Source organism: Variovorax sp. GW821-FHT09D05 (genome assembly GCF_059416325.1).
The window spans coordinates 167,929-225,599 of the sequence record NZ_JBWKOZ010000007.1 but is presented as its reverse complement, the minus strand read 5'-3'; the positions used below and the strand labels follow the sequence as shown (position 1 = coordinate 225,599).

Sequence of the window (57,671 nt, the reverse complement as noted above, 5' to 3'; positions counted from 1 at the left end):
CTACTACCTTTCGTATGCGCTGCGCCGCGGCCAGTCCGCGCGCGGCGTGGTGGCCGTGAAGATCAACCTCGAAGAGACCGAGCGCGCCTGGCGCAAGCTGCCCGGCGACGTGGCGCTGATCGACCAGCGCGGCGTGGTCATTCTTTCCACGCGCGACAACCTGAAGTTCCGCCCGCTTCTGCCGCTCGATGCGCTGCAGCGCGCCGAGGTGCTGCGCTCGCGCCCCTACGGCGAGGCCACCCTGCAGCCGCTGCAGTGGACGCAGAAAGAAGCGCTCGATCGCGATGTGCAGGTGATCTCGCTCGACGGCGTGGACCAGCTCGCTTCGGCCCGCACCCTGCGCGGCGCGCCCTGGCAGCTGGTGGTGCTCGACGACCTGGCGCCGCTGCGCGTGGCGGCGCGCAATGCAGCCATTACCGCCAGCCTCGCGATGGCGGTGCTGCTGCTGGTGGCCGTCGCGCTGTGGCAGCGCCGCCGCGCGGTGCGCCAGAAGCTGGCCAACCAGGCCGCGCTGCAGGCGGCGCACGACACGCTCGAATCGACCGTGGTGGCGCGCACTGCGCAGCTGCGCGCCGCACAGGGCGAGTTGGTGCACGCGGGCAAGATGGCCGCGCTGGGCCAGATGTCTGCCGGCGTGGTGCACGAACTCAACCAGCCGCTCACGGCCATGCGCACGCTGTCGGAGAGCGCCACCATCCTGCTCGACAAGAGCCGCCTGGACGACGTGCGCGGCAACCTCGAGCGCATCCGCGGCATGGTCGACCGGCTCGCGCGGCTGACCTCGCAGCTGCGAACCTTTGCCTACAAGGGCGAGCTGCCGCTGGCGCCGGTGCAGCTGTCGCATGCCATCGCCGACGCGCAGGTGATCGTCGCCGAGGCCTCGAAGAAGCAGCGCGTGACCATCGAGGTCGACGTGCAACCCCCGGCGCTGAGCGTCATGGCCGAAGACGCCGCGCTGGGCAGCGTGCTCGCCAACCTGATGCGCAACGCCATCGACGCCATGCAGGACGCGCCGGTCCGCACGCTGCGCCTGGAGGCGCGGCCGAAGGAGGGGCGCGTGCTCCTGTCGGTGACAGACACCGGCCCGGGCATTCGCCCCGACATCCTGCCGCGCCTGTTCGAACCCTTCGTCACCGGCAAGGCCGCGGGCTCGGGGCTGGGCCTGGGGCTTGTGATCTCGGCACAATTGGTGCGGTCCATGGACGGCTCGCTGCGCGCGGCCAACCTGGACGGCGGCGGGGCATGCTTCGTCATCGACCTGCCCGCTGCCATTGCCGTGATCCACAACCCGCCTGTTCCCTCCCATTCCCCCCTTTCCATTGCACAACAGGAGTGACCCCCAAGTGAGCGAAGCCCCTGCCATCCGGGTGCTGCTGGTCGAGGACGACGAAGACGTCCGCATCAGCACCACCCAGGTGCTGACCCTGGCCGGTTTCGAGGTCGAATCTTTCGCCAGCGCCGAGCGCGCGCGGCCGCACATCGGCTTCGGCGTGCCGGCCGTTGTCATCAGCGACGTGCGCCTGCCGGGCCTGAGCGGCACCGAGTGGCTGCCCGAGCTGCGCAACGTCGATGCCGAACTGCCCGTGATCCTGGTCACCGGCCACGGCCACATCGCGATGGCCGTGCAGGCCATGCGCGAGGGCGCCTACGACTTCATCGAAAAGCCTTTCAGCTCCGAGCGGCTGGTGGCCATCGTGCGCCACGCCATCGAGCGCCGCCAGCTCAGCCTGCAGGTGCGCGCGCTGCGCGACGCGCTGGAGAACTGGCAGGGCATCCAGTCGGTGCTGATCGGCCGTTCGGCGCAGATGCAGCAGGTGCGCCAGACCGTGAAGACGCTGGCCGAGACATCGGCCGACGTGCTGGTCTACGGCGAGACCGGCACCGGCAAGGAGCTTGTCGCGCGCTGCCTGCACGACCACAGCGCGCGCCGCCGGCAGCATTTCGTGCCGCTCAACTGCGGCGGCCTGCCCGAGTCGTTGGCCGAGAGCGAGCTGTTCGGCCACGAGGCCGGCGCATTCACCGGCGCCAGCCGCATGCGCGTGGGCAAGTTCGAATACGCCAGCGGCGGCACGCTGTTCCTCGACGAGATCGAGAGCATGCCGATGGCGGTGCAGATCAAGCTGCTGCGCGCGCTGCAGGAGCGCAGCATCGAGCGCATCGGCTCCAACAAGACCATTCCATTCGACTGCCGCGTGGTGGCCGCGAGCAAGGACGACCTGAAGGCCATGAGCGACCAGCAGAAGTTCAGGGCCGACCTGTACTACCGCCTGGGCGTGGCCTTCATCGAGCTGCCGCCGCTGCGCGAGCGGCGCGAAGATATTCCGCTGCTGTTCGAGCACTTCACCCTGCAGGCCGCAAGCCGCTACGAGCGTCCCGCGCCGCTCTTGAGCAACGCGCAGCTGGCCGACCTGATGGCCTACGCCTGGCCCGGCAACGTGCGCGAACTGCGCAACGTGGCCGACCGCTTTGTGCTGGGCCTGCTCGGCGAGCGCCTCACGCAGACGCGCGGCGGCAACAGCGCCGAAGGCGTGCCCGCCCTGCCGCGCGGGTTGCCCCAGCAGGTGGAATCGTTCGAACGCGCGGTGATCGTCGAGGAGCTGCGCCGCCAGCACGGCGACCAGCCGGCCACGGCTGCCGCACTGGGCATTGCGCGCCAGACGCTGCACGACAAGGTGCGCAAGCTGGGCGTGACGGTGGACGAGTTCAAGTAGCAGCTCGCACCCGGCCCGCGCCTCAGGCCTGGAACTGGTAGCCGGTGCCCCTGACCGCGTGCAGCGGCAGCGACATGCCCGCCGCAAGCGCCTTGCGCCGCAGGCGGCTGACCACGGCATCCACGCGCTGAAGATCGAAATTCTCGAGATCACCGCCAAGCGCGGTCGCGAGCTGCGAGCGGTCGACGGGCTTGTTGCGCTGCTTGAAGAGGCAGGCCACGATGGCCCGCTCCGACATGGTGAGGCGAAGCCCTCGCCCGTCGGGGTCGCAGAGGATCCAGTCGCCTTCCTTGAGCGTCCAGCGTCCCGTGCCGCGCGGGGCAGCCGGTGGTTGCGCCCGTTCGGCGCTGCTCTTCGATGCCTTGATGCGCCGGTAGACGCCTTCGAGCGTGGCCGCAAGCTCCTCGGCATGCACCGGTTTCACGAAATAGGCGTCGGCGCCGCCGCGCAAGCCGCGAACGCGGTCGTTGAGCTCGCCGCGCGCGGTAGCGAACACGATGCCGACGTTGCTGGCGGAACGCAGGTGCTGGGCAATCGAAAATCCGTTCTCGTCCGGCAGTTCGATGTCGATGACGACGATGTCGCAGCGGCTGACGGCATAGGCCCGGTAGAACTCGGAGGCCGTCGAGAATCCGGAGGCTGCGAAGCCCAGCTGGTTGAGGCTGTAGACAAGCGCTTCCTGAAGGTCTTCTTCGTCTTCGATCAGATAGACGACTATTTTTTTATCGGTGTCGGGTCTTGTAGTCATGGTGCGCCTCTCTTCGGTTTTTCAGAATCGAGAGTGCTGGGCGTCGAAGGTAAGCCGGATATATCAATAGCATGAAAGCAAAACCCTGCCTTGTTCTTTTTCTCGCGGTATTGCTTTGGCTGTTTGCTCAGGGCGCGGAAGCTCTTGTTCTGCAGGAAAGCAAAGGCAAGGAAGGGCCGATTTCATTGGCTGGCGAGGTGGAAATATTCCGGGATGCACCCGGAAATATCACCATCGAAGACATCTTATCGGCAGGTAGTGGCATAAAGTTTATACCCAGGGATGTCCGCTATCTCCAGAAGCACTCGGACGACGTTTTCTGGATCCGCTTCTCGTTGCAGCAAGAGCCTGGTGCAGCGTCCGACTGGGTCGTGCAGATATTTCCGACCTGGGTCGACGATGTGAGGGTGTACAGCCAGGACCCTGCTGGAAAAATATCCCTCCATCAATTGGGAGACAGGCATCCATTTGCCAGTCGGGCCATACAGACCAGCGTGCTGGCTTTTCCGGTGGCCCTGGATTCTTCGCCCAGAACCTATTACCTGCGAATAAAAACGCATGGGCCGACCGTTTTCGATCTGAATGCCTGGCAGAAATCGACCCTCGAAAGATCGGAAATCAACCGGACGATATTCTTTTCCGCGTTCGCGGGAGCGATCTGCGTCATGGTGCTCATGAACCTGATTTTCTGGGTGTGGCTGCGAAGCAGCATCTATCCGATCTATGCGCTGTTCCTGGTGGCCATGCTGGTCGCAATTGTTGCCATGCAGGGGTATTCGAGCTCGTTGTTCTTCCCAGATGACCCGCTGCGCGCCGACCGCTTTGTCGATGTGACGTCGTGCGCACTGATGTCGATTGCGGCCGTGTTCGCATGCCGGTTCTTCAACTATGGCCAGTACTCGGTCTGGGCGGCGCGGTTCATGTACCTGGCAGCGGCCGCCTTCGCCGCGATGATTCCATTTTCCCTCTGGTGGGGCATCGGCAACATCATCCAGCCGGCGGTGTATCTCGAGATAGTCGTCGCGCTTTTCAACCTTGCATTCGTCGTGTGGATCGTTGTCGGCCGAGGCGCCCGCCAGTACCTCCTTGCGGCGGTGGTCTTCGGCGTGGTGGATCTGTCGTGGATTTTCTTCTCGCTGGTGCTCCTGGGCTATGTGCAGGTGGACCAATCGTTCATTCTCGAAACCCTGATCCCGTTCTCGCAGCTGGCGAACCTGGCGTTGCTCAACTTCGCGGTGGCCAGCCGTTCCAGGCAGGCGGAACTGAAGCTGAGAGCCCAGCGCAAGCGCGCCTTCGACTCGATGAAGGTCGCCAAGCAGGCGCTTGAGGAGAGAGTCCGGCAGCGCGAGTTCGTGGCCATCGTCTCGCACGAGTTCCGCACGCCGCTGGCCATTGTCGACGCGGTGGCGCACGCGCTGGAGCTGTCTCCGTCCGGGCAGGACGACCGGGTGAAGCGCAGCGTCGGGAAGATCCGCAAGGCGATCCGCCGGCTCGCCGCGCTGATCGAGAACATCCTGCTGGACGACGCGCTGGAAGTCGGCTCGAGGCCCGTCGCCCGGAGCTTCGATCTTTGGGACGTGATCGGGAACATCCGCAGCATCGGGCTGCCTGAGGACAACGCCCGATTGACTATCAGCGTGGCGCGGGGCCAGGCGATGTGTCGGGGCGATCAGACAAGAATCGAAATGGCAATTCGGAATCTGGTCCAGAACGCCCTGAAATATTCGCCGGCGGATTCGGCAGTCGATGTTCGATGCGACACCAGCGCGGACTCTTTCAGCGTGACCGTTTCGAACAAGGGAGCGCCGATTCCGGAGTTCGAGAGAAGCGGCCTGTTCGAACGCTACTTCAGGGGCGCCACGTCTGCCAACGTGCCCGGCTCGGGGCTCGGCCTCCACATTTCACGCACCATCGCCCAGCAGCACGGCGGCGACGTCACGCTGGTTGCCAGCGACGGCGAAGGCACGGTGTTCTGCCTGACATTGCCGCTGGACCTCGGGCATCAAGACCAGGAAGCGCCCCATGCGGCAAGTTTCGAGGCGCCGGCACTGAAAGTGTGAAGTTTTCGACGCGAAAAGAAAACGGTTTCATTGTCTCGGATGGGGCATTTATTGCCAATCTCCGTCATTAACAAGTGGCAAATGAGGCCGCGTATGTGCATCTTTTCTGGGTGCCGAGCTGAAAGCGCGATTTCCTGCATGGTATGAGTCGAAAGTTCGCATTTCTTAAGCTTCCGAGCTTGCTAACGACGGTCATTAACTGTCTTTAATTGTCATTGTCTAATGTGATTGTGAGCCGATACATTCCGCTGCCCAAAAGGGCATAGCGGAGTGCGGCGAGACGCCTCTCCGCGACATCCATTGATTGTTGTAACGGAGAGGTCGGAATGATTTCGTCAGAGTCCCGCGCCCACGGCTTGCGTCTGCAAGCATCTGAATGGAGCGCGGTCGGTGCCATCACCATAGCGCCGGTTTTCTTGTTCGTGGGAGCGCTCGATGGCGCAAACCGCGGTTGATTTGCTCGCGCAGCAGCGTCAATCGACCGGGCTTCCCCCCGTCGCATTCGATTTGCTGAGCGACTTCGCGAATGCGCTGCACGCGGGCCGGCGCTTTGGCGTGCTGCTCCTGACCCTGCCTTCAGGTGCCGACGTCCATTGGCTGCAGGCGATCCGTGGGCTGACCGACGCGCCTGTGCTGTTTGCGGCCAATGCCGACGGCATGGATACATTGCGGCGCATCGGCAACGAATTTCCCGGTGAAAAGAATTTCGATTTTGTTCTTCCCCCATTCAATCTGGAGGAAATCAAATCGAAGGCGCAGCGTTTGCTGAGCCAGGCGAGCCTTGCCGCGCCGAGCTCGGTGAGTAATGAATTGCTGGTTTATAGAGGCTATCGCTTTCAGATCGGCGAGCGCAGGGTTTTCCATGAAGGACGGGAGATGCGCCTGCAGCCTCGCGAATACGACCTTGCCCTCGAGTTGTTTCGCAACAGGGATCGCCTGTTGAACAGAGACGAGCTGTACAGCCTCTTGTGGCGGGACATGGTCAATTTACGTTCTCGCGCACTGGATGTGTGCATTTTCAAGATCCGCAGGAAATTGAAAATAGAGCCGGTAAATGGACTGATGCTCAGATCCGTATTCGGGCACGGATACAAATTGCACACGGTGACATCGACGATGGAATGAATGTCGAATTACCTGGAAGCTCAGATTGTTGTTGATTAAAAGGTCAGGGATTAAAAAATGATTTCGTTGAAAGTAATAAGCAAGAGCGGCGGCGGAGCCAATCAGGTCTCGATGAACGAGATTCTTCTGAAAGAGGCATCGGTTGTCCGCATCGGCCTGTCCAAAGAACAGATCAAGGGAATGCGCCGTGTCGGCAACGATCTGGTCATTACCGCCGTTTCCGGCGAGGTCATCACCATTCGCGAGTTCTTCGCGTCGTTCGACGGCAACAAGAACGACCTAGTGCTGAGCGACGACAAGGATGGCCTGTGGCTGGCCGGATTCGGTGAAGGGCAGGGTGACCTGGTGGTCGGCTACACGGGCATCGATTCCATCGAACCCTTGCTGCTGCACCAGGACTTCAACTTCGGCGTGCTGCCCTGGCTGGTCGGAGGCGGGCTGGCCGTCGCGGGCGCTGCCGGTGGTGGCGGCGGAGGCGGTGGTCAGCAACTGCCGGTTCTCCCACTCGCGGCATCGGGCGACACCACGCCCCCGGCCAGGCCCACCGTCAACCCGGCCAATGCCAGTTCGATCACCGGCACCGCAGAGCCGGGTGTGATCGTCAAGGTCACCGACAGTGCGGGCAAGGAGATCGGCAGCGCGACCGTCGCGCCCGACGGCAGCTATGTCGTCCACCCCACCACGCCGCCGCCGCACGGCATGGAGCTTCGTGTCGTCGCCGTGGATCGGGCCGGCAATGCCAGCCCCGACGCCCGGACGACCGTCGACAGCACGCCGCCCCAGATGCCCACAGTCGACCCTACCGACGGCAGTCCGATCACCGGCGCTGCGGAGCCCGGCTCGGTGGTCACGGTCATCGACGCAAACGGCACCGTCATCGGCCAGGCGACCGCGGCACAGAACGGCGCCTACAGCATCACGCCGGCCACGCCGCCGATCCACGGCACGGTGATCAACGTCGTGGCCGCGGACGCGGTCGGCAATGTCAGCCAGCCGGCCACGACCACCGTCGACAGCGCGGCTCCGGCAAGGCCCACTGTCAACCCGACCGACGGCAGCCCGGTCACGGGCATGGCCGAAGCCGGCTCCATGGTCACGATCAAGGACAGCGCGGGCAAGGTCATCGGCAGTGCAACCGCTGCGCCCAACGGCACGTATGCCGTCACCCCCACCACGCCGCCGCCCCACGGTACGGTGATCAGCGTCGTCGCAACAGACCCGGCCGGAAACGCGAGCCTGCCCGCCACGGCCACGGTCGACAGCAAGGCGCCCGATGCGCCGACCGTCAACCCGACCGCCGGCAGCCCGATCACCGGCACGGCCGAAGCCGGCTCCCTGGTCACGATCAGGGATGACTCGGGCAAGCTCGTTGGTAGCGCCACCGTCACTGCCAACGGCACGTACAGCGTCACGCCCGCAACGCCTCCGGCAAACGGCACGCAACTGCATGTTGTCGCCACCGATGCCGCCGGCAACGTCAGTACGGAAGCCAGGACCACGGTCGACAGCGCGCGACCCGCCGCGCCGACCGTCGACCCGACCGATGGCAGCCCCATCACAGGTACGGCCGAGGCCGGCTCGGTCGTCACGATCAAGGACGGCCTGGGCAACCTCATCGGCAGCACGACCGCCGCAGTCAATGGCGCCTACAGTTTCACCCCGGCGAAGCCTCCGGCCGATGGCACGGTGATCAACGTCGTGGCGACGGACGCGGCCGGCAATGCCAGCCTGCCCGCCACGACCAAGGTCGACAGCATGCCGCCCGCTGCGCCGACCGTCAGCCCGACGAACGGCAACCCGATCACGGGCACGGCCGAAGCTGGCTCAGTCGTCACGATCAAGGACGGCCTGGGCAACGTCATCGGCAGCACGACTGCCGGGCCCAGCGGCACCTACACCATCATCCCGGCGAAGCCTCCGGTCGACGGCACGGCGATCAACGTCGTGGCAACGGACGCAGCGGGCAACGCCAGCCAGCCCGCCACGGCCACGGTCGACAGCGCGCCGCCCGCTGCACCGAAGGTCGACCCGACGAACGGGAGCCGGATCGCGGGCACTGCCGAAGCCGGCGCTGTCGTCACGATCAAGGACGACTCGGGCAAGGTCATCGGCAGCGCCACCGTCGCTGCCAACGGCACGTACGGCATCACGCCCGCGACCCCCCCGGTGGATGGCGCGGTGCTCCACGTTGCCGCCACCGATGCGGCTGGCAACACCAGTCCCGAAACCAGGGCAACAGTAGACAGAACGCCCCCGAGTGCGCCCAAGGTCAACCCGACCGACGGCGACCCGATCACGGGCACGGCCGAAGCCGGCTCGGTCGTCACGATCAAGGACGGCCTGGGCAACATCGTCGGCAGCGCCACCGCCGCGGCCAACGGCACGTACCGCGTCACGCCGGCAACCGTCCCGGCGGACGGCACGGTGCTTCACGTTGTCGCTACCGATGCGGCGGGCAACACCAGCCCCGAAGCCACGACCAAGGTCGACAGCGCGGCGGTCGATATGCCGACGATCAACCCGACCAGTGGCCGCCTGATCACTGGCGCGGCTGAAGCCGGCTCCCTGGTCACGATCAAGGACGGCGCAGGCAACCTCATCGGCAGCGCCACCGCCGGGCCCAACGGCACGTACAGCGTCACGCCGGCGACCACTCTGCCGGACGGCACCGTGCTGCACGTCGTTGCCACCGACGCGGCTGGCAACCCCAGCCCCGAGGCCACGGCGACGGTGGACAGCAAGCCTCCGGCCGCGCCCACCATCAACCCGACCAACGGGAGTGCGATCACGGGCACCGCCGAGGCCAACTCCGTGGTCACGATCAAGGACGGCGCAGGCAACGTCATCGGCACGACTGTTGCGCTCAACGGCAAGTACAGCATCGCGCCGGCGGCCACCTTGCCGGAGGGCACCGTGCTGCGCGCTGCCGCCGCCGACGCGGCTGGCAACACCGGCCCCGAAGCCACGGCCACGGTCGACAGGACTGCGCCGGTCATCAGCGTCGCGATCGTCAACGACGCCAACAACGACGGCTTCATCAACGCCAGCGAGAAGGGCGCCGACGTGACCGCGAAGGTCACGCTCGTGTCCGGCGCCGCCGTGGGCGACGTCATCAGCCTCACCGACGGCACGGCCACGCCCGGCGTCACGCTGACCGCGGCGGATGTCGCCAACGGTTTCGTCAATGTCTCGTTCGCCAACCCGGCCGAAGGCAGGGCGATCCGCGTCAGCGCGACCAGCCGTGACCTTGCCGGCAATGTATCCACGTCGGCGGTGGCCGACAGTGCTGTGCTCGACACGACCCCTCCGGCCGCGGTCATCGCTGCGGTCACGGACAACGCCGGCCCGGTGCGGGGGCCGCTCGCCAACGGCAGCACCACCGACGACACCATGCCCGCGTTTGACGGGAGCGGCGCAACGCCGGGCGACGTCATCAAGGTCTTCGACAACGGCAGCGTCATCGGCAGCACGACGGTCGATGCCGGCGGCAGCTGGAGCGTCAAGCCCGGCACGCCGCTGGGCGAGGGCGCGCACCGCATCACGCAGACGGCCACCGATGCCGCGGGCAATACCAGCGCTGCCGGTGCGCCGCTGGATTTCAAGGTCGACACCACGAGCGTGCCCGTCAACCTCAAGCTGGCGTCCGGGCGCCAGTCAAAGACGTTCCCCGACGGATTCACCGACGAAACCACTCCAACGCTCGAGGGCAAGACCACGGCAGGCGCCGTCGTGACTGTCACGGAGGGCGCGAACGTTCTCGGCTCCACCACGGCGGATGCCAGCGGTAACTGGCGCCTCGCGCTGCCGGTGCAGCGCGAGGGAGCGCACCAGTACACGGCCACCGCGGTGAACGCCGCCGGCACCAACAGCAAGGCTACCCTTGCGTTGACCATCGACGCGACCCCGCCGGCCGTGCCGTCCATCGCCGAGGTCATGGACGACGCCGGCTCGGTGCTGGGCCCGCTCGCCAACAGCGGCTTCACCGATGACACCACGCCCACGTTCGCCGGAAGCGGTGCGACGCCAGGCGACAAGATCAGGATCTACGACAACGGCATCGCCATCGGCACCACGACGGTCAAGGACGACGGAAGTTGGAGCTTCGCCTTCACCATGGCGAATACGCCGCTGAAGGAGGGCGTGCATCGGTTCACCGCCACGGCCCTCGACCCGGTGGGTAATGAGAGCGTGCATTCGGGCAGTTTCTCGATCACTGTTGACCGAACGCCTCCGGTTGCTCCGCCCAATGCGGCGAGCTATGCCGACGATGCCGGTGCGGTCAAGAACCCGGCAAGCGTTGCCGCGACCACCGACGACACCACGCCCGGCATCAACATCGGCGCCGTTGCGGCCGGCCTGACCCCATCGCTTTACGTCGACGGCACCAAGGTCGCGGCAACCTACGACCCGGCCACCGGCACGCTGACGCCGAGCTCCCCGCTCGCCGAGGGCGAACACCAGCTCCGCTACACCCTGACAGATCAGGCCGGCAACGAGAGCCCGCGTTCCGGTGCCTTCAGGGTCGGCGTCGACACCACGCCGCCTCCGGCGCTGGACCCCTCCAGGATCGAAGTGCTGGACAACGTGGGCGCCGTGAAGGGCCCGCTGGCCGCCGGCGCACAGACCGACGACAGCAAGCCGGAGTACACCGGCAAGGCCGACCCGGCGCAGGCGTCGAGCATCAATGTCTACGACAACGGCAAGCTGATCGGCAGCACGGCGGTGAACGCCGACGGCAGCTGGCGCTTCACACCCGATCTGCCACTGGCCGAAGGAGCACACAGCCTCACCGCGCAGGCTGTGGATGCAGCGGGCAACGTCAGCGCCATCACGCCCGCATCGACCTTCACCTTGCTGGGCGATCGGCCCACGCCTCCGGCAATCACCGGCGTGAGCGACGACAGGGGCAGCGTGAGCGGCAACATCGCCAAGGACGCAAGTACCGACGACACCACGCCCACGCTGAGCGGCACCGGCACGGTCGGCACAGTCGTGACCGTATACGCCGACGGCGTGGCCGTGGGCTCGGCGAGCGTGGCCGCCAACGGCACCTGGAGCGTGACCACCAGTCCTTTGAGCGGCGACGGCGTCAAGAACCTGAGCGCCGTCGCGGTCGACGGCGCGGGCCAGGCCAGCCTGGCCACGGGGCTCTATCCGATCGTGCTCGACACCACGGCACCGGCCACCCCGGCCATCGTTGTGGCTGCGGACGACCAAGGCGCAGTCACCGGCCCGATCACAGCCGGCGGCACCACCGACGACGCCTCGCCAACCTTCGGCGGCAACGGAGTGAAGGCCGGCGACACCGTCAAGGTGTACGACGGCGCCACCCTCATCGGCAGCACCACGGCGGCGACCGATGGCGCATGGAGCGTCACGCCCAGCAAGCCGTTGGGCGAGGGCGCGCACAGCATCACGCACACGGTCACCGATGCTGCTGGCAACACCAGCGTCGCCAGCGCACCTCTGGCCTTCACGGTTGACACCACGGACGTCGTCGTCAGCATCGCCCATGCCGCGGACGACCAGGGCAGCGTGCGGGGCAATCTCGCTCCCGGTGCACGCACTGACGACACCACGCCGACGCTCGAGGGCAAGGCCACGGCCGGCGCCATCGTGACCGTCAAGGAAGGCACGACCGTTCTTGGCTCCACCACGACCGATGCCGGCGGCAACTGGCGCCTCGCGCTGCCGGTGCAGGGCGAGGGGGTTCACAACTACACGGCCACCGCTGTGAACGCCGCGGGCAAGAACGGCGAAGCCAGCTTCGCGCTGACCATCGACACCAGTGCGCCGAATGTGCCGGCTGTCGCTGGGGTAGCGGACGACGTCGGCTCGGTGCAGGGGGCGCTCGCCAACGGCGCAGCCAGCGACGACACAACGCCCACCCTTACCGGCAGTGGTGCGACGCCGGGCGACGTCATCAGGATCTACGACAACGGCAGCGCCATCGGCAGCACTGCGGTCGGGGCCAGCGGCAACTGGAGCTTCACGCCGACCACGCCGCTGACCGAGGGGGCGCATCGGCTTACCGCCACATCCATCGACCCGGTGGGCAACGAAAGCAGGCCATCGGGCGACTTCGTGATCAACGTCGACACGACCGCGCCGGCCGCTCCAGCAGCTGCGACCAGCTATGCCGACGACTCCGGTGCAGTCAAGAACCCGGCGAGCGTCGAAAAGACCACGGACGACACCACGCCCGGCATCAACATCGGCACGCTTGCGGCCGGCTTGACGCCATCGCTGTATATCGACGGCACCAAGGTCGCCGCAACCTATGACCCGCTCACCGGCACGCTGACACCGGCCAATCCGCTCGGCGAGGGCACGCACCAGCTCAGCTACACGCTGACCGATCCGGCTGGCAACGAGAGCAGGCAGTCGCCGGCACTCGCCGTTGCTGTCGACACGACCGCGCCAGCCACTCCAGCCGCCGCGACGGGCTACGCCGACGATGCCGGTCCGGTTCGGAATAGCGCAAGCGTCGCCGCGACCACCGACGACACCACGCCAGGCATCAACATCGGCACCGTTGCGGTCGGCTTGACGCCATCGCTCTACGTCGATGGCAGCAAGGTCGCCGCGACTTACGACCCCCTCACGGGCACCCTGACGCCGACATCCCCGCTCGCCGAGGGCGCGCACCAGATCGGCTACACGTTGACCGATGCGGCCGGCAATGAGAGCAAGCCGTCACCGGCACTTGCCGTCACCGTCGACACGACCGCCCCGGCCGCGCCGGCTGCCGCGACGGGCTATGCAGACAATTTCGGCGCGGTCCAGAGCCCGGCAAGCACAGCCGCGACCACCGACGACACCATGCCCGGCATCAACGTCGGCACGGTTGCACCCGGATCGACACCGTCGCTCTATGTCGATGGCGCCAAGGTCGCCGCGACCTATGACCCAGCCACGGGCACGCTGACGCCGACCGACCCGCTTGGCGAGGGCGCGCATCAGATCAGCTACACGCTGACCGATGCCGCAGGCAACGAGAGCAAGCAGTCACCGGCACTCGCCGTCACCGTGGACACGGCGCCGCCCGCAGCGCTGGATCCGTCCCTGATCCAGGTGCTGGACGACGTAGGCGCCGTAACGGGGCCCATCGCCGCCGGTGCGCAGACCGACGACAGCAAGCCGACTTACGCCGGCAAGGCCGACCCCACGCAAGTGGCCAGCGTCAATGTCTACGACAACGGCAAGCTGATTGGCAGCACGGCCGTCAATGCCGACGGCAGCTGGCGATTCACGCCCGCGCTGCCCCTGACCACTGGCGCGCACAGCCTCACTGCGCAGGCCGTGGATGCGGCAGGCAACGTCAGCGCTGTCACCCCGGCATCGACCTTCACCCTGCTGGGTGATGCGCCCACGGCACCTGCCATCACCGGTGTGAGCGATGACAAGGGCAGCGTGAGCGGCAGCATTGCCCCGAACGCCAGCACCGACGACAACACGCCCACCATCAGCGGGACCGGCACTGTCGGAACAATCGTGACTGTGTATGCCGACGGCGTGGCCGTGGGCTCGACCAGCGTGGCCGCCAACGGCACCTGGAGCGTGACCACCAGCCCTCTGAGCGGCGACGGCGTCAAGAACCTCAAAGCCATCGCGGTGGATGGTGCGGGCCAGGCAAGCCCGGCCACGGGCGACTACCCGATCGTGCTCGACACCACGGCGCCACTCACACCGGCTGTGGTCGTGGTCACGGACGACCAGGGCGCTGTCATCGGCGCGATCACGACCGGCGGCACCACCGACGATGCCTCGCCCGCCTTCAGTGGCAGCGGCGCCAATGTCGGCGACATCGTCAAGGTGTACGACGGCGCCACCCTCATCGGCAGCACCACGGTCAAGGCCGGCGGCAGTTGGAGCCTCACGCCCGAGAAGCCACTGGGCCAGGGCGCGCACAGCATCACGCACACGCTCACCGACGCCGCGGGCAACACCAGCGCCGCCAGCGCACCTCTGGCCTTCACGGTCGACACCTCGGGTGTCGTCGTCAGCGTCGGCCACGCGGTGGACGACCACGGCAGCATTCGGGGCAACCTCGCCCCTGGTGCGCTCACTGACGACACCACGCCCACGCTCGTGGGCACGGCCACTGCAGGAGCCATCGTGACCGTCAAGGAAGGCACGACCGTTCTGGGCTCCACCACCGCGGATGCCAGTGGCAACTGGCGCCTCACGCTGCCGGAGCAGGGCGAGGGCGCGCACAACTACACGGCCACCGCGGTGAACGCCGCCGGCACGAAGGGCGAGGCCACCCTCTCGCTGACCATCGACATGACGGCGCCGAGCGTGCCGGCCATCGGCAAGGCCGGAGACGACGTCGGCTCGGTGCAAGGCCCGCTTGCGAGCGGAAGTGCTACCGACGACACCACGCCCACGCTTGCCGGCATCGGCGCGACGCCGGGCGACGTCATCAAGGTCTACGACAACGGCAGCCCCATCGGCAGCACGGCAGTCAAGGCCGACGGCAGCTGGAGCTTCACGCCGACCACGCCGCTGGCCGAGGGCGCGCACAGGCTCACCACCACGGCCGTCGACCCGGTGGGCAACGAGAGCAAGCCCTCGGGTGACTACGTGGTCAACGTGGACACCACCGCCCCGGCCACCCCGGCCGCAGCAACAGGCTATGCCGACAATATCGGCGCGGTCCAGAACCCGGCAAGCACCGCTTCGACCACCGATGACGCCACGCCCGGCATCAACATCGGCAGGGTGGCGGCCGGCTTGACGCCGTCTCTGTATGTCGACGGCACCAAGGTCGCCGCAACCTATGACCCGGTCGCCGGCACACTGACGCCGAACACGCCGCTGACCGAGGGCGCGCACCAGCTCGGCTACACGCTGACCGATGCCGCGGGCAACGAGAGCAAGCAGGCCCCGGCGCTCGCCGTCGCCGTCAATACCAGCGCTCCGGCCACGCCAGCCACTGCGGCAGGCTATGCCGACAACGTCGGTGCGATCCAGAACCCGGCAAGCACCGCTTCGACCACTGATGACACCACGCCGGGCATCAACATCGGCACGGTTGCGGCCGGCTTGACGCCGTCGCTGTATGTCGACGGCACCAAGGTTGCAGCGACCTATGACCCAGCTGCCGGCACGCTGACGCCAACCAACCCCCTGGGCGAGGGCGCACATCAGATCGGCTACACGCTGACCGATGCGGCCGGCAATGAGAGCAAGCCGTCACCGGCACACGCCATCACCGTCGACACGACCGCTCCGGCTGCTCCGGCCGCCGCGACGAGCTATGTCGACGATGCCGGCGCGATCAGGAATCCGGCGAGCGTCGCCGCGACCTCCGACGACACCACGCCCGGCATCAACATCGGCACGGTTGCGGCTGGCTCGACACCATCGCTGTATGTCGATGGCACCAAGGTTGCCGCGACTTACGACCCGGCCACCGGCACGCTGACGCCGACCAACCCGCTCGGCGAGGGCACGCATCAGCTCAGCTACACGCTGACCGATCCGGCCGGCAACGAGAGCCCGCGTTCGGGTGCCTTCACGCTCAACGTGGACACCACGGCGCCCGCGGCGCTGGACCCGTCCCTGATCCGGGTGCTGGACGACGTGGGTGCCGTGACAGGCCCCATCGCCACTGGCGCGCAGACCGACGACAGCAAGCCGGTGTACACCGGAAAGGCAGACGCCGCGCAGGTGTCGAGCATCAACGTCTACGACAACGGCAAGCTGATCGGCAGCACGGCAGTGAATGCCGACGGCAGCTGGCGCTTCGAGCCCGCGCTGCCCCTGGCCACAGGCCCGCACAGCCTCACCGCGCAGGCGGTGGATGCGGCGGGCAACGTCAGCTCCGTGACGCCCGCCTCGACCTTCACCCTGCTGGGCGATGCGCCCGCAGCACCGGCCATCACCGGTGTGAACGATGACAAGGGTGGCGTGAGCGGCAGCGTTGCCCCTAACGCCAGCACCGACGACAACACCCTCACGCTGAACGGCACCGGCACAGCCGGCACGGTCGTGATCGTGCGCGCCGACGGCGTGCCCGTCGGATCGGCCAGCGTGGCCGCCAACGGCACGTGGAGCGTGACCACCAGCCCATTGAGCGGCGACGGTGTCAAGAACCTGAGCGCCGTTGCAGTCGATGGCGCGGGCCAGACCAGCCCGGCCACGGGCGCCTACCCGATCGTGCTCGACACCACGGCACCGGCGACTCCGGGCGTGGTCGGGGCCACGGACGACCAGGGCGCAGTCACCGGTCCGATCGTGGCCGGCGGCACCACCGACGACGCCTCGCCGACCTTCGGCGGCAGCGGCGCCCAGGCCGGCGACACCGCCAGGGTGTACGACGGTGCCACTCTCCTCGGCAGTGCCACTGTCAAGGCCGATGGCAGCTGGAGCTTCACGCCAAGCACGCCACTGGGCCAGGGCGCACACAGCATCACGCACACGCTCACCGACACCGCGGGCAACACCAGCGTCGCCAGCGCGCCGCTGGACTTCAAGGTCGACACCACGGACGTCGTCGTCAGCATCGCCCAGGCGCTGGACGACAAGGGCAGCAAGCAAGGCAATCTCGCCGCCGGCGCGTCCACCGACGACACCACGCCCACGCTCGCGGGCTCGGCCACGGCGGGTGCCGTCGTGACCGTCAAGGAAGGTGCGGCCGTTCTCGGCTCCACCGCGGCGGATGCCAACGGCAACTGGAGCCTCACGCTGCCAGTGCAGGGCGAGGGGGCTCACAACTACACGGCCACCGCGGTGAACGCCGCAGGCAAGAACGGCGCAGCCAGCCTCGCGCTGACCATCGACACGAGCGCGCCGAACGTGCCGGCCATCGGCGGAGCTTCGGACGACGTCGGCTCGGTGCAGGGCCCGCTCGCAAGCGGCGGCGCCAGCGACGACACCACGCCCACGTTCACCGGCAGCGGTGCGACACCGGGCGACGTCATTCAGGTCTACGACAACGGCGGCGCCATCGGCAGCACGACGGTGAAGGCCGACGGCAGCTGGAGCTTCACGCCGACCACACCGCTGGCGGAGGGGGCGCACAGGCTCACCGCTACGACCATCGACCCGGTGGGCAACGAGAGCAAGCCCTCGGGCGACTTCGTGATCAACGTGGACACCACGGCGCCCGCGATCAAGGCCACGCTCGGCGCGATCAGCACCGACACCGGCACGAGCAGCAGCGACTTCGTCACCAGCGACCGCACTCTCGTGGCAACGGTCGCGATCGACGCGGCAATGGAGGCGGGTGCCACGGTGCAGGTCTCGCTGGACAACGGCAAGACCTGGAACAACGCCACGCTGGTCAGCGGCAGCACCTACCAGTACGACAACACGGCCGTCTCGCTGCCCGATGGCAGCCATACCTTCCTGGCACGCGTGGTGGACGCGGCAGGCAACGCGACGCAGGCGACCTCTCAAGTCGTGGTCATCGACAACAGCGCGCCGACCACGGACAACGCCGTGGCCATCACCGCCTACACCGACGACGTTGCGCCCAACATCGGCGAATACGGCAGCGGCACCAGCACGAACGACACCACGCCGGTGCTCAAGGGCACGGTCGATGGCCTGAAGACCGGCGACGTCGTGCAAATCTACGAAGGCACCGCGTTGCTGGGCACGGCCACCGTGACAAACACCACGTGGACCTTCGCCACGCCGGCGCTGGCCAATGGCAGCGCCCACATCTACACGGCGGTGATCGCCGATGCGGCAGGCAACAAGGGCACGGCCTCGGCCGACTTCACACTGACCGTGCACACCGGCTTGCCGCTCCAATCGGTAGCGATCACGGGCTACACGGACAACGAAGACCCGCAGCAGGGCACCTTCGCATCTGGCAGCACGACCAACGACACGTCGCCGCAGTTCGGCGGCACGCTCGCCGGCACGCTCGTTGCGGGCGAAGTGGTGGCGGTCTATCGCGACGGCGTCCGTCTGGGCGCCGCCACCATGACAAGCGCCGCGACCTGGACCTTCCAGGACGCGGGCCTCGTCGACGGCACCAGCTACAGCTACACCGCCCGCGTCGAGGACGGGGCGGGCAACCGGGGTGGTGCTTCGGCCGCCTTCAGGCTCACAGTCGACCAGAGCGCGCCCACGGCGGCGCCTTCCATCGACGGCGCCATGGACGACGTGGCACCGGTCACCGGTCCGATCACATCGGGCAGTACGACCAACGACACCCGCCCCGAGTTGAAGGGAGCCGGTGCAGAACCGAACGGCACGGTCAGGGTCTACGACAACGGCACGCTGATCGGCACCGCAATGGCGGACGGCTCGGGCAAGTGGAGCTTCACGCCCGAGGCCGGCAAGGAACTGGCCAACGGCGCGCACAGCCTGACGACGAGCAACTTCGACGCGGCTGGCAACGAGGGGCCGAAGTCGACACCGCTGACCTTCACGGTCGACACCATTGCGCCAACGCAATCGACGGTTGTGACTGCGGTCAACGACGACCTCGATCCACAGCGGGGCATGGTGGCCAACAACGGCCACACCAACGACCTGACGCCGCAGGTGGCGGGCACGATCTCGGTCGCGCTGAATGCCGGCGAGACGGTGGTGGTGCTGCGCGATGGCGCAGTGGTCGGCACCGCGACGATGACCGATGCGACCAACTGGACCTTCAATGATGCAGGCCTGAGCAATGGCCAGACCTACAGCTACACCGCCCGCGTCGAGGACGCGGGCGGCAACCGCGGCGCCATCTCGGGCAGCTATGCCATCAACATCGACACCTCGGTGCCGAAGCAGGTGGTAACGATCTCGACCGTGTTCGACAACGTCGATCCGGGCCAGGGCAACATCGCCAACGGCGGCACCACCAACGACTCGCAGCCCGAGTTGCGAGGCACGCTGTCGATTGGCCTCGGCGGCACCGAAGTGGTCGTGGTCTATCGCGACGGCGCCAGGATCGGCAACGCATCGGTCTCCGGCACCAGCTGGTCCTTCATCGACGCAACCGGCCTCGTCAACGCGTCGAGCTACAGCTACACCGCCCGGGTCGAGAACGCAGCCGGCAATGCCGGTGCGGCCTCTTCGCCCTATGCCATCACGCTGCAGACCACCGGCTCGGCCACCACCGCCACGATCACGGCAGTGATCGACGATGTCGATCCGCAGCAAGGCACCGTGGCCAACAACGGCGACACCAACGACACGGCGCCGCAGATCACGGGCTCGATCACCGCAGCGCTGCAGGCCGGCGAGAAGGTCGTCGTGCTGCGTGACGGCAAGGAGGTCGGCACCGCGACCATGACGGATGCAACGCACTGGACCTATGCCGACAGCGGCCTCGCCAGCGGCGGCACCTACGTCTACACCGCCCGCATCCAGGATGCGGCCGCCAATCCGGGTGCCGACTCCAACGCCTACACCATCCGCATCGACACCACGGCGCCGACGCAAAGGGTGGTTCTCACCCGCGCCATCGACAACGTCGACCCGGTTTCGGGCGACATCGCGGCCAACGGCAGCACCAACGACGACACGCCGACGCTGGAGGGCACGCTCTCGGCGGCGCTGAATGGCACCGAGCAGCTGCATGTGTTCCGCAACGGCGCGCACGTCGGCACCGCGAAGGTGACCGGCACGGCCTGGACCTTCGAGGACGCAAGCCTCTCGAGCGGCACGACCTACACCTACGAGGCCAGAGTAATGGACGCTGCCGGCAACGCCGGTGCCGCCTCGAACAGCCTGAGCTTCACCGTCAACACCTCGGGTGTCACCCAGACGGTGCAGATCCTGCAGGTGCAGGACGACACAGATCCGGTGCAGGGCAATGTGGCCAACGGTGGCGCGACCAACGACACCACGCCAACGTTCAGCGGCTCGATCTCGACCGCCCTGAACGCAGGCGACGTGGTCCAGGTGCTGCGCGATGGCACGGTGGTCGGCACAGCCACTGTGACGAACACCAGCTGGAGCTTCAGCGATGCGGGCGTTGCCGACGGCACGACCTATAGCTACACCGCCCGCGTCGTGAACTCGGGCGGCAACCAGGGCGCTCCGAGTGCGGCTTACGCGATCACGCTCGACCGGACGGCACCGACCCAGACGGTGGCGATCACGAGCTACACCGACGACCAGGACCCGCAGCAAGGCACCTTCACGTCAGGCAGCACGACCAACGATGCAACGCCGCAGCTCAACGGTACGTTTGCCGGCACGCTCGGCGCGGGCGAGGTGGTGGTCTATCGCGACGGCGTTCGCCTTGGCGCTGCCACCGTGACCGGCGCCGCGACCTGGACCTTCCAGGACGCCGGTCTCGCCAACGGCACCAGCTATAGCTACACCGCCCGCGTCGAGGACGCGGCGGGCAACCGAGGCGCCACCTCGGCTGCTTTCACCCTCACCGTCGACCAGAGCATGCCTACGGCAGCGCCTTCCATCGACAGCGTCATGGACAACATGGCACCGGTCATCGGCTCGATCACTTCGGGCAGCACGACCAATGAAACCCGTCCGGCACTGCAGGGGTCGGGGGCAGAGCCCAACGGCACCGTCAGGGTCTACGACAACGGCGCGCTGATCGGCTCTGCAACTGCCGACGGCGCGGGCAAGTGGAGCTTCACGCCCGAGGCCGGCAAGGAACTGGCCAACGGCGCGCACAGCCTGACGACGAGCAACGTCGACGCGGCAGGCAACGAAGGTCCGAAGTCGACACCGCTGACTTTCGCAGTCGACACGATTGCACCGTCTGCGGCACCTTCCATCGACAGCGTCATGGACAACACCGCACCGGTCACCGGCCCGATCACCTCGGGCAGCACGACCAACGAAACCCGCCCTGTGTTGCAGGGCGCGGGAGCAGAGCCGAACGGCACCGTCAGGATCTACGACAACGGTACGTTGATCGGCACTGCAACGGCGGACGGCGCAGGCAAGTGGAGCTTCACGCCCGCAGTGGGTTCTGAACTGGCCAACGGCATGCACAGCCTGACGACGAGCAACGTCGATGCGGCTGGCAACGAAGGGCCCAGGTCGGCACCGCTGGCCTTCACGGTCGACACGGTCGCGCCCTCCACGGCGCCTTCCGTAGACAGCGTCATGGACAACATCGATCCGGTCAGCGGTCCGATCACCTCGGGTAGCACGACCAACGAAACCCACCCTGTACTCAAGGGAGCGGGAGCAGAGCCCAACGGCATCGTCAGGGTCTACGACAACGGCACGCTGATCGGCTCCGCAACGGCGGACGGCAGGGGCAATTGGAGCTTTACGCCCGAGCCTGGCAAGGAGCTGGCCAACGGCGCACACAGCCTGACGACGAGCAACGTCGATGCGGCCGGCAACGAGGGTCCGAAGTCGACACCGCTGACCTTCACCGTCGACACCGTGGCGCCGCCCGTTGCAACACTGAGCCTGGGCAACTACTCGGACAGCTTCCCCGCGACGGGCACATTGGCAGCCAATCAATCGTCTGACCACAACAGCAACGACAACACTTTCGATCTCGTGTTGACCGGTGCCGACGCCTCGACCGCAAGCTATGAGGTATCCACCGACGGCGGTCTGGTCTGGAAGGCAACGACCGCCGCGCAGAACAACCTGTCCGACGGCAAATATCTCTTCCGCGCGACCCTCACGGATGCGGCGGGCAACAGCACGGCGGCGGCCAACAACATCGCGGTAACGGTGGACCGGACCAGCCCTGGGCTCGACGTGCAACGCGTCGGCAGCACCCTGGTTGCAGGCACAACTGAAGCCTATGCACTTGTCGCGATCGACGTGGGCAACAACGGGTCTGTCGAGGCGAGCGTCACGGCGGATACCAACGGCAACTGGACCTGGACTTCGTCGACGCCCATCGCGGCCAACACGGTCGTCTCAGCCGTTGCCTACGACCTTGCCGGCAATGCTTCGAGCAAGGGAACGCAGGCTGCCGACACAACGCCGCCTGCGGTCACCATCCAGAAATCCGATGGCAACAGCTTCTCGGGAACGACCTCGGACGCCGACATGCCGGTGGTTTCCCCCACCGCAACGAGGCCGATCACCGTGAGACTCAGCGTCGACAGCAACGCCGATGGCGTGGTCGACTACGTGCTTCCATTCACGGCCACGGTCACCGCTGACGGCACATGGAGCATCGACGCGAAAAGCGCGCCGGTGAATGTCGGCGCGATCGTTACGGCTGTGGCGCAAGACTACAACGGCAACCTTTCGGCACCGGCAACGGTGACCGTGGGTGGCGGCACAAGCAAGATTTCCGGTAGCGCCAGCCATGACAACTTCGGCTACGACGTGCAGGCAATCGGCGATTTCAACGGAGATGGCTACAACGACTTCGCGGTCGTGGCACCTCATGGATCGTCCGCCCAACGCAGCGCGAACAAATGGAGCGTCAACATTCTCTATGGCAGCAAGCAAGGGCTGCCAGACCTGAGCGATATTGCACACCTGCCTGGAACCGACGGGCTGAAGATATATACGTCGGGGGATATTTCCGACTCCAACATCCTGACCGCCGTGCAAGGCTATGGCGACGTCAATGGCGACGGTTATTCGGACGTGATCGTCTACGACGACAACCTGAACAGCGACTGGGTCATCTTCGGGAGGTCTTCCGCGAGCGCCACTTCCACACCGGTGAACGTGGATGTCCGCACCATCATCTCGTCTGGCGGCGACAGCGACGGTGTTGCCATCGTGCAGCGCGAGGGGGGATCGACCTGGTTCGGTGCGGGCGGCGCGCTCGTGGACGTGAACGGCGACGGGTATGCCGACATCGTCATGCAGGACTGGCAGCGGGGAACTGGCTCCTCGGGCACGGCCATCATCTATGGGCATGCCGGGGCAGCGGGCACTGCAGCGTGGGCCAACTACTACGTCGGCTTTACCGGCTCAAGCCCGTCGAGCTATGTCTCGGACAGTCGCGGCTCGTCCACGGAAAGCTCGCGACCCCACACTGTCATCTACAACGACAACACGAACGGTTATCCCGTTAACGTGGTGAACATCGGGGACATCAATGGGGATGGGTACTCGGACTTTGCTTACAGCCTGTACAACGCCAGGAACCCCGTGGCCAACCTGGGCGATGCCGGGGCCATTCAGGTGATCTATGGCACGGCGAAAGGCTTCCCGCAGGACTACAGCCTGCAGACCGACTACACGAACATCGCCAATGGCTTCCGCGTCTATGGCGAGCAGGCAAGCCAGTTCCTCGGCACCTACATCGATCCGGAGCCGTACGGGTATCTGTCGAACACCGGCATGCCCACTTCCTCTGGCGACGTCAATGGAGACGGCATTGCAGACCTGATCATCGGTTCGCCGCAATGCGGACCGGATGCGGGAGAGCAAAGTGGGCCAGGTCGCGTCTACGTGGTCTACGGCAAGGCCGGTGGCGTGAAGTCCAACATCAACCTCGCCAACCTCTCGTCTGCCGATGGCTTCGTCATCACGGCATCGGACAGCACGCCGGATGCGATGTTCGGCAACGGGACTTCGGTGGGCGACTTCAACGGCGACGGTATCGACGACATCGCCATTGGCGCACCATTGGCCGACATTGGAGGCATCAACAACGGCGCGGTCTATATCGTGTATGGCCAGCAAGGCGGCTACTCGGGGACGATGAGCGTCGCAGCAACCTATTCGGGTGCCAAGCTGGCGAACAGCGCGAGCTTCACCTATAGACAGAATGGCGATGCAAACTCCGGATCGATGCTCGGTGTGAACGTGGCGTTGTCCGATCTGAACGGTGATGGCCAGGCCGACCTGGCCCTCGGTTCCGCATACCAGGGCATGCCTTGGACGCCTGCGGCGGGCTACCTGGAAGTGGTCTATGCCGACGCATTCAACTTCACCAATTTGATGACTGTTGGCGACGACGTCATCAAGGCGACGGCTGGCAGAGACAGGCTCTCCGGCGGCGCCGGCAACGACGTCATCACCGGTGTGCAGGCAGGAGACAGCGCGTATGGCGGCGCGGGGAACGACAGCATCCACATCAACGAAATCAATGGCGTGGTCCGGGTGGACGGCGGCCTGTGGATCGACACCCTGGCCATCGACAGCTCGAACGTCACGCTCGACCTGTCGCAACTGGGCCTGAAGGTGAAGGGCTTCGAGAACTTCGATCTGGGACGGGGCGCGGGCAACACGGGCAACGTTTTGAAGTTGCGGATCGCCGATGTCCTGAGCCAGCAGAGCAGCACCGGTACCGGCAATGGCGCGGGCCAAGGCCACTTGCGTGTGACCGGGGATGCCAGCGACACGGTGGAGTTGCTCCGCGGGACCGACAGCTGGAGCAACACGGGAACTACGAACGTTGGTGGGGTGAGCTACAGCATCTATCACAACAGCACGCTGCCAGCCGAAAACACGCTTGGAGACATCTGGATCCAGCAGGGAGTGACGGTCGTCGTGAACTCGGGCGGCAATCAACAGGCGCCAACCCAGACGGTAGCGATAACGAGCTACACCGACGACCAGGGCTCGTCCAAGGGGAGTTTCGGCAGCGGCACCACGACTGACGACGCCAATCCGGTGCTCAACGGCACGCTTGCAGGCTCGCTCGGCGCGAGCGAGGTTGTGGCTGTCTATCGCGACGGCACCCGTCTGGGTAACGCCACCATGACCGGCGGCGCGACATGGACCTTCGAGGACGCGGGTCTGGCCGATGGCAAGACCTACAGCTACACCGCCCGCGTCGAGGACGCGGTGAGCAACCGGGGGGGCGCTTGGGCTACGTTCACGATCACCGTCGACTATGCCGTGACGGTCAACAGCCAGGTGACCGTGGACACGACGCCACTCGTCACCGGTACGATGCCCTTCAAGCTGACCAACGGCGAGTTCATCGAGGTCACCATTGACGGCAAGACCTACAGCTCGGCCAATGGCGCAGTGGTCGTCGATTCGCAGCACAACACCTGGTATGTGCAGGTGCCGTCGGCGATCGCGCTTGGAACCTACGACGTCAAGGCCGTTGTCAAGAGCGCTTCCGGTGTGCTGATCGCTTCCGACGATACCAAGGGCGAGTTGATCGTCTCTGCCGCGCCTACGGTGACGGTCGGCTCCGCGGCCAGTGACCCGAACCAGAAGGCAACCGCCTACACGCTCGGCGAGAACGGCATGTGGCGCATCCACACCAACCAGACGATGCTGGATGCCAGCGGGACCGACAGCGCTTCGCTTGGCAACTTCAATCAAACCCATCTGTGGAGCAACACCAACGAAGCGGGGAGCTTGGGGTACGACTCGGGATATGTCGGACGCAACTACGTTCAGAACGCCACGTTCATGGACTTCAACCGCGACGGGCACATGGACCTGTTTGCTGAAGACAGCACCTATGACGATGGTCAGCAGGCTTTCATCTTCAATGGCAGCGGCTACACCGCGGTGCAGGTCGGTGGGCCGTCCGCCGTAGGCGGCGACAAGCTCACCCTGGGCAGCGCAAACACGTTCAGCTGGTACGGCGGCGTGATGGCCTTCGACAAGACGGGCGATGGTTTTATCGACCTGGCCTATGGCGACCAGACGCCCAACGACTCCACGAGCGGAGGAGGGTACGACTCCCAGGTCGTGCTGAATGTCGACGGCAGCATCCTCGGCATGACCAAGGACAGCGGTTACACCGATGACCAGGCAGCCACTCCCGGCCCTGCGAATTCGAGCAACTACCAGAACGCCACTTTCGACATGGAGTTGTCGGGCGTCGATCTGAACAACGACGGCAAGGTCGATATCGTCTATCACGCGACGGCGGGCCTCACGAAAATCGGCGGGCCTTCCGCTGATCCGGCCCTGGCATCCACGGCGAAGAGCTCCGATCCGTATCGCCTGGTCGTCGCGACCAACAAGGGCGACGGCACCTGGGAAAACACGCAGATCATCGAGCAGACGTTCCAGCGCGCCGACGACGACCCGAGCTACGGCAACGGCATCTCCATGACCTGGGCCGACTTCAACGGCGACGGCTACATGGACTTGTTCATGGGTCGTGGCTACAGCCCGGCGGTCGGTTCTCAGTATCAGAGCCGCCTCCTGTTCAACGACGGCACCGGCAAGCTGGCGATGGACGACTGGGATGGCGACAAGATCGGCAAAACGCCGACGAACATGTTTACCTTCGCCGACTGGGGCGGGAGCGGCACCCCTCCCTGGCAGCAGGGCGGCCCCTCGCTCGCAGTCGACTGGAACGGCGACGGCAAGATGGACGCCATCGAACTGCCGGGCTTCGGCGCCACCGGCGGCTTGACGGCCATCGGCAACACCGGCCAGATCAATCTCTATACGAACAACAGTTCGGCTGGAAAGATCGAGTTCGGCAGGGTCAATCTGCTTGGCGGGTCGAGCACGATCGGCAACTGGACCGGCGACCCGTTGACAAACAACGCCGTGACCGGCGCCATCGCAGCCGATATCGACTGGGATGGCGACAGGGATCTGCTGGCGTTCACCCAGAAGGGCAACACGAAGTTCATCGCCAACACCAGCACGGTGGCCGACGGCACGTCGCTGCACTTCCGCATCTTCGATGCGCAGGGCATCAACGCGCTGTATGGCAACACCGTCCAGCTGTTCGACTCGTCGGGCAAGCGGGTGGCCACGCAGATGATCAATCCGCAGTCCGGCAACCAGACCAACGACAGCTCGGCGATCGTCGATTTCTACGGGCTCGACCCGAAGGAAACCTACACGCTGGCACTCCTGCGCATCGCCAATGGCAAGGCGGCAGACGTCGGCGGGCTGGGCAACCTGGGCGGCAACACGATCGAAAACGTGAATGCCGCCTGGACCGGACTGAAGGCCGGCGAGGCGAACCACGCCTTTGTGCTGACGACTGAATCCGGGAGCAACGTTGCCGATGCCAACATCGGCAACGGCATCGTCGGCACCGGGTACAACGACACCTTCTTCGCCACCCGCGGCAACGACAAGTTCGAAGGCGGTGGCGGCGCGGTAACGGTGTCCGGCGTAAGGGCCTGGAGCAACACCGGCGGTATCGACATCGTCGACTACAAGCTCGCCGACAGTGCGCCGCTCACGATCGACCTGGGCAACACCGGCGCGCAGAACACCGGCTTCGGCACGGCGACCTTCAAGAACATCGAAGGCCTGGCGGGCGGCAGCGGCGCGGACACCTTCACCGACAACGCGGGAGACAACGTGTTCGAGGGGCGTGCCGGCAACGACACCTTCAAGCTCACGGGCGGGGGCAAGGACACGCTGCTGTACAAGCTGCTCGCAACCACCGATGCCACGGGCGGCAACGGTGCGGACGCGGTCAGTTCGTTCGAGGTCGGGACTTTCGAAGCCACGGCCAATGCAGACCGCATCGAGCTGAAGGATCTGCTGGTGGGCTACACCGCCGACGCGGATGGCGCGGCGCGCTACATCAATGGCGTGGCCACCATCGATTCGGGGGATGCCATCGGCAACTACCTGAGCGTGACGGTCAGCGGTGGCAATACGACGTTGAACATCGACCGTGACGGATCGGGGAGTGCCTATTCGGCAACGGCGCTGATCACCCTCAACGGCGTGACCACCGACCTCGCCACGCTGCTGGCCAACCACCAGCTCGTCCTGGCCTGACGCTCATCACTGGATGAAAGAAAAGGGGCGCACCCGGTGTGCCCCTTTTTCCCGGTCCGGCCCAGGGAAACATACACATGCTCAATCTTCGCAATGCCACCCGCGCCGTCGTCATCGGCGGCGGCACCGCAGGCTGGTTCGCGGCCCTGACCTTGCGCCGCGTGTTCGCACCACAGGTCGAGATCCGGGTGATCGAGTCGCCCGAAATAGGCATCGTCGGCGTGGGGGAGGGCGGACTGCTCAACCTCATCGACGCGCTGCGCCGCAACGGCATCGACGTCAACGAATTCGTGCGCGAAACTGGCGCGGCCTTCAAGCTGGGCTTCTCCTACGAAGGCTGGCGCACCGGCGCCGAGGACGACCGCTACTACCACCTCTTCGGTCGGCCCGGCCTGCAGGAAACCGACTGGATGGAGGGCGGCTTCCGTCCGCTGTTCTCCGGCATGGTGCGCGAGGGCGTCGAGCTTCACCGCTACATCCCCGGCTTTGCCGCGATCGCGTCGAATGCATCGCAGCAGGAGGCGGCGGCGATGCTGCAGCTCGGAGCAAGGTCGGGCCTGTCGGCGTCGTTCCATTTCGACAGCCACAAGCTGGCGGACTACCTGCGCCGCGTGGCCGTCTCGCGCGGCGTGGTGCACCAGCAAGCCCACGTCGAGGAACTGATGTGCGACGCGCAGGACATGGCGCGCGGCGTGCGCATCGATGACGGCGAAATCATCGACCTTGACCTGCTCATCGACGCCTCGGGGCCGGCACGTCTGGGCATCGGCAAGAAGCTCGGCATTCGCTGGCGCTCGTTTTCCGAGCATCTGCTGCTCGACCGCGCCGTGCCGTTTCACATGCCACATCCGCAGCAGAACCCGTCGCTGGTGACGCGCGCGATCGCGATGCCGGCCGGCTGGATGTGGCAGATCCCGTTGGTCGAGCGCGTCGGCGCCGGCTATGTCTTCAGCAGCGCCCACACCGACGAGACGCAGGTCATCGACGAGATCCATCGCTGCATCGGCCCTGATGTCGAGCCGATGCGCACTCTGCGTTTCGAGCCCGGCCACTTCGAGCAGGTGTGGGTCGGCAACGTCATGGCGATCGGGCTGGCCTCGGGTTTCGTGGAGCCGCTGGAGGCAACCTCCATCGGCCAGATGCTGGAGCAGCTGCGCAACTTCGAGCGCATCGTCACCGCCGGCGACGGCGTGGTGTCGGGCCACCTGATTGATGGCTTCAACGAAGCCAATGCGCGGTGCTGGTCGGGCATTCGCGACTTCCTGCGCATGCACTACGACTGCCCGCGGCGCGACACAGCCTTCTGGCGCGACGTGGCGGCCCTGCCATTGCCGCCCAGCTACTCCGAGCTGCGGCAGTGCTTCCAGCAGCGCACGCCGCGGCTCATCGACGTACAGAACTACGCCATCCACGGATGGCAGGGCATCTTCCACGTCATCAACTGGCTGTTCGTGGCCGCGCCGCTGGGCGTGGTGCCACCCGAGGCCGCCGCTGCCGAACTGGCGAGCCTTCCGGCCGCCAGCCGCCAGCGCGTGGCCATCTACATGAACCGGCTGCGAGAGCTTGGCGCGGCCGACAGCATTTCCAAAGAGGAGCGACCCGAGTGAAACCAGGCCCTACCGCCTTCTGCGCGGCCTCCACAGCCGCATGGCTGGCCTTCGCCAGCATGCCGGCCGCTGCGCAGATCATCTCCGGCGGATTGACGGTGGCGCGGCGGCTCGCACCGAGCGCGCTGGCCCGGGACATGGGCGTGCGGCCCGGCCCCGAGCTGCCCTCGGCGCCCGAGACCACGACGCCGCTGGAGCTGACCGATGCGGTGCGCCAGGCGGTGGCGCGCCATCCGTCCATCTCCGACGCCATCGCCGCGCTGGCGCAGCAGTCGGGCGGCGTCGACGTGGCGCGCGCCGGCTACTACCCGACGGTGCGCGTGGGCATGGGCGGGGGCGCCAACAACGGTGCATCCGGCGCTGGCCGGGGGCGCGGCGCCGGCACACTGGCCACGGCCTCCGTATCCCAGATGCTTTACGACTTCGGCAAAGTCGACGGCGCAGTCAACCAGTCGGAGGCACAGGTGCGGCGCCAGCAGGCCGCGATCCTCAAGCAGATCGATACCGTCGCGCAGCAGGCGGCCGAGGCCGTCGTCATGACGCACCGCTACCAGTCGCTGGTCGCGATCGCGCAGGAGCAGGTCAATGCCGTCGAGAAGGTTCTGGAGACGGCACGGCTGCGCGCCGGCGCGGGCATCAGCACCAAGGCCGACCCGATCCAGGCCGAGTCGCGCGTCGACAGCGCGCGTGCCAATCTGCTGCAGGTCAAGTCACAGCTCGCGCAGTGGAGGGAGCGTCTGGGCACGCTGCTGGGCAAGTCGGTACCGCCGGCCGTGGCTCCGCTGCCGGAACGGCTGGCCAGCGAGTTGCGCATCGACCAGCTACCCGACGCCAGCCTCATGCCCGATGTGTTGACTGCAGAGGCAGAGCGGCGCGTGGCCTCGGCCCAGGTCGAAGTGGCCAGGGCCCAGCGCTACCCCACCATCAGCCTCGACGTTTCCGCCAACAAGGCCATGGGCGGAGTGAACCCCAGCACGCTGGAACGCAACGGCATGTACCACTCGGTCATGCTCAATCTTTCGAGCGTGCTCTACCAGGGCGGCGCGCTCGACGCCCAGGTGCGCGCAGCAGTCGCCGCCGAAGAGGCCGCGCGCATGCGCGTCGAAACCGCCCGCCTGAACGCGGGCGACCTGGCGCGCAATTTCCGGGAACAGGTCATCGGCGCGCGGGAGCGCCTGGGCGTGCTCGCAGATAGGCGCCGAAGCATCGGCGAGGCGCGCGACCTCTACCGCGAGCAATACAAGCTCGGCTCCCGTTCCATCCTCGACCTGCTCAATGCCGAGCAGGAGATCCACCAGGCCGCAGCTGAGCAAGAGGGCGTGCTGCACGACCTCTGGGCAAGCCGCATTGGTTACATCGGCGCCACCGGCCAGGGCCGCACGTACTACGGCCTCAACAACACCACCGTCCAAGGAATGGAACTGCTTCCATGAGTCTGCCCCCGCAGTACACGAGCTGGCTCGACGCCATGCTCTTCGTCGCCCGCCACTACGGCATTGGCGCTTCAGAAGAGAGCGTGCGCGTCTCGCTTGCATGGGAGCGCGGCGCGCCGTTCGACACGTTGCTCGACCACATGGCGCGGCAGCTTGGCCTGGCGCTGCGGCTGGACGCGTTCTCCAACGCGCAGATCGACCCGTGGCGGCTGCCGCTGGTGGTGGAGTTCGACAACGGCGAGATCGGTGTCGTGCGCGCTTCCGACGGCAAGGGCAGCCTGGGCGTGCTGCAAGGCGGCGACCACGGATTGGAGACGGCGCTGCCCATCGATGAGTTGCGCCGGCGCGCGAAGCGCGTCGCCATCCTGCGGCCCAACACCGCCGTGCCCGACGCGCGTGTGGACGACTATGTCAAGCCCTACAAGCCCAACTGGTTCTGGGCCATCGCCCTGCGCGACTGGCGCCGCTACGGCGACATCGTGCTGGCCTCGGTCTTCGCCAACGTGCTGGCGCTGGCCTCGACGATCTTCTCGATGCAGATCTACGACCGCGTGGTGCCCGCGCAGTCGGAACCCACGCTGTGGGTACTGTTCGGCGGCGTCATGCTCGCCGTGGCCTTCGAGTTCCTGCTGCGCATGTCGCGCACGCACATTTCCGACGTGATCGGCAAGCGCGCCGACCTCAAGGTGTCCGACCTCGTCTTCGGCCATGCGCTGCGGGTGCGCACCGACGCGCGTTCCAAGTCCACCGGCTCCTTCATCGCGCAGGTGCGCGAGGTCGAGCAGGTGCGGGAGCTGCTCACCTCCACCACCATCGGTGCGGTGGCCGACCTGCCGTTCTTCTTTCTCTTCCTGGTAGTGCTGTGGATGGTGGCCGGCCCGCTCGCGCTGGTGGCGCTGGCGGCGGTGCCGCTGCTGGTCATTCCGGGCCTGCTGATCCAGAAGCCGCTCGCGCGGCTGGCCAATGAAGGCATGCGCGAATCGGCGTTGCGCAACGCGCTGCTGGTCGAGGCCGTCGAGGGCATCGAGGACATCAAGCTCATGCGCGCCGAGCCGCGCTTCCAGAACCAGTGGAACCATGCCAACGAGGTCTCTGCCGGCGTCAGCATGCGACAGCGCTTTCTCACGGGCCTGCTAATGACCTGGACGCAGGAGGTGCAGACCATCGTCTACGCGGTGATGCTGCTCGCGGGCTGCTTCCTCGTGATGCGGGGCGACATGACGACCGGCGCGCTGGTCGGCTCGTCGATTCTCGCGTCGCGCATGATCTCGCCGCTGGCGCAGCTGTCGGGCGTGTTCGCGCGCTGGCAGCAGGCCAAGGTGGCGCGCGCCGGGCTCGACCAGCTCATGCAGCGCCCGGTCGACCAGCCCGAGAGCGCGCGTATGGTGCACGTGCCGGCGCTGCAGGGTCGCTACAACGTCACGGGCGTCGAGTTTCGCTACGGCAAGGACGACAGGAGCCCGGCATTCTCGTGCGCGCAGCTGCAGATCCAGGCCGGCGAAAAGGTCGCGCTGCTGGGCCGCATGGGCGCGGGCAAGTCCACGCTGCTGCAGCTGCTGGCCGGCCTGCAGGTACCGCAGCGCGGCAACGTGGCGCTCGATTCGCTCGACCTCTCGCTGATCGACCCGGCCGACCTGCGCCGCGACATGGGGCTGCTTACGCAGAACGCGCGGCTCTTCTACGGCACCGTCCGCGAAAACGTCACCATGGGCATGCCGCTGGCGACCGATGCGCAGGTGCTGGAGGCCATCACGATGGCGGGCGCCTTGCCCTTCGTGCAGTCGCGCGCCGAGGGGCTGGACGACCTGATCCACGAAGGCGGACTCGGACTCTCGGGCGGCCAGCGGCAGGCGCTGCTGCTCGCGCGCACGCTGATACGCCAGCCTTCCGTCTTGCTGCTGGACGAGCCGACCGCGCACTTCGACGAAGTCACCGAACGCCAGGTGATCGAGTCGGTGGGCGCCTGGCTGGGGTCGCGCACGCTGGTGGTGGCAACGCACCGCATGCCGGTGCTGCATTGGGTGGACCGCATCATCGTGATCGACAGCGGCCGCATCGTGATGGACGGGCCGAGGGACCGGATTATTGGAGAGCTTTCGCATGGCAACAACGCCTGAGACAACCCGCCCACGAGGTGCCCGCAGCGTGGCGGTGGTGGCCGGTGCCGCGGCCGGGGTTGCTGACCCGCAAGGCACAAAGGGAACACAGGTCGGGCAGGGCAAGCAGGGAGCACAGCTTCCGAGCCCGAAGACGCCTCCCGTAGTGAGCTATTCGCCAGCCGAGCCGCCGCTGCCGCGCGCCTCGCTGGTCGTGTGGATCGTCGGGACGGCGCTGGTCGCGCTGCTGGCCTGGGCGTGGTCTTTCAAGCTCGACGAGGTGTCCACCGGCACGGGCAAGGTGGTGCCCTCGTCGAAGGAGCAGATGATCCAGTCGCTCGAAGGCGGCATCCTGGTGGACCTGAAGGTGCGCGAGGGCGACATCGTCGATGCGGGGCAGGTGCTCGCGCAGCTCGACAGGACCAAGACCGAGTCGACCGTGCAGGAAAGCGCCTCGCGCGTGCGCGCCGCGCTCGCCATGTCGGCGCGCCTCGCGGCCGAGGTGGGCGGCATGCCGCTGGCGTTTCCGCCGGAGGTGCAGTCGGACGACGACCTCGTGCGCACCGAGACCGCGCTCTACCGCTCGCGCCGCGAACAGCTTGCGAGCAGCCTCGCCGGCGTGACGCAGGCGCTGGCGCTGATGCGCAGCGAACTCGCGCTGACCGAGCCGCTGGTGTCGCGCGGCGCCGCGAGCGATGTGGAGGTGCTGCGCCTCAAGCGCCAGATCAATGAGGCCGAGACCAAGGCCGCCGACATCAAGAGCCAGTACTACGTGAAGGCACGCGAAGAGCTTGCCAAGGCCAATGCCGAAATCGAGGCACAGCGCTCGGTGACGCGCGGGCGCTCCGACTCACTCACCCGGCTGACCTTCGCCTCGCCGGTGCGCGGCATCGTGAAGGACATCGCCGTGACCACCGTGGGCGGCGTGCTGCCCCCGGGCGGCAAGCTCATGGAGATCGTGCCGCTGGACGAGAAACTGCTGGTCGAGGCGCGCATCTCGCCGCGCGACGTGGCCTTCATCCACCCGGGGCAGGACGCGACGGTGAAGGTGACGGCATACGACTACGCCATCTTCGGCGGCCTGCCGGGCAAGGTGACGACCATTTCGCCCGACACCATCCAGGACGACGTGAAGCGCGACGTGTACTACTACCGCGTGTACATCCGCACCGACGCGGACCACCTGAAGAACGGGAGCGAAAAGAACTTCCCGATCGTGCCCGGGATGATCGCCACGGTGGACATCCACACCGGCAGCAAGTCGGTGCTCGACTATCTGGTCAAGCCGCTGAACAAGGCGCGCGAAGCCTTGCGCGAGCGCTGAGGAGCAGCGTGTGAAGAGAAGACAACCGGTGATTCCGGGCCGCAGGCCTGCGCTTACGCAGCAGGCGCTGAATGCGCTGGGCGAGCAATTCCGCGCCGCTTTCGCGCAGGGCGACTACGCGCAGGCGCACAAGTTCGCAATGCAGGCCTGGCAGGCCACGCACAGCCTGCAGCCGCTGGCCGACGTTGCGCTGTGCCTGATGCGGCTCGACCAGCCGCAACAGGCCTACCACCTCTACTGCCGCGTCGCCAGCGAGTTGAAGACCGCGAACACCTACGACGGACTGGCGGAAGCGGCGGGGCAGTTGGGCAAGCGGGACGAGGCGGGCGAGTTCGGCTCGGTGTCGCTGTGGCTCAAGCTGCAGGAGGCTGCAACGGAAGTAGCCGCTGCCACGGTCGATTCGCCCGCGCCACGGTGCTTCGACGAAAGAAGCCGCCATCGCAACGTCATCGCGTTCAGCCTGTTCGGCAGCAATCCGCGCTACTGCGAGATGGCGCTGCTCAATGTGCGGGCTGCGCACGAGTTCTTCCCGGCATGGGTCTGTCGCTTCTACGTCGATGCCTCGGTGCCGGAGGCAGTGTGCGAGCGACTGGCGCATGCGGGCGCGTCGGTGGTCGACGTGCGTTCGGTCGGCGGCGAAGACCTGCCGGGCACCATGTGGCGTTTTCTCGCGCTCGACGACCGCGATATCGACCGCGTGCAGTTCCGCGACGCCGACTCGCTGCTGTCCACGCGCGACCAGGCTGCCGTGCGTGCATGGTGCGCGTCGGACCGCTGGTTCCACGTCATGCGCGACTACCACTCGCACACCGAATTGATACTTGCCGGCATGTGGGGCGCGTGCCAGGGCGTCTTCTCAGACATCGCGGGCGACATGCGCGCGTACCTGAAGAGCCGGTCGTTCTCAGCGCGCTATGCCGACCAGCACTTCCTGCGGCATCGCGTCTGGAAGGTCGCCGAGCGCAGCATGCTCGCGCATGACGAATGGTTCGACCTGCCCGGCAACCAGCCCTTTCCGCCCCATGTGCCCATGACCGTCGACGCGCGCTATGCCCACGTGGGCGCGAACATCGGCGCGCCCTCGATGCAGGTGGTGCATGAAGCGCCCGATGGCACGCAAGTGCGATGGACCCTGTACGACGCCGCAGGGCAGGCCGTCTGCAGCTACGACGCCGTCGTTCGCGACAACGGCTACGGCGCGAGCATTCCTGCACCCTACGCCGCGGAGATCGCGGCGGGGCGCTGGAAGGTCGTGACCCGCTGACCCTGGGCGCTGATCCTTCAGCGCACCAGCAGCTTCATCATCCGTTCGAAGGTCTTGCCGTAGGGCGGCTTGAACAGGCCCAGGCCGTTCAGCGCCGACTGGTGAAAGATCGGCTTCATCTTCGAGAAGGTCTCGAAGCCGTGCTCGCCGTGGTAAGCGCCCATGCCGCTGGCGCCTACGCCGCCGAAGGGCAGGTTGTCCTGTGCGACATGCAGCAGGGTCTCGTTGATCGACACGCCACCGGTCACCGTGTTCTCCATCACCCGCTCGATGGTCGCGCTGTTCTTCTCGAACAGGTACAGCGCGAGCGGGCGAGGGTGTGCATTGACGTACGCAATGGCTTCGTCGATGCCCTTGTAGGTCAGCACCGGCAGCAGCGGGCCGAAGATTTCCTCCTGCATCACGCGCATGCCGTCGTTCACGCCGGTCAGCAGCACCGGCGGAAAGCGGCGCGTCGCAGGGTCGGGTGCCGTGTCGGACAAGGGCAGGGCAGAGGCGCCCTGCTCCTGCGCCAGCGCCGACAGCTCCTGCAGCCGTGCGAAGTGGCGCGGGCTCACGATGCTCGTGTAGTCGGTGTTGGTGGCCAGCGCCGGGTACATCGAGGCGAACACGCGCCGGGCGCTGTCCGCAAAGCGCTGCTGCTGGCCTTCGGGCAGCAGCACGTAGTCGGGCGCGATGCAGGTCTGGCCCGCGTTGAGCGTCTTGCCGACGATGATGCGTTCGACGGCTTTGTCGAAGTTGGCATCGGGCCCGATGATCGCGGGCGACTTGCCGCCCAGCTCCAGCGTCACCGGCGTGAGGTGCTCGCTCGCGGCGCGCATCACGTGGTGGCCGACAGCGGTCGAGCCGGTGAACAGCAAATGGTCGAAGGGCAGGCTGGAGAAGGCGCGCGCGGTTTCTGCGTCGCCGTTGACGATGGCGATCTCGTCTTCGGCAAACTGCTTTCGCACCAGCGCGGCGAACAGCTCGGCGAAGCGCGGCGTGAACTCCGACTGCTTCACCATCAGGCGGTTGCCCGCCGCCAGCGCCGCGGTCATCGGGCCCACCGCCAGGTACAGCGGGTAGTTCCACGGCACCACGATGCCCACTACGCCCAGCGGCTGCGGCATGATCCGCGACGACGCGGGCTTGAACCACAGGCCCGTGGAGCGGCGGCGCACGCGCATCCATGCCTTGCCGTGCGCGAGCGCGTGTTGCAGGCCCTCGATGCTGGGGAACACTTCTGCAAGCTCGGTTTCCTGCGCAGCCCGGTGATGGAAGTCGGCGCTGATGGCGGCGGCGATTTCCTGGCGGTTGTCTTTCACCAGCGCACGCAGGCGCTTCAGGCGGTCGGCGCGCTCGTTCCACGGCGGCGTCTGTGCGCGCAGGCTCGCGGCACGCATCGTGTCGAAGGTCTGTCGCATGTCGTTGTGTGTCATGGTTTTTTGCGAAGGCCTAAGCCCGCTTGTTGATACACCGGCCAGCGATCCTGCACCTTGCCGCCGCGTACTCCACGGCCGCCGCCGTCAGAAGGGCTCGACGGGCAGCGCGCGCTTGTGGGCGCTCTTGCGATGCGTCGCAAGAATGATCTGGCGGGCCGTGGCCGACACCGGCTTGCCTTCGAGGAAGTCGTCGATCTGCTCGTAGGTGACGCCGAAGGCATCTTCGTCGGGCTTGCCCGGCACCAGCGATTCGAGGTCGGCGGTGGGCACCTTGTAGACCAGCGCGTCGGGCGCGCCCAGCAGCTGTGCCACCGCGCGCACACGGCGCTTGTTGAGGCCGGTTAGCGGCGTGATGTCGGCCGCGCCGTCGCCGAATTTGGTGAAGAAGCCCATCAGCGCCTCGGCCGCATGGTCGGTGCCGATGACGATGCCGTCGTGCGCGCCGGCCACCGCGAACTGCGCAATCATGCGCTGGCGTGCCTTGATGTTGCCGAGCACGAAGTCTTCGTGCGCCGCGTCGCGGAACGTCAGGTCGCCGGCCTTCAGCGCGGCGAGCATGCCGTCGGCGGCGGGGCGGATGTCGACGGTGATGGTGCGGTCGGGCTTCATCACCGCGAGCGAAGCCTGCGCTTCGGCTTCGTCCTTCTGCACGCCGTAGGGCAGGCGCATTGCGATGAAGGTGGCGTCGTAGCCCGTGGCGCGCAGCCGCTCGACGGCGCGCTGCGCGAGGCAGCCGGCGGTCAGCGAATCGACGCCGCCGCTGATGCCCAGCACCAGCGTCTTCAGGCCGGTGCGCTTCAGGTAGCTGGCGAGAAAGTCGGTGCGGCGCTCCAGCTCGTGGGCGGCATCGAAGACGGGCGCGACATGCAGCGCCGCGATGATCTCGCGCTGCGTGTCGTCGACGGGAGTGAGGTCTGCGCTCATTGTGGGATACGACGTGTGAAGTGAATCAGAAATCGACGAGGCTGAGACCAATGCTCAGCACCGTGCGCTTGCGGTTGTAGTCCACCAGCGTGTCGCCATAGCCCGAGAACAGCTGCGTGTGGAAGCGCAGGTTGCTCTTGGTCGGGTCGCCGATCGCCTTGAGCCATTCGAGGCGCACCGAGCCGCGGCCGCTGTCGCGCAGGTTGTTGCGCACGGTCACTGCGAGCTGGTTGTCGCGGTTGAGGTTCCAGCGGCCGGTGATTTCGGCGCGGCCGTAGTAGTCGGCGATGTCGGGGTTGTCGTCCTTGGCGGCATTCTCGGAAATGCGCTTCCAGATGCGGCCGGTGATGGTGAAGCGGTCGTCGAGTTCGGCGCCGCCCATCAGGTACACGCGGTTCCAGCTGCGCGACAGCGGCAGGGTCTGGCCGTTCGACTGGTGCACGATGCCCAGGCCCGAATAGCGCCAGCGCCAGCCGCCCGGCAGCTTGAAGTCGGTCGGGTAGACATACATCAGCTCGGGTTCGTGGTCGGTGGTGCGGAAGGGCCGCGAGATGGCGCCGTTGAACAGCTGCCAGGTCGACTGCTGGCTGTAGGCGAACCACAGCGAGTCTTTCTTGGTCGGGTCGTCCTGCGTGAGCATGCCTTGCGCGAGCTTGGTGCGCACCGACAGGCCGATGCGCATCTCGTTGGCCTGGTAGGCCACCGGGTCGGCGGTGTGGCCGGCCGAGGGCGAGGTCGGCGTCTCGGGCTTCTTGGTGGCAGCCGAGACCGATACGTTGAGCGGGCGGTAGCCTCGGAAGCCGAAGGTGCCGCAGTCGGTGGCGTTCTCCAGTTCCCAGAAGCGCGAGAGCGCCGAGTACTGGCGGTCGCGGCAGCCTTCGGTGGTGGCGACCGAGACGATGCGTGTGGCCGGGATCGATGAGTCCACCGGCGGCTGCGTGGTCGCCAGCACGGGCGGCGCCACGGGCACCGACACCGAAGGCAGCGTCTGCTGCTGCGCCCAGCGGTCGAAGCAGGCCAGGCGCGCTTCGTTGTTGGCGCCGAGCGCGGCGCACTGCTGCCAGGTGAGCTGGGAGTCGGCCAGCGGGCTCGCTGGCTTGTCCACGGCCTGTGCGTGCACCGCGGCGCCGCCGCCGAGGCAGGCGGCCACGGCCGCGAGCGCGCGGAGGTTGAAACGGGGTTGTCGTCGTGTCGTCGTCATCATTGCTTTCCTTCCTGGGCAACCGTCTTGCTGAGCACGAAGGGATGCGTGCTTTCGTCCGCGGCGTTGCGCCACGTGCCCCTGAATTCGCGCCCGCAGGAGCCGGCCTGCAGCTTGCCCGACCACACGCCGCTGATGGCGCGGCCGTCCTGCGATTCGTCGATGGAGAGCGCGCCTTCGTCGTCCACATCGCCCGCGAGCTGCGCGACCGTAGCCTTCGCGGGGTTGGCGCCGTTGCGCGTGATGGTGCCGCGCACGCCGTCGTAGTCGGGGTGCTTGCCGAGCTGCACGGCGGCCACGGCCGGCAGGTTGTCGAAGCGAGCTTCCCAGCGGCCGTAGAGCGATTGCACCGGCAGGTCGCGCGCGTCGGCGGGGCAGTCGGCGCTGCCCCGGGTGGAGGCGCAGCCCGACAGTGCGAGGAGGGCGCCGGCCAGCAGCGCGGCAGTGGCGGTCGTTCTCATGGCGCCGCTGCGGCTGCCGCCGCCTTTGCCGCGCTGTCCTGCGCCTTGCGCGCGAACTCGGCGCGCAGAGCCTTGAGTTTTTCGCGCGGGTCTTCCTTGATGGTTTCCTTGTCGAGGCCCATCTCGGCGATGAAGCGGCTGGGTATGCAGGGCACCATTTCGCGGCCCTGCTTGCGCTTCTTGGTCCAGCTCACGGCCAGGCTGCGTTGCGCGCGCGTGATGCCCACGTACATCAGGCGGCGCTCTTCCTGCAGCCGCTGCAGCGTGTCTTCGCTCACCTTCTGCTGGCGGCCGTTGTCGTCGTCGAGCTTGAAGGGCAGCAGGCCCTCGCTCACGCCGATCAGCATCACGTGCGGCCATTCGAGGCCCTTGGAGGCGTGCAGCGTCGAGAGCGTGACCACGTCCTGGTCTTGCTCGCGCTCGCTGATGGTCGACAGCAGCGAGATGGTCTGCGCCACCTCGAGCAGGCTCTTGCGTTCGGTTTCGATGTTGTCGTTGGCGCCCGAGGCGTCGTCCAGCGTGCCGCCGGCGCGCTGCGACATCCAGTCGACAAACTCGAGCACGTTGGTCCAGCGCGAGGCCGCGGCGGCTTCGCTGTCCTCGCCGTCGTAGAGGTGCTTCTCGTAGTCGATCTCCTTCAGCCAGTCGAGCATGAAGGTGCGCGAATCTTCCGCGCCCATGGTGCGGCGCGCGCGGTATTCCAGGTCGTTGATGTAGCGGCCGAACTCGTGGATGCCCTCGAGCGTGCGCTTGGGCATCACGCTGGGCAGCGAGGGGCTGAACAGCGCCTCGAACAGGCTCAGCTTGTACTGGCTTGCGAAGGTGCCCAGGCTCGCGAGCGTGGTGTGGCCGATGCCGCGCTTGGGCGTGGTGATGGCGCGCAGGAATGCCGGGTCGTCGTCGTTGTTGACCCACAGGCGGAACCAGCCGCACAGGTCCTTGATTTCGGCGCGGTCGAAGAAGCTCTGGCCGCCCGAGACCTTGTACGGAATCTGCGCCTTGCGCAGCGCCTGCTCGAACACGCGTGCCTGGTGGTTGGCGCGGTACAGGATGGCGAAGTCGCGGAACTCCTTGTGCTGCTTGCCCTGCGTGATGGCGTCGCCTGCGCGAATGCTCACGATGCGCGCCACCGCGCGCTCGGCCTCGTGCACTTCGCTGTCGGCATCGACGATGCGCACCGGCTCGCCTTCGCCGAGCTCGGAGAACAGCGTCTTCGGAAACAGCTTCGGGTTGGGGCCGATCACGTTGTTGGCCGCGCGCAGGATGGCGCTGGTGGAGCGGTAGTTCTGCTCCAGCTTGATGACCTTGAGCTTGGGATAGTCGACCGGCAGCTTGCGCAGGTTGTCGAGCGTGGCGCCGCGCCAGCCGTAGATGGACTGGTCGTCGTCGCCCACCGCGGTGAAGTGGCCGCGCTCGCCGGCCAGGGCCTTGAGCACTTCGTACTGGGTGGCGTTGGTGTCTTGATACTCGTCCACCAGGATGTGGCCGAGCGCGGCCTGCCACTTGGCGCGCACCTCGGGAAATTCGTAGAGCAGCTTCAGCGGCATGCCGATCAGGTCGTCGAAGTCCACGCTCTGGTAGGCCGCGAGGCGCTCTTCGTAGCGGCCCATGATCTTCGCGGTGATGCGCTCGTTGTCGTCCGCGGCCTGGGCCTCGGCCTGCGCGGCGTTCAGGCCCATGTTCTTCCACTTGCTGATGGTCCACTGCCAGATGCGGGCGGTGGCCGCGTCGGTGGTGCCGCCGGCGTCTTTCAGGATCTTGGTGACGTCGTCGCTGTCGAGAATGCTGAAGGCCTTCTTCAGGCCGAGCACGGCGCCGTCCTCGCGCATCATGCGCACGCCCAGCGCGTGGAAGGTGCAGACAACGACCTTGCGTGCGTCCTTGCCGATCAGGTCTTTTGCGCGCTCGCGCATTTCTGCGGCTGCCTTGTTGGTGAAGGTGATGGCCGCGATGCGCTGGGGCGCGATGCCCGACTGGATGAGGCGGCCGATCTTGTGAGTGATCACCCGCGTCTTGCCCGAGCCCGCACCGGCAAGCACCAGGCAGGGACCGTACATGTAGTTGACAGCTTCGAGCTGCGCGGGATTGAGACCGTGAGACATTGGAGAAAAAGAGAACCGGAAAAAGGCCGTGAAGAACGCCGTGGGGAACGGCAGGCGCAAAGCGGGCAATGATACGGGGCCGGCCCCCCGCGGGGTTGTAGGCCAGACACGCCGATGCAGCCTGCTGGTGGGCAACGACAATGGTCCGGTGCTGCCTGTATTCCTTGTTACCTTCCCTTTCTTCGCGTTAATCGCGGCCGGCTATGGCGCGGCCCGCGCCCGCATCCTGCCGCTGGACGCGATTCCCGGCCTCAACACCTTCGTGCTGTATTTCGCGCTGCCGTGCATGCTGCTGCGCTTCGGCGCGGGCACGCCCATCGGCCAGTTGCTGGACGGCAGCGTCGCACTGGTCTGGGGCATCAGCGCGCTGGCCGTGGTGGCGGGCGTGGTGACGTTCACGCGCAATGCGCGCATCGGCTGGAACGACGCGGCCTTCGGCGCACTGGTGGCGGCGTTTCCGAACACCGGCTTCATGGGCGTGCCGCTGCTGGTGGCCATTCTTGGGGCTCAGGCAGCGGGGCCGATGATCATCACGATCGCGTTCGATCTCGTGGTGACTTCGTCGCTGTGCATTGCGCTGTCGCGCCTCGACGGCGCGGGCGGCGCGGGGCGGCACGGCGCCACGCTGGCGGCGCGCAAAGCGCTGCGCGGGATCGTCGTCAACCCGATGCCGTGGTCGATCCTACTGGGCGTTCTGCTGTCGGCTGCGCGCTGGCCGCTGCCCGGGCCCATCGAGCGCACCATCGCCATGCTGGCCGATGCGGCCTCGCCGGTGGCGCTCTTCACCATCGGGGCTGTGCTGGCCCGTTCGGCGCTGCTGGCGCGCGAGCATGGCGCCAGCGCCGCGGTGGCCGAGGCCATGGGCACCACGGCGCGCAGCCCCGCGACCAAGGCACCGTGGAGCGACGTGCTGCCGGTGGTGGCGGTGAAGCTGCTCGCGCATCCGCTGCTGGTGTGGGGCCTGGGGCTGGGCGCCATCGCGCTCGGGTTGCCGCTGTCGCACGAGGCGCTGGTGGTGATCGTGCTGGTCGCGGCGCTGCCGAGCGCGAGCAATGTGTCGATGCTGGCCGAGCGTTTCGGTGCGGACAACGGACGCATCGCGCGCATCATCCTGTGGACGACGGCGATCGCCTTCTTCAGCTTTCCGCTCGCGGTGAGCGTGCTACGGGGTTAGGACGCCGAGCTTGTACGGATCGGCATCGGCAAGGCGCTCGCACTTCGAGAAGTCGCGGCCCTGCGTGCCGTCGCAGTAGTAGGTGTTGTAGATGCGGCCGAAGAGCGTCGGGCTCGCGGTGAAGAGCACGCCGTGGTCGGGCTGCCAGTTGTCCTTGACGACGGGCGGGGCGCTGGCTTCCACCGGCTTGGCTGCCGAGGTGGTGGTGGGCGTGAAGTCGGCCAGCGTCTTGTGGGCCTCCTCGCCGCGCCAGCGTATTGCCAACTCGGCGGCCGTGGGGCGCGACGCGACCGGCAGCAGGATGCCGTTGACCTGCAGGCCGTAGCCGAAGCGGTGCGTCTTGCCGGCCAGGAAGGCATAGGCGCAGGCGGCCATGCACTGGCCTCGTATTTCGGTCTGCACGCCGCTCGCGCGGATGGCGTCGGCATATGCACCCGCTGCTTCGGCGGTGCCGCCGAACGAATCTTCGAAGACCACGGTATGGACTGTTCCGCTGCCCAGCTGGTCGGTGAATTCCTTGATCGCGGTGCCGTCGAGCATGCCCGACACCACCAGGCGGCTGCCCTGCAGATCGAGCTCGGCCGCCGAGGCGGCGGGTGCGGCAAAAACGCAGGCGAGGCACGACGCGAGCGAGAGAACCCAACCTGAGAAAGACGGCGGTTTCACGGCGACCTACCCTTTGCCTTCGATGAGCGAGCCAGTTTGGAACGCGAAACCCGCGAGGAGTTCGCGCGCTGTTACAGCTTGAACAGCGACGAGGCATGTCGTCAACTCTTTTTTCACAAATTTTCGGGTAGGCCGAGGCAGGCCGTAAGACATAGATATCGCTATGACTTCAGATGAATGCTTGAGTTTGCAGATGCGCTGCTACAGTGCTTGCAAGTCAAAGGTGTGAAGGGGCGCGCAATGGCAATTCTTTTTCGCATCCTGCTGTGGTTGGTATGTCTCGCCGGCGTCGGCTGGTTCTGGCATGCCGGCAAGTTCGGTACCGCCACCGGGCTCGCGCTCGCCGCGCTGAGCCTCGTGGTGTTCGCCTGGCCCGTGAGCATCGCGCGGCGCAGGCACAACGAGCTGCGTTATGTGGACATGGGCAAGGAGCCCACTGGCTACCACTGAAACCGCGGTCTCAGGTTGACCAGTCGCCGATCCATCGGCTCAGATGCTGTGCGGATCGACGTCGACGAGCCAGCGGATCACGCCTTTGCCCTCCGGCGTGCGCCGCAGCTCGTGCAATAGCGGCTGCCAACTCGCAAGCAGCCGCTGCAGCGCGGCGCGCGAGGGGCTTTCGATCAGCATCTGTGCGCGCTCCACATTGGCTACGCGCTGGATCGCCAGCGGCACCGCCGGGTAGCGCGTGACGAGGTCGGAGCCCGGTATCGCCTCGGCCTGATCGGCTGCGATGTTCAGGAAGCCCTGCGCCACCGACTGCTCTCGCGCGTCGGCCCGCAGCAGCGCCTGGAACGCGAAGGGCGGCATGCCGGCCGCGCGGCGCTCGTCGAGCTGCTGCTGCGCGAAGCTGGCGTAGTCGTGCTTGCGCAGCGCCATGAACAGCGGGTGCTGCGCATGATGCGTCTGGATCCACATTTCGGCCTTCGCGCCCTGCGCCGCGAGATACGCGGCGTCGCGGCCCGCGCGGCCGGCCGACTGCATCAGCAGGCTGAACAGCCGCTCGGGCGCGCGGAAGTCACTGGAGAACAGCGCGCCGTCGGGGTTCACCGCCGCCACCAGCGTGATGCGGCGAAAGTCGTGGCCCTTGGCGATCATCTGCGTGCCGACCAGCACGTCGACCTCGCCCGCGTGCACGGCCGCGAGCTGCGATTCGAGCGCGCCCTGCTTCTTGGTGCTGTCGGCGTCGATGCGTGCGATGCGCACCGCGCTGCCATCGGGGTGCTTCACGGCCGAGAACAGCTCGGCCAGGTGCTCTTCGAGCCGCTCGGTGCCGCGGCCCACGGGCGCGATGTCGGGGTTGCCGCAGGCCGGGCAGGCGCGCGGCACGCGCTCGGTAAAGCCGCAGTGGTGGCAGCGCAGCGTGCGGTCGATCTTGTGGAACACGCGGTAGGCGCTGCAGTGCGGGCATTCGCTCTTCCAGCCGCAGTCGCCGCAGGCCAGCACCGGTGCGTAGCCGCGCCGGTTCAAGAAGATCATGCTCTGCTCGCCGCGCGCGATGCGCTGGCCGATGGCGTCGAGCAGCGCGCCCGAAATCACCGTCTTCGGCGGCTGCAGGTTCATGTCGACCAGCCGCACGGCCGGCAGTTCGCCCGCGCCGATGCGCGATGGCATGGCCAGCCGCACGTAGCGCCCGCCCGGGTCTTCGCCTTCGGCGGGCCGGCTCTGGTGCCAGCTTTCGAGCGAGGGCGTGGCCGAGCCCAGGATCACCTTGGCCTTTTCGCGCTGGCCGCGCCACACGGCGAGGTCGCGTGCGGAATAGCGCGCGCCTTCCTGCTGCTTGTAGCTCGGGTCGTGCTCTTCGTCGACCACGATGAGCTTGAGCCCCGGGATCGACGCGAACACCGCCATGCGCGTGCCCAGCACGATGCGTGCCGCGCCGCTGTGCGCCGCCAGCCAGCTCGCCAGCCGCTGCGGGTTGGTCATGCCGCTGTGCAGCGACACCACCGCTTCTTCGCCGAAGCGGGCCTTGAAGCGGGCTTCGAGCTGCGGCGTGAGGTTGATCTCGGGCACCATCACCAGTGCCTGCGCCTCGGGGTCGCGCGCGAGCAGGTCGGCCACGCAGCGCAGGTAGACCTCGGTCTTGCCGCTGCCGGTGCTGCCGACCAGCAAAAAAGTACCTGCTTCGGCCTCGATGCGCGCCAGGGCGGCCGTCTGCTCCGCGCTCAGCGCGATCAGGTTCGCCGACTCGGCTGTTTCGGCCACTGGCCCGGCCGTCGTCTTGCGCTTGAGCCGGCGCGCCAGCTGCGTCGTCGAAAGGTCGCGCAGCTGCGGCGGCAGGGCGGCCAGCGCGATCTCGCCGATCGAGCGCTGGTAGTAGCGCGCTGCAAAGGCCACGAGGTCGCGCCACGCCTCGCCCAGCGGGGCCAGCGCGTCGAGCGCCGCGCCCACAGGCTTCAGCGCCATGTCGGGCTCGGCACCCACCAGCGAAACCGGCTCGTTCCAGACCACGCCCAGCACTTCGCGCTTGCCCAGCGGTACGCGCACCAGCGTGCCGGGCGGCATCGGCTCGGCGCTGGCGTAGCTCAGCAGGTCGCCGAGCGCGGCATGCGCGGGCGTCTGCACCGCGATGTCGAGTCGCCACGGCAGGGCCGGTGGCGCACCGTTCGTCGGCTGGGAAGCGCTGTCTAAGGGGAGGCCGGCTGTGGAGATGAGCGGTCCTTCTTGGAAAGGTTTGTTAAGAAGACTTTGAGCAAGAGCGCTTAAGTCGTTGATTTTTCAGAGCTTTGGAGGCCGTCCAGAGTTTCTGTGGATAACTTTGTTGACAAGCCGGCTCGATTCGCTGCGGGGCCTTGAAAATCAAGGCTCTGGCTGGAATGCCCGGAAAAAAAGCAAAGTTCAAATCCTATATAAATCAATAACTTAGCGTCGCTATCTCTTTAGGAGCAAAGAGGGAGGTCCCCCGGAAAATCTTGCGCAGTGCAACACGGGTTTTGTGCATAAGTCAGACCGATATGCCGTTTTTGCGCTTGACAAACGGCTTCGTACCAACTTTACGGGGCGCCTCGGTGCCCCGCCGGCCCGTTCCCGAAGACTGCAGTGTTAACTGCGCAGCGCGCGCGATTGGGCGTGCACCGCCTGCACCAGCGCCGCCACGTGGTCCGGCGGCGTGAACTGGCTGATGCCATGGCCCAGGTTGAAGATGTGCGTCGGGCCCTGGGCGTTGCGGTCGGCGTGCGGCTTGCCGAAGGCCTGCAGCACTTTCGCCACCTCGGCCTCGATCTGCGCGGGCGGCGCGAACAGCACGTTGGGGTCGATGTTGCCCTGCAGGGCCTTGGCCTTGCCGTCCGAGCCTTCGGCGATCTGCTTTCGCGCCGAGGCCAGGTTCACGGTCCAGTCGACGCCCAGCACTTCGCAGTCGAGCTCGCGCATCGCGTCGAGCCACAGGCCACCGCCCTTGGTGAACACGATGCGCGGCACGGGCTGGCCGTCGGCGCCGGTGCGTTTGAGGCCGGCCAGCACGCGGGCCGTGTAGGCGAGGCTGAATTCCTGGAACGCGCCGTCGGCCAGCACGCCGCCCCAGCTGTCGAACACCATCACGGCCTGCGCGCCGGCGTCGATCTGGGCATTGAGGTACGTGGCTACCGAGTCGGCATTCACGGCCAGCAGGCGATGCATGAGATCGGGGCGGCCGTAGAGCATGCTCTTCACGAGGCGGTAGTCGCTGGAGCCCGCGCCTTCCACCATGTAGCAGGCCAGCGTCCACGGGCTGCCCGAGAAGCCGATCAGCGGCACGCGGCCGTCCAGCGCCTTGCGGATCGAGGCTACCGCATCGAACACGTAGCGCAGCTTGTCCATGTCGGGTACTTCGAGCGCGGCCACGGCCGCTTCGTCGCGCACCGGGCGCGCGAAGCGCGGGCCCTCGCCGGCCTCGAACGACAGGCCCAGGCCCATCGCGTCGGGCACCGTCAGGATGTCGGAAAACAGGATGGCCGCGTCGAGCGGATAGCGCTCCAGCGGCTGCAGCGTGACCTCGGTGGCGTAGTCGGTGTTGGTGGCCAGCCCCATGAAGCTGCCCGCCTTGGCGCGGGTAGCAACGTACTCCGGCAGGTAGCGGCCGGCCTGGCGCATGAGCCAGACGGGCGTGTGGTCGGTGGCCTGGCGCCAGCAGGCTCGCAGGAAAGTGTCGTTTTGCAGTGGGGCGAAAGGCATCCCGTGATTGTCGCAGGGGTGTGTCCTGGCCTCTCAGTTGACGGGCTTGCCGCCGAACACCTCGGCCATCAGCGACACCAGCCATTTCAGGCCCGGGTCGCCGTCGTGTGCGGCCGCCCACAGCAGCGACACCTCGTAGCTGGGCGTCTCGAAAGGCAGCGGGCTCACGGCCAGCCCGAGCGCGTCGCGCCACGTGGCGGCGGCGAAGGTGGGCACGGTGGTGATGGCGGGCATCTGCCGCACGATGAAGGGGCTGGTCGCGAAGTTGCGGCTGGAGAAGACGACCTGGCGCGCATGCCCCTGCTCGCGCAGCAGATCGTCGACGAGGCCGCTCAGGTCGGCGCTGAACGAGGTCAGCAGGTGCGGGTGGTGCAGGTATTCCTGGAGCGTGATCCGCTTGCCGCGTGTCTTAACGAGCGCGGCGTTGTAGACGCAGACGAAGTGCCAGCCGAACAGCGCGCGTTGCCGGTGCCATGCGGCGCACTCGATGAACACGCCCACCGCCAGCTCGATCTCGGTCGCATCGAGCATGCCGGGCGCGTTGGTGCGGTCGGCCGCGCGCGCGATGAGCCGCACCCCCGGCGCCTGTTCGGAAAGTCGCTGCATGAGCTGCGGCATCAGCGCCACCTCGAGCGCGTCGCTCAAACCGATGCGGAACACGCGCTTGGCCGTGGCGGGGTCGAATGCGGGCTGTGCATGCAGCGCCTGCTGCAGCGACAGCAGCAGCGGCTCGATGACGCGCGCGAGTTCGAGCGCGCGCGGCGTCGGCGTCATGCCGTGCGAGGTACGCACGAACAGCTCGTCGCCCAGCGCGGCGCGCAGGCGCTTGAGTGCGCCGCTCAGGGCCGGCTGGCCGATGAACAGGCGCTGCGCCGCACGCGTGACGCTGCGTTCGTGCAGCAGCGCGTGGAACACCAGCAGCAGGTTCAGGTCGAGCCGCCTGAAATCACTTTCGTTGATGTATTCCATGGTTTCAAACGATTTGAATGATAGGGCGCTGCTCCCTAACCTGAAGGCACTTTCTTCATCAGGCATTCAAAGGAGTCGACATGGCTTTGGAACAACAGACAGTGGTGGTGGTCGGCGGATCGTCGGGCGTGGGGCTCGAAACCGTGCGGCGGCTCGCGGCAAGCGGTGCGCGGGTGATCGCGACCGGGCGCGACAACGGCAAGCTGCAAGAGGCGATCGGCGGACTGGGCGCGAACGTGAGCGGCGCGGCCTTCGATGCCTGCGACCGCGGCGCGCTCGATGCCTTCTTCGAGAAGACCGGGCCCGTCGACCACCTGGTGCTCACGCTCAGCGGCGGCGAGGGCGCGGGCGAGTTCGCGCAACTCGATCTTCAGTCGCTGCGCCGCGGCTTCGAGGCCAAGTTCTGGCCGCAGCTCGAAGCGGCGCAAGCCGGTGCGCGGGTGCTGCGCAAGGGCGGCAGCCTGACCTTCGTGACGGCGATCTCCGCGCGCAATTCGCTGCCCGGCACTGCCGGGCTGGCAGCGATCAACGGCGCGATCGAAGCGATGGTGGGCAGCCTGGCGCGCGAGCTGAAGCCGAGCCGGGTGAATGCCGTGTCACCCGGCCTCATCGACACGCCGTGGTGGAACCGCGTGCCAACCGCGATGAAGGACGACCTGTTCCGCCAGCAGGTCGAGACGCTTCCCGTCGGCCGCGTGGGGCAGCCGCAGGACGTGGCGCATGCCATCCAGTTCCTGATCGAGAACGGCTACACCACGGGCACGGTGATCGAGTGCGACGGCGGCTTGCGGCTGGTGTGAAGAAGAAGACGGCGGATCAGACCGCCGGCACGCGCCGTGCGTCCGCCGGACTCACGTTGCGCCGGTAGAGCACCAGCGTCGCGATCAGCCCGCAGATCGCGGCTGCCGTCATCCACAGGCCCGGCGCGCCCTTGTCGCCGGTCATCTCGATCAGCCCGGTTGCAATTGCCGGCGTGAAGCCGCCGAACAGCGCCGTCGCCAGGCTGTAGGCCAGCGAGAAGCCGGCGGTGCGCACGTTCACCGGCATCACTTCGGTCAGTGCCACGACCATCGCGCCGTTGTAGCTCGCGTAGAGGAACGACAGCCACAGCTCCACTTCGAGCATGCGCGCGAAGCTCGGCGCGCCCACCAGCCACTTGAGCGACGGGTACGCCGTGAGGATGGTCAGCACCGTGAACAGAATCAGCAGCGGCTTGCGGCCCACGCGGTCCGACAGCGAGCCCATGATCGGCAGCCAGATGAAGTTGGAGATGGCCACGCACAGCGTGACGATCAGCGCGTCGGTTGTGCTCAGGTGCAGCACGGCCTTGCCGAAGGTGGGCGTGTAGACGGTGATCAGATAGAACGACACCGTGGTCATCGACACCAGCATCATCCCGGCGACCACCAGGCCCCAGTTGGCGACCATCGACTGGAAGATCTCGCGCGCGTCGGGGCGGTGCTTGCGCGCCATGAACTCCTCGGTTTCCTGCAGCGAGCGGCGGATGATGAACAGCACCGGCACGATCAGGCAGCCCACGAAGAAGGGAATGCGCCAGTAGAAGTCGCCGATCTCCTGCGAGGTGAAGGTCACGTTGAGCCAGTAGCCGAGCGCGGCGGCGACGACGATGGCCACCTGCTGGCTGGCCGACTGCCAGCTCACGTAGAAGCCCTTGTGGCCCGGCGTCGCCATTTCCGACAGGTACACCGACACGCCGCCCAGCTCCACGCCGGCCGAGAAGCCCTGCAGCAGCCGGCCGATCAGCACCAGCAGCGGCGCGGCCAGGCCGATGGTGGCGTAGGCCGGCACGCAGGCGATCAGCAGCGTGCCCACGGCCATCAGTGCGAGCGTGACGATCAGGCCCTTGCGGCGGCCGACGCGGTCGACGTACGCGCCGAGAAAGATCGCGCCCAGCGGCCGCATCAGGAAGCCCGCGCCGAAGGTCATGAAGGTCAGCATCAGCGAGGCGAATTCGTTGCCCGCGGGGAAGAACGCCTTCGAGATCTGCGTGGCATAGAAGCCGAACAGGAAGAAGTCGAACATCTCCATGAAGTTGCCGCCCGTCACGCGCAGGACGGTGGCGACCTTGGAGGACGAGGCGGTGGAGGCGTGGGCGGCCGTGCCCGATTGCGCAGCGTTGGGCGCAGGATTCATCTTTTTGTCCCCTTGGGCTGTATTGGCGATGTGCTCGCACAAGGGTAGGCCGGACTCCCCGACCGCTACCTGACTGCGCAGGTCAGGTAGCTGTCACGCGCGCATTGCGTTACGTTGCGTCGCGCGGACGGACTTCAGGTTTTGTACTTGATCGAACAGCCGTAGGGCCGCGTACTGGCGGCCGATATCGGCTTGCCGCCGAAGGCCTCGCCCAGCGCCTGGTTCACGTAGTTGGTCGCGGTCTTGATGTCGTCCGCCCGCGCCGAGGCGATGCTGTCGATGCCGCCCGCGTACACCAGCGTGCCCTTGGGGTCGATGATGAAGATGTGCGGCGTGGTGCGCGCGCCGTAGACCTGGCCGATCAGGCCGTCTTCGTCCATCAGCACGGCGGTGGGTGCGGCCTTTTGCGACCTCATCCACGCGTCGAGCGCGTCGGGCTTCAGGTAGTCGGTGGCGGCGCGCTCGGTGGAGTTGATGGCCAGCCACACCACGCCCTTGTCGGTCGCGGCCTTCTGCGTGGCGGGCATGTTGCCGCTGCCGTAGTGCTTGCGCACGAAGGGGCAGCCGGGGTTGGTCCATTCGAGCACCACGAACTTGCCGGCGAAGTCCGAAAGCTTGTGCTTGGCGCCGCTGGTGTCTACGGCAACGAAATCGGGCGCCTGCTGGCCCACGGCGGGTGCGGCGGCGGCATTGCTGCCCATCAGGAAGGTGGCGCCGAGCGCCACGGCGGCGGCGACTACGGCACGGCGGGAGGCACGGCTCAGGGCGGCGCGGGCATGACGCGCGGCACGACGGGAACGCGAGTCTGTGGATGGCGAAAGAGACATGGCCAGCTTGAACTCCAAAACAAAATTCCAAACAACGAGTGCAGCTTAGAACGGTTTCTTCAAGTGCATGTGACAACCCATGTCACGGCGGTGGTCAAAGCGCGGCGAGCGCGGCGCGGACCTCGTCTTTACCGAGGATTTCGGTCAGCACGACCGGAGGCTTGCCCGGCGCCTGCAGCACGTACACCGGCACGCCGCTGCGGCCCAGCGCGGTGAGCGCCGCGGTGATGGCGGGGTCGCGCCGGGTCCAGTCGGCGCGCAGCATGGCGACCTTCTTGGCGTCGAAGTCGGCCAGCACCTGCGTGTCGGCCAGGGTGCTCTTCTTGTTGTACTGGCAGGTCACGCACCAGGCGGCGGTGAAGTCGATGAACACCGGCTGGCCGGCGCCAGACAGCTCGGCCACGCGCTCGGCGGACCATGGCTGCCAGCGCTGGCTGGCGGTGCCCTGGGCAGATGCCAGTCTGGCCGGCTCCACCACTTGCAACACATTGCGGCCGATAGTGGCGGTGAGCACGGCGGTGAAGCCGATCAGCATCGTCGCGATCACGACCCGCGTGCGTCCGCGCAGCGTGAACGCCCAGACGATGGCGGCCAGGCAGACCAGCAGCGCGAGCAGCGTGCCCGCGCCGTCGATGCCGCTTTGCTGGCCCAGCACCCACACCAGCCACGCCACGGTGGCGAACATCGGGAATGCGAGCAGGCGGCGCAGCGTGTGCATCCACGGGCCGGGCTTGGGCAGCAGGTGCGCGACGGCGGGCACGAAGCCGGCCAGCAGATACGGCAGCGCCAGCCCGAAGCCCAGCGCAACGAACAGCAGCAGCGCCTGGGCGGCCGGCAGGCCGATGGCGAAACCCATCGACGCGCCCATGAACGGCGCGGAGCACGGTGAGGCGATGACCACGGCAAGCACGCCGGAGAGGAAGTCGTTGGCCAGCGGGTGCTTGGCCTGCGCGCTGCACACCGACGAGGGTGCGGCCCGGCCGAACTCGAACACGCCCACGAGGTTGAGTCCGATCAGCGTGAACAGCGCCGCCAGCGCCGCGACCACGCCCGGCGACTGCAGCTGGAAGCCCCAGCCCAGCCCGGCGCCGGCCGCGCGCAACGCGAGCATGCCGCCGCCCAGCGCGAGGAAGGACAGCATCACGCCGCCCGTGTAGGCCAGCCCGGCCTTGCGGTGCGCGCTGGCGTTGCCCGCCTGCCGCGCGAAGCCCAGCACCTTGATCGCGAGGATCGGGAACACGCAGGGCATGAGGTTGAGCAGCAGGCCACCGAGCAGCGCGCCAAGCAGGGCGGCCATGAAGGTGGTCGAGGAGGGGGCGGGCAACTCGCCGGCCGGCGTTGCTGCTGCGCCGTTGTTGGCAGCGTTGGCGGTGAGCGCGGCCTGCAGCGCTGGCGACACCTCGGCGCGCGGCGCCGCGCCCGCAGGCCAGGCGCCCGTGACCGGCGCTTCGGCGCGCCAGGCCACCGGCTGGCCAGCTTGCCGGTCGGCCTCGGCCAGCGCCACCACCACCGGCATCGTCGTGGGGCTGGCGCTGCGCTGGTCGGCCAACGGCATCGTCGCGGTCCAGGTGCTGCCCTGCCAGGATTGGGTCCAGTCCTTGCCGGAGACGGCCGCGGTGCGGATCACCTCGGGAGTCTCGGGGAAGAAGCCCAGCGTCTTGCCCTGAACGGCGGCCGGCAGGCCTTCGAGCCGCACCTTCAGGTTGTGGCCGTCGACTTCGACGGTGCCGGGCTTGGCCAGCGGCTGGGGCTGGGCCGCCGCGGCGGTGTCGAAATCGGCCTTGTGCAGCGCGGTCGAGCCTTGCAGCGGCAGGGCCAGCGTGAACGTGCCCTCTTCGGGAATGCATTCCTTGCGGCAGACCAGCCAGGAGGCCTTCAGCTGGATGTCCATCGCCGGCGTGCCGCCCAGCACCACCGGCGGCTTGTAGAGCGTCGACACCTCCAGCGGCACCGGCAGCAGCACGGTGTTCTCGTAGCCGTAGTTGGCGAGGCTGCCGACCGGAATCTTCTTCGGCACCGGCCAGGCGATTTCGCCGGTGGACACGCCGGCCGGCAGGGTCCACGTCATCTCGGTGGGCAGGCCCGAATCGCCGGCGTTCTTCCAGTAGGTGTGCCACTCGGGCTGGTGCGTGATCTGCAGGCCGACCCACACCGGGGCGCCGGGCGTCACGCCGTCGGGGGCGTGTGCGATCAGTTCGGCGCGTACGTGGGGAGTGGTTACAACCGCGCCCGGCTTGGATGGCAGGCTGGCCGTCGATTGCGCCGCAGCCGGCATGCTGGCTGCGGCTGTTGCTATCAGAAGCGTAGCGAAATGGATGCGCGAAAAGATCATGCCGTCAGTCGGAGCATTCAGTGGGGGCGAAGTTCCGGGTGTTTCAGGCGGCCAAATCGGCTGATGAGGCCCAACCCAGCACCACGCGCCGGCTGTTGGCGCTCTTCTTCTCGATCTTGGTGACCACTACCGCCCCGATTTCCGAAGTGTTTGCAACATGCGTGCCGCCGCAGGGCTGGAAGTCGATCTGCGCGTCGCCTTCGCCCGTTCCGCCGATTCGGATGGTGCGCACCGTGCCCGTGCCGCGCGGCGGCTGCACGCTCATGCTCTTGACCAGCGCGGGGTTGGCGTCGAGCTCCTCGTCGGTGATGGCGCCCACGGTCAGCGGGTGGGCGGCTTCGACCAGCCTGGCGAGGCCGGCGGTCAGGGCTTCCTTGTCCAGCGGGTCGGTCATGTGGAAGTCGAGCCGTGCGTACTCGGGGGTGATGGAGCAGCCGTTCACCGGCTGCGGCACCAGATGGCACAGGAGATGGGTGGCGGTGTGGAAGCGCATGAGCCGGTGGCGGCGCTCCCAGTCGAGGCGGGCGGTGACGGTGTCGCCGGGCTCCAGCGCGGCCAGCAGCTCGGCTTGCTCGGGGGCCGGCACGTGGACGAATTCATTGGTCGGCAGGCCCTCCGCATCCTTGGCCTTGCGGGTGTCGGCAATGACCAGTTCACGCCCGTCGGCCAGGGCCAGCACGCCGCTGTCTCCAGCCTGCCCGCCGCCCAGCGGATAGAACACGGTGCGGTCCAGCACGATGCCGGTGTCGTCGATGCGCAGCACGCGGGCCTCGCAGGTGCGCAGGTAGGCGTCGGCACGGAACAGGTCGTCGGTCATCAGGCGATGGTAGCGGCGATGCGCAAATGAGGTGCGCCCACGCCAGAAAGCGCCCACGACCGACAACCCCGGGGCTGCCCGCCTGTGGATGATCCGGTGCATGCGGCCCCCGGCCGCGCAAGGACCATGCATGAATGAACCGCAGCAAGCACCCACCCGCACAGTGTTTCCCTGGCAGACGACCACCCTGGCCCTGGCCGCCGCACTGCTGGTCGCCGGCTGCGGCGAGGCCGCCAAGCTGGCGCCCGAGCTGACCACCGGCCCCCGCCCACAGCTGGCCGAGCCGAACAAGACCCTGATTCCCACCGTCAACGTGGCCACCGCCGTCGGCTGGACCGACACCGCCTCGCCCACCCCGGCCGAAGGCCTGCAGGTGACGGCGCTGGCACGCGGCCTCGACCACCCGCGCTGGGTCTACACCCTGCCCAACGGCGACATCCTCGTGGCCGAGAGCAACAAGCCGCCCAAGCCCGGCGGCGGCGCCACCGATGGCGGCGATGGCCTCATGGCCAAGATCCGCAACTGGGTCATGGGCAAGGTCATGGGCCGCGCCGGCGCCGGCGTGCCCAGCGCCAACCGCATCACCCTGCTGCGCGACGCCAACGGCGACGGCCTGGCCGAAGTCAGGCAGGTGTTCATGACCAACCTGATGTCGCCCTACGGCATGGCGCTGGTCGGCAACGAACTCTTCATTGCCAACGCCGATGCGCTGGTGAAGGTGCCCTACACAGAAGGCCAGACCTCGATCAGCGCCAACCCCACGCTGGTGACGCCGCTGCCCGCCGGCATCAACCACCACTGGACCAAGAACGTGATCGCCAACGCAGACGGCAGCAAGCTCTACGTGACGGTCGGCTCCAACAGCAACATCGGCGAGAACGGCCTCGCGGCCGAAGAGGGCCGCGCCGCCATCTGGGAAGTCGACACCAAGACCGGCGAGAAGCGCCTGTTCGCCAGCGGCCTGCGCAACCCCAACGGCATGGGCTGGGACCCGGACACCAAGGCGCTGTGGACCGTGGTGAACGAGCGCGACGAAATCGGCAGCGACCTCGTGCCCGACTACCTCACCTCGGTAAAAGACGGCGCCTTCTACGGCTGGCCCTGGAGCTACTACGGCGGCATCGTCGATGCGCGCGTGACGCCGCAGAACCCCGAGATGGCGGCCAAGGCCATCGCGCCCGACTACGCGCTGGGCTCGCACGTCGCGCCGCTGGGCCTGGCGTTCTCGCGCGCGGGCGGCATGCCCGAGCAGTTCGCCAGCGGCGTCTTCATCGGCGAGCACGGCTCGTGGAACCGCAAGCCCAAGTCGGGCTACAAGGTGGTGTTCGTGCCCTTCATCGGCGGCAAGCCCAGCGGACCGCCAGTCGACGTGCTGACCGGCTTCCTGACGGCCGACGAGAAGGCGCAGGGCCGGCCGGTGGGCGTGGCGCTGGACAAGGGCGGCGCGCTGATCGTGGCGGACGACGTGGGCAACGCCGTGTGGCGTGTGTCGAAGGCGAGGTAACGCTTCTTCAGCGCTGGATTCGGTAGAGGCGGTGCCGGCGCAGCGGATGCCCCTCGGGCACCAGCGGGTGATCGAATGCACCGGCCACGTCTTCCTTCATTCCGATGCGTTCCATCACCGCTGCCGATCGGGTGTTGTTCCAGGCGGTGAATGCCACGATCTCGGCGAGCCCGAGCTTTTCGAAGCCGACCTGCAGCGCACCGCGCGCCGCCTCGCTCGCAAAACCCTGGCCCCACCACTTGCGAGCGAAGCGCCAGCCGATCTCGACGCATGGCGAAAACGGCAGGTCGGCCAGCGGCGAGTTCAGCCCGGTGAAGCCCATGAACTCGCCGGACGCCTTGTGCTCCACGGCCCAGAAGCCCCAGCCGTTCTCGGCAATGCGCGTCTTGATGCGCTCGACCAGCGCATCGCTGTCGGCCCGCGTGGCCAGCGGCAGCAGGAATTCCATCACCTGCGGGTCGCAGGCAAGCGCAAAAAATGGCGCGAGATCGCTCTCGCGCCATTGGCGCATCCGCAGGCGTTCGGTTTCGAATTCGATGATGAGGCGAGGACGGGCAGCGTTATCGGTCATGCGACCGATTGTGCTGACTCAGAACCCCGCCAGCACCACCTTGCCCTGCGCCTTGCCGCTCTCGACCAGCGCATGTGCACGCTGAAGGTTCGCGGCGTTGATGGTGCCGAAGCTCGCGTTCGCCGTCGTGCGGATTCGGCCCGCGTCGACCAGCGCCGCCACTTCCGCCAGCAGCGCACCCTGCTCGGCGATGTCCGGCGTCTCGAAGCGCGAGCGCGCGAACATCATTTCCCAGTGCAGCGAGATGCACTTGGTCTTCAGCGGCATCGCGTCGAACACCTTCATGTCGTCGATCACCGCCAGCTGGCCCTGGGGCTTGAGGCTTTCGATGATCTGCGCGTAGTGCTGCTCGGTCTGCGTGAGGCTGGCGACCATGTCGACTTCGCCGATGCCGGCCGCCTTGAGCTCGGCCGCGAGCGGCTTCGAATGGTCGATGACCACGTGTGCGCCCAATTCCAGGCACCACGCGCGCGTTTCGGCACGCG

Annotated in this window: 30 protein-coding genes (2 of these 30 only partly in view); 14 read left to right on the top strand and 16 right to left on the bottom strand. The window is 67.1% G+C overall.

The window, feature by feature from the left end:
* Positions 1–1,336 carry the 3' portion of a sensor histidine kinase gene (locus AC07O3_RS20335; protein WP_093057211.1) on the top strand. Its footprint begins 518 nt before the window's first position, so only the last 1,336 of its 1,854 coding nucleotides appear in the window; the start codon falls outside the window, past its left edge; it ends in the stop codon at positions 1,334–1,336.
* Positions 1,337–1,343: 7 nt separating this feature from the next.
* Positions 1,344–2,711: a sigma-54-dependent transcriptional regulator gene (locus tag AC07O3_RS20330; protein ID WP_093079292.1), complete on the top strand. Its 1,368-nt coding sequence runs from the start codon at positions 1,344–1,346 to the stop codon at positions 2,709–2,711.
* A 22-nt stretch (positions 2,712–2,733) separates the two neighbouring features.
* On the opposite strand, the gene AC07O3_RS20325 is transcribed toward AC07O3_RS20330, so the two are convergent.
* Positions 2,734–3,459 carry a response regulator transcription factor gene (locus tag AC07O3_RS20325; RefSeq protein WP_426391351.1) on the bottom strand — a complete coding sequence of 242 codons (726 nt, stop codon included), beginning with the start codon at positions 3,457–3,459 and terminating at the stop codon, positions 2,734–2,736.
* Positions 3,460–3,530: 71 nt separating this feature from the next.
* On the opposite strand from AC07O3_RS20325, the gene AC07O3_RS20320 reads away from it, so the two are divergent.
* From AC07O3_RS20320 to AC07O3_RS20285, 8 genes are all read left to right on the top strand, one after another.
* Positions 3,531–5,519 (top strand): sensor histidine kinase, encoded by a 1,989-nt coding sequence (locus AC07O3_RS20320; protein WP_495340189.1) that lies wholly within the window; start codon positions 3,531–3,533, stop codon positions 5,517–5,519.
* Positions 5,520–5,954: 435 nt separating this feature from the next.
* Positions 5,955–6,644 (top strand): winged helix-turn-helix domain-containing protein, encoded by a 690-nt coding sequence (locus AC07O3_RS20315; RefSeq protein ID WP_495340188.1) that lies wholly within the window; start codon positions 5,955–5,957, stop codon positions 6,642–6,644.
* A 57-nt stretch (positions 6,645–6,701) separates the two neighbouring features.
* Positions 6,702–28,187, top strand: coding sequence for an Ig-like domain-containing protein (locus AC07O3_RS20310; protein ID WP_495340187.1), 21,486 nt, complete (start codon positions 6,702–6,704; stop codon positions 28,185–28,187).
* A 77-nt stretch (positions 28,188–28,264) separates the two neighbouring features.
* The gene (locus tag AC07O3_RS20305) at positions 28,265–29,794 is read left to right on the top strand and encodes a tryptophan halogenase family protein (RefSeq protein ID WP_495340186.1); all 1,530 of its coding nucleotides are present in this window, start codon (positions 28,265–28,267) and stop codon (positions 29,792–29,794) included.
* The gene (locus AC07O3_RS20300; RefSeq protein ID WP_495340185.1) at positions 29,791–31,227 is read left to right on the top strand and encodes a TolC family outer membrane protein; all 1,437 of its coding nucleotides are present in this window, start codon (positions 29,791–29,793) and stop codon (positions 31,225–31,227) included. The genes AC07O3_RS20305 and AC07O3_RS20300 overlap by 4 nt, the downstream gene beginning before the upstream one ends.
* Positions 31,224–33,344, top strand: a complete 2,121-nt coding sequence (locus AC07O3_RS20295) for a type I secretion system permease/ATPase (RefSeq protein WP_495340184.1) — start codon at positions 31,224–31,226, stop codon at positions 33,342–33,344. The genes AC07O3_RS20300 and AC07O3_RS20295 overlap by 4 nt, the downstream gene beginning before the upstream one ends.
* Entirely contained in the window at positions 33,328–34,647 is a 1,320-nt protein-coding gene (locus tag AC07O3_RS20290; protein WP_495340183.1) for an HlyD family type I secretion periplasmic adaptor subunit, read from the top strand. Before AC07O3_RS20295 ends, AC07O3_RS20290 begins: the two co-directional genes overlap by 17 nt.
* A gap of 10 nt (positions 34,648–34,657) precedes the next feature.
* Positions 34,658–35,911 carry a tetratricopeptide repeat protein gene (locus AC07O3_RS20285; protein ID WP_495340182.1) on the top strand — a complete coding sequence of 418 codons (1,254 nt, stop codon included), beginning with the start codon at positions 34,658–34,660 and terminating at the stop codon, positions 35,909–35,911.
* 17 nt (positions 35,912–35,928) lie between these two features.
* On the opposite strand, the gene AC07O3_RS20280 is transcribed toward AC07O3_RS20285, so the two are convergent.
* From AC07O3_RS20280 to AC07O3_RS20260, 5 genes are all read right to left on the bottom strand, one after another.
* Entirely contained in the window at positions 35,929–37,329 is a 1,401-nt protein-coding gene (locus tag AC07O3_RS20280; RefSeq protein WP_495340181.1) for a coniferyl aldehyde dehydrogenase, read from the bottom strand.
* An 87-nt stretch (positions 37,330–37,416) separates the two neighbouring features.
* A complete protein-coding gene (gene nadE, locus AC07O3_RS20275; protein ID WP_495340180.1) occupies positions 37,417–38,256 on the bottom strand; it encodes an NAD(+) synthase in 840 nt (279 codons plus the stop codon).
* Positions 38,257–38,281: 25 nt separating this feature from the next.
* On the bottom strand, positions 38,282–39,457 hold the full coding sequence (locus tag AC07O3_RS20270) for a phospholipase A (protein WP_093057216.1): 1,176 nt from the start codon (positions 39,455–39,457) through the stop codon (positions 38,282–38,284).
* Entirely contained in the window at positions 39,457–39,918 is a 462-nt protein-coding gene (locus AC07O3_RS20265; protein WP_093057217.1) for a hypothetical protein, read from the bottom strand. Before AC07O3_RS20265 ends, AC07O3_RS20270 begins: the two co-directional genes overlap by 1 nt.
* Positions 39,915–42,020 carry an ATP-dependent helicase gene (locus tag AC07O3_RS20260; RefSeq protein WP_093057218.1) on the bottom strand — a complete coding sequence of 702 codons (2,106 nt, stop codon included), beginning with the start codon at positions 42,018–42,020 and terminating at the stop codon, positions 39,915–39,917. Before AC07O3_RS20260 ends, AC07O3_RS20265 begins: the two co-directional genes overlap by 4 nt.
* 148 nt (positions 42,021–42,168) lie before the next feature.
* Between AC07O3_RS20260 and AC07O3_RS20255 the strand changes: the two genes are divergently transcribed.
* On the top strand, positions 42,169–43,194 hold the full coding sequence (locus AC07O3_RS20255; RefSeq protein WP_354337291.1) for an AEC family transporter: 1,026 nt from the start codon (positions 42,169–42,171) through the stop codon (positions 43,192–43,194).
* Here the strand turns inward: AC07O3_RS20255 and AC07O3_RS20250 are convergent.
* Entirely contained in the window at positions 43,183–43,860 is a 678-nt protein-coding gene (locus tag AC07O3_RS20250; RefSeq protein ID WP_093057219.1) for a hypothetical protein, read from the bottom strand. The two genes, AC07O3_RS20255 and AC07O3_RS20250, sit on opposite strands and share 12 nt — an antisense overlap.
* Before the next feature lie 240 nt (positions 43,861–44,100).
* Between AC07O3_RS20250 and AC07O3_RS20245 the strand changes: the two genes are divergently transcribed.
* Positions 44,101–44,310, top strand: coding sequence for a hypothetical protein (locus AC07O3_RS20245; protein ID WP_093057220.1), 210 nt, complete (start codon positions 44,101–44,103; stop codon positions 44,308–44,310).
* A 39-nt stretch (positions 44,311–44,349) separates the two neighbouring features.
* On the opposite strand, the gene priA is transcribed toward AC07O3_RS20245, so the two are convergent.
* The 3 genes from priA to AC07O3_RS20230 all read right to left on the bottom strand — a co-directional run bounded on the left by priA (position 44,350) and on the right by AC07O3_RS20230 (position 48,981).
* A complete protein-coding gene (gene priA, locus AC07O3_RS20240; RefSeq protein WP_495340297.1) occupies positions 44,350–46,449 on the bottom strand; it encodes a replication restart helicase PriA in 2,100 nt (699 codons plus the stop codon).
* Positions 46,450–46,902: 453 nt separating this feature from the next.
* A complete protein-coding gene (hemE, locus tag AC07O3_RS20235) occupies positions 46,903–48,012 on the bottom strand; it encodes a uroporphyrinogen decarboxylase (protein WP_495340179.1) in 1,110 nt (369 codons plus the stop codon).
* Between the two features lie 33 nt (positions 48,013–48,045).
* Entirely contained in the window at positions 48,046–48,981 is a 936-nt protein-coding gene (locus AC07O3_RS20230; RefSeq protein ID WP_495340178.1) for a LysR family transcriptional regulator, read from the bottom strand.
* An 80-nt stretch (positions 48,982–49,061) separates the two neighbouring features.
* Between AC07O3_RS20230 and AC07O3_RS20225 the strand changes: the two genes are divergently transcribed.
* Positions 49,062–49,781, top strand: a complete 720-nt coding sequence (locus AC07O3_RS20225) for an SDR family oxidoreductase (RefSeq protein ID WP_495340177.1) — start codon at positions 49,062–49,064, stop codon at positions 49,779–49,781.
* Between the two features lie 16 nt (positions 49,782–49,797).
* Here the strand turns inward: AC07O3_RS20225 and AC07O3_RS20220 are convergent, their stop codons facing one another.
* The 4 genes from AC07O3_RS20220 to AC07O3_RS20205 form a co-directional block, all read right to left on the bottom strand.
* Complete coding sequence (locus tag AC07O3_RS20220; protein WP_093178278.1) at positions 49,798–51,135, bottom strand: MFS transporter; 1,338 nt, start codon at positions 51,133–51,135, stop codon at positions 49,798–49,800.
* Positions 51,136–51,269: 134 nt separating this feature from the next.
* Positions 51,270–51,962, bottom strand: a complete 693-nt coding sequence (locus tag AC07O3_RS20215; RefSeq protein ID WP_176928854.1) for a thioredoxin family protein — start codon at positions 51,960–51,962, stop codon at positions 51,270–51,272.
* A gap of 94 nt (positions 51,963–52,056) precedes the next feature.
* Entirely contained in the window at positions 52,057–54,294 is a 2,238-nt protein-coding gene (locus AC07O3_RS20210; RefSeq protein ID WP_495340176.1) for a protein-disulfide reductase DsbD family protein, read from the bottom strand.
* 43 nt (positions 54,295–54,337) lie between these two features.
* Positions 54,338–55,111, bottom strand: a complete 774-nt coding sequence (locus AC07O3_RS20205) for an alanyl-tRNA editing protein (RefSeq protein ID WP_495340175.1) — start codon at positions 55,109–55,111, stop codon at positions 54,338–54,340.
* A 130-nt stretch (positions 55,112–55,241) separates the two neighbouring features.
* Here AC07O3_RS20205 and AC07O3_RS20200 point away from each other — a divergent pair, with 130 nt between their 5' ends.
* Positions 55,242–56,615, top strand: a complete 1,374-nt coding sequence (locus AC07O3_RS20200) for a PQQ-dependent sugar dehydrogenase (RefSeq protein ID WP_495340174.1) — start codon at positions 55,242–55,244, stop codon at positions 56,613–56,615.
* Positions 56,616–56,622: 7 nt separating this feature from the next.
* On the opposite strand, the gene AC07O3_RS20195 is transcribed toward AC07O3_RS20200, so the two are convergent.
* Together AC07O3_RS20195 and AC07O3_RS20190 are read right to left on the bottom strand one after the other, a co-directional pair.
* Positions 56,623–57,186: a GNAT family N-acetyltransferase gene (locus AC07O3_RS20195; protein ID WP_495340173.1), complete on the bottom strand. Its 564-nt coding sequence runs from the start codon at positions 57,184–57,186 to the stop codon at positions 56,623–56,625.
* An 18-nt stretch (positions 57,187–57,204) separates the two neighbouring features.
* Positions 57,205–57,671 carry the 3' portion of a zinc-binding alcohol dehydrogenase family protein gene (locus tag AC07O3_RS20190; protein ID WP_307616846.1) on the bottom strand. The gene runs 556 nt beyond the window's last position, so the window shows 467 of its 1,023 coding nt (coding positions 557–1,023); its start codon lies off the right edge, out of view; its stop codon occupies positions 57,205–57,207.

Excerpts from the sequence above, each read along its gene's own strand:
- AC07O3_RS20195 (WP_495340173.1), bottom strand. The coding sequence starts at position 57,186 with ATGACCGATAACGCTGCCCGTCCTCGCCTCATCATCGAATTCGAAACC.
- AC07O3_RS20290 (WP_495340183.1), top strand. The coding sequence starts at position 33,328 with ATGGCAACAACGCCTGAGACAACCCGCCCACGAGGTGCCCGCAGCGTG.
- hemE (WP_495340179.1), bottom strand. The coding sequence starts at position 48,012 with ATGCCTTTCGCCCCACTGCAAAACGACACTTTCCTGCGAGCCTGCTGG.
- nadE (WP_495340180.1), bottom strand. The coding sequence starts at position 38,256 with ATGAGCGCAGACCTCACTCCCGTCGACGACACGCAGCGCGAGATCATC.
- AC07O3_RS20270 (WP_093057216.1), bottom strand. The coding sequence starts at position 39,457 with ATGACGACGACACGACGACAACCCCGTTTCAACCTCCGCGCGCTCGCG.
- AC07O3_RS20210 (WP_495340176.1), bottom strand. The coding sequence starts at position 54,294 with ATGATCTTTTCGCGCATCCATTTCGCTACGCTTCTGATAGCAACAGCC.
- AC07O3_RS20245 (WP_093057220.1), top strand. The coding sequence starts at position 44,101 with ATGGCAATTCTTTTTCGCATCCTGCTGTGGTTGGTATGTCTCGCCGGC.
- AC07O3_RS20305 (WP_495340186.1), top strand. The coding sequence starts at position 28,265 with ATGCTCAATCTTCGCAATGCCACCCGCGCCGTCGTCATCGGCGGCGGC.
- AC07O3_RS20315 (WP_495340188.1), top strand. The coding sequence starts at position 5,955 with ATGGCGCAAACCGCGGTTGATTTGCTCGCGCAGCAGCGTCAATCGACC.
- AC07O3_RS20220 (WP_093178278.1), bottom strand. The coding sequence starts at position 51,135 with ATGAATCCTGCGCCCAACGCTGCGCAATCGGGCACGGCCGCCCACGCC.
- AC07O3_RS20200 (WP_495340174.1), top strand. The coding sequence starts at position 55,242 with ATGAATGAACCGCAGCAAGCACCCACCCGCACAGTGTTTCCCTGGCAG.
- AC07O3_RS20280 (WP_495340181.1), bottom strand. The coding sequence starts at position 37,329 with ATGACACACAACGACATGCGACAGACCTTCGACACGATGCGTGCCGCG.
- AC07O3_RS20325 (WP_426391351.1), bottom strand. The coding sequence starts at position 3,459 with ATGACTACAAGACCCGACACCGATAAAAAAATAGTCGTCTATCTGATC.
- AC07O3_RS20295 (WP_495340184.1), top strand. The coding sequence starts at position 31,224 with ATGAGTCTGCCCCCGCAGTACACGAGCTGGCTCGACGCCATGCTCTTC.
- AC07O3_RS20225 (WP_495340177.1), top strand. The coding sequence starts at position 49,062 with ATGGCTTTGGAACAACAGACAGTGGTGGTGGTCGGCGGATCGTCGGGC.
- AC07O3_RS20215 (WP_176928854.1), bottom strand. The coding sequence starts at position 51,962 with ATGTCTCTTTCGCCATCCACAGACTCGCGTTCCCGTCGTGCCGCGCGT.
- AC07O3_RS20320 (WP_495340189.1), top strand. The coding sequence starts at position 3,531 with ATGAAAGCAAAACCCTGCCTTGTTCTTTTTCTCGCGGTATTGCTTTGG.
- AC07O3_RS20205 (WP_495340175.1), bottom strand. The coding sequence starts at position 55,111 with ATGACCGACGACCTGTTCCGTGCCGACGCCTACCTGCGCACCTGCGAG.
- AC07O3_RS20260 (WP_093057218.1), bottom strand. The coding sequence starts at position 42,020 with ATGTCTCACGGTCTCAATCCCGCGCAGCTCGAAGCTGTCAACTACATG.
- AC07O3_RS20310 (WP_495340187.1), top strand. The coding sequence starts at position 6,702 with ATGATTTCGTTGAAAGTAATAAGCAAGAGCGGCGGCGGAGCCAATCAG.
- AC07O3_RS20265 (WP_093057217.1), bottom strand. The coding sequence starts at position 39,918 with ATGAGAACGACCGCCACTGCCGCGCTGCTGGCCGGCGCCCTCCTCGCA.
- AC07O3_RS20230 (WP_495340178.1), bottom strand. The coding sequence starts at position 48,981 with ATGGAATACATCAACGAAAGTGATTTCAGGCGGCTCGACCTGAACCTG.